This is a genomic window from Streptomyces sp. NPDC002742 (assembly GCF_042888885.1).
GTDB lineage: Bacteria > Actinomycetota > Actinomycetes > Streptomycetales > Streptomycetaceae > Streptomyces.
In genome coordinates this window covers 1-57,671 of record NZ_JBIAQF010000043.1, presented here as the reverse complement: position 1 = coordinate 57,671, position 57,671 = coordinate 1, and the positions used below count along the sequence as shown (strand labels likewise).

The window sequence follows — 57,671 nt, the reverse complement described above, 5'->3', positions numbered from 1 at the left end:
ATCTCGCCAGGCGTCTCCATGCCGAAGGTCGCTCCGTCCGCCAGGCCCAGAGCCCGGCAGTAGTCCCCGGCGTCCAGCACGACCGGCCATCCCGCCCGCTCGGCGCCAGCGAGCCGCCCGAGCAACAGCCCAACACGACGCGCGCGCTCGGCCGGGTCGGTTACGCAGGCTGTGACCACGCACTTCCACGGCACGTGGACGGACGACGTGACGAGCCGTTCGCGAAGTTCCGCGCCCGCCAACGCCGTGACGCGCTGGTATCGCTCAAGAGTGTCGGCCGCATAGCCGAGTTGGTGTGCCAGCGGTTCCAGGGCGCTGCTCACCGCCAGGCTGGACTGCTCGGCGATCTCGGCGCACACGTCGCCGAGTCCGAAGCGCGCCGCAAGCTGCACCCGCGTCGCCTGGACGTCCTGCTCCGCGAACCATCTCGCGCGTTTGAGCTGCTCATCGGTGTAGCCGGGATCTGCGCTACCGCCCGGCTCGATCCACACGTTCTCCATGGCCGAGGACGGTAGAAGCCCGAGCCATCCGAAACGTCCGCGAGCCACTCGAACAGCCGCTCAAAAAACAGGTCGACGGCCAAGATCTCAAAAATGTGCCCTAAGGCCGATCACCCCCGAAGTCCGGTTTGACCCGGCCCAGTCGACGGCCTGAATCTGCCCCGCGTGACAATCCGATCGTCAGGAGAGGCAATGCTGGGCGCAGAGGAGCGGCAGGAGTTGAGCGCGGGGTACCCGTCGTTCGTCAATGGAATCCCGGAGAGTGACTGGCCCCATCTCCGGCTCGGCGAGGAAGACCAGCGGCTGATCCAGGGCAAGCGGGGCGAGCACAACCGGCTCGGCCTGGCCGTGCAGCTGACGGTCGTGCGATTCCTGGGCCGTTTCCAGACCGACGTGGAGATGATCCCCGAGGACCTGGTACTTCGCGTGGGCGAGCAGCTCGGCATCTCCGACCCGCTCGCCAAGATCAGCCTGTACGGAGAGAACAGCGACACGGTTCGAAACCATGTCAGGGAGATCAGGCGGGAACACGACTGGACTTCCTTTGTGGAGGGCGAGGCCAGGCTCGTGGCCTGGTTGGAAGACCGGCTGAAGTACTCCACGGACGGCCCGAAGGCGATGACGCTCCAGGCTCTGGCCTGGCTCCGCGGGCAGCGTGTGCTGCTTCCCAGATACTCGACGCTGCGTGACCTGGTGACGCTCTGCCGGGGTAGAGCCGAAGACGCAGTATCGAAGGCACTCGTCTCCAAAATGAACGGTCAACAGGTCCGCATCATCGACTGGTTGATGGAGGTGCCCGCCGGCGAGCGCACCAGCCGTCTGGACGGCCTGCGTCGCGGTGTCGGCGTGCCCTCGTGGGAGAACTTCGTGAAGGCGCTGTCACGCGCGGACGAGATCCGCGCTCTCGGGTTCCTTGATGTGGATGTCTCGTCCATCCCCGACCGCAAGTTGGCGCAGCTCGCCGATCATGCCTTGACCGAGCGGGTACCGCGCCTGAAAGAGCAGACCGGCAAGCGGGCTGCGGTACTTGCGGCCATCAAGCGCCTGGAGACGAGCGCCCTGGACGATGCCATCGACATGCTCGACAAGATGATCAGCGAGCGCTTCATCGCCAAACCCAAGAGGTGGGCCGACAAGGCGCTCGTCGACGCCTACCCGAAGTTCGCCCCTGACGGCACCCTGACCGCACAGGCACTGCTCGCCGTCCTGGAATCCGTGGCCGAAAGCGTCGACCACGACAGCGGTGAGATCACCGACCCAGTCACCGACACCGACTCCACGCGCGCCGCACTGGAGACGGTCGCCGACCGGGACACTCTCCTCCGGGCCGCCAAGAACCTCCTGGAGTACATGCCGGCCCGGGACTCCGACACCCATGAGGCCCGTCGCGCCAAGGCACTGGAACGGTTCCGAGACGTACGGACGCTCGTACCCGTCCTTGTCGACAGGGTTCGCTTCGGCGCAAGTCCCGCGGGCCAGGCCGCACTGACCGCGCTCCACGCTTTGCCGCCTCTCCTGGATCGCGAGGACGTACGGCTCGATGACATCGACACCACGTTGTTGAACGGCTCCTGGAAACGTCTCGTGGAAGGTGAACCGGAACAGTCCGACGGCGCGGTGAACCTGTCGGCATACGCCCTGTGCGTGGTGGAGACCTTCCACCGGCATCTGTGCAACCGAGCGATCTTCGTTCAGGGCTGTTCCCGCTGGGGAGACCTGCTCGCGCGACTCCTGTCAGGCGAGGCCTGGGCACAGGCCCGGCCCAGCTTGCTCACCAGCTTGGATCTACCCGAAGACCCCAGCGCCTACCTCGACCGCGCTGGCACAAGCCTGCACGCCGACCTCGCCAGAATCGCCTCCCGCATGCCCGAGGGCGCTCAAGTCACGCTCGGAAACGTCGACTTGGCCTTGCCGAAGGGGCGACCACCACGTACATCGAGCCTAAGTCGGCAAGTAGAGAAGATGCTCCCCAAGGTAGAGCTGCCCCAAGTGGTGCTGGACGTGCTGAGCCGGACCGGCGGGATCGCCGCGTTCACCACCCGCAACGGCAACCCTTCCCCCTACCCGGAATTCGAGCTGTCCGTAGCCGCCGTGATGGTCGGATACGGCTGCAACATCGGCCTCGAAGCCGTCGCGAACGACGAAAAGGACGCCCTCAAACTCGACCGCCTCACCAGCATCAGCCGCGAATACTTCCGCCCCGATGTGATCGAGGCATGCACCACCCTCATGCTCGGCGCGGAGACCGACGCCCTCACCACCCTGCAGTTGAACGGTGAGCGCCTCGCCTCCGTGGACGGCCACCGCTTCGTCATCCCCACACCACAACCCGGCCTGCTCATCGCACCCGAAGGCAATTCCGAGGTCACCTGGCTGACCATGCTGACCGAGCAAGCCGTCCAGATGTCCGGGCGCATGGTCAGCGGCCGACCCAGCGCCGCGCTGGAAGCACTCAACACCCTTACGACGTACCGAGACCAGACCAACGTCCCAGAAGACAGCCGACACCCCGAAGCCATCGTCGCCGAGGCCGGAACGCACGAGGAGCTCGTCTTCGGCCTTCTGACCCTCTCCGGCTACTCCTACCAGCCCGCCCCGCACCAAATCAACGATGCCAGGCTATGGCGCATCGATAGGTCAGCGGACTACGGACCTCTCCAGGGCGCAACACGTCGGCAGATCGACCTTTCACAGATCGCCGCACACTGGGAAGACATCCTGCGGGTGATCGGCTCGATCCACCACGGTGCCGTCAGCGCACACGATGCGCTTCGGATCCTGACCCGCAACGGCCAGCCCACCAACCTCGGATCAGCGATCGTCTCCTTCGGACGCATCGCCAAAACACGCCACCTGCTCCGCCTCTACGACAACCCCGAGTACCGGAACGGGATCGAAGCACAGAGCAGGCTACACAAGGAACGCGCCGACCTTGCCAGGCGTATCTGCCACGGCATCGACGGCCCCTTCCCCAACTACTACCCCGGTCTGGAAAACCGGCTCGGCGTTCTCGGCCTCGTCCTCAACACCGTGGCCCTCTTCAACACGGTCTGCATCCAGAAGATCGTCGAGAAAATGCGCGCCCAGGGCCAGGTCATCTCCCACAGCGACCTCCGCCAGCTCTCTCGGATGATGTACGGCCACATCAACATGCGCGGCCGATTCCACTTCGAGCCGCCTACCGACACGCTGTTCGAGATCCCCGACGTCGAACCGGATCCCACCTGAAGACCGCAGGCTCCACCGGTGGGGCCGCCCCTGAGAGCCACTGAGCGGCGAGCGCCTCCACCTCACGCCGAAGCCGGTACCCCGAATGGGTACCGGCTTCGCCCTTGCCCACTGCTGTCCACCTTCACCAGCCGCGGAGGGGGCTTCCCCGTGCCCCGGCGCCGCGTCAACTTCAATGGGGGCAGGAGCAAGAGGAACTTCCATTCCCGGTCCAGCCTGGTCGACCAAACCTCTGACCAGGCAAAACACTCCTTAACCCACATTTTTGAGATCTTGGTCGCCGAAGGGAACCCCCGTTCCTGTGACCGAGCACTCGAAATGGCGGATCGGAGCACTCTTGTAGGCGGCGAACTGGTGCGTGCCCCGACGAGTACAGCGGCGCGGTCACCACGGCTGTGGCGGAGCGCGGGAAAAGCTGTCTCGTCGCGGGGTGCGGTGGGGCGACACTGTGCGGGTGAAGCTGCTTGATCTGGGCGTTGAGCCCGAAGAGGTGATCGCACATCCCCGGCACCAGGCCGCACAGGTGGACCTGGTGCCGTTGGTCGAGCGCGTACGGGCCTGCCGCACCGCGCAGGACGGCTACGAACTTCAACAGGACCTGCTTCGGCACATCCTCGATGTGGAGAAGGACCGCAACGCCTTCAGCCAGGCGGTCAAGCGCATGCGCGCTGGCAAGAAGCCACAAGCCGGTGCGCCCGAACCGCATTCGGGGCGGGACCTGGTCGACATCGAGACGTGGGCCCTGGAGCGCGACTTGTGCGAGCGCCTGGGACGGCAGTTCCGCTCGATCGGGGACGCGTTGGCCTGGCGGGCCTTCAACCACGACCGCCGGTACATCCTGGCCCTGTGCCGAAACGAGTCGCCCGGACTGATGGCGGGCAAGGCTGGCCTGAAGGCGGAGTTGGAGACCGTGGAAAGTCACTGGCGCGACGACGGCCGGTTCGCGCTCATGCACGATCTGACCAACTGCCTTCGGATCGGCGACATCAGCGTCTGGCAGGACGACGGACCGCACACCTACGAGATCAAGACCAATGCCAGGTACCGCAATCGCCTCCAGGAGCAGCGGATCGCGACCGCGTACGAGGCCATTCGCACCGGGTCCGCGTTGCCCGGGGACAACCCCGACGAGCGGCTCCACGACATCGACACCCCACTGCGGACGCACCTGGAGCTGTTGCAGACCGCGACCCAGCGCGCCGCCAAGGACGGGATCTTCTCCGCCAAGGTGCCAGGCAGTCGTGCCCTGATCGCCGTCGACCTGTACGGCGTGATCGGCCAGGGCTGGACGCCACAGGAGTTCAGGCAACGATGGGCCCGCCAATGGAACGCCGTACGGCGCCGCGCACGCATCGGGGACCAACTCGACTTGAACATGACCGTCACGACTCTGGACACAGTGTCGCGCGACCCCAAGCGCGTCCCGTGGGGCGTCTACCCCGTGCACCCGGTTGCCGCAGCGCGTCTGATCGGTGACGTCATGACCTTCATCGTGGAGACCTCCGGTCCGTCCCTTGCCGCAGACCTGACCGCCCAGGGGATACCGGCGCAGTGGGTGCTCCCACCGGGAACCGAGGAGCTGGTGGGCGGCGAGGTCGTCATGGAAATGCGCAGCCGGGCCGAATGGCGCACTCCCAACGGACTCACTGCCGAGCTGTCCCGGACACTGCAGCTAAGGCGCTCGGAAATGGACCGCTACCTGATCGAACTGCTGGACCAGGACTGCTGGGCAGCAGGAATCCGGCACCTGTTGCTGTCCCCGAACACCTCCGACCGGCCGTGGCCTGTCTTCCGCGACGAGGGACACACCTGGCTGTGACGACTCACGGGCGTGGTCTGCTGGAGCTGTAGGGATGTTCCGGGTTCACCTCCCCAAGGCCGGGGAGAAATGTGGCAGCGCGCTGGGCACCATGATGGTCGGCCGAGGGAACCGGTTTATGGACCAGGAGCTCGTCCCGGCGCTCGAACCCGGACAGGGGTACGGATAGCAGCAGCGCTCCCGCCGCTGGCGCCGAAGCCTGACCATCGGGTCGGCGTAGAGAGACGCGAGCAGGCCCCCGGCAGTACGTCCCGGGGGCCTGCTGACGGTGGTTGCTCTTCGGTTACTGATGATCTTTGCGTGATGTCGCGCCATGATTGACGATCGCCGCAGTTCAAGCGGCCACCGTCTGCGACATCACGCATGGAATCTCAGTGGCTGGCCGTGCCGCTGTCGTCGGGCTCGGACCCGTCCGCCGTGCGACGGCGGACGACGACCAGGGTGATGACGCCGCCAGCAACGAGGAGGCCGACGCCCACGGCAATCCATGGTGTGACGCCGGCGCCGGTATGGGCGAGGGAGCCCGCCGGTACCTTTGGCGTGGAATCGCCGACCGGGGTCGCGGCGGCGGTGGACGAGAAGTCGGCATCCGGTGTGCCGGTGCCCGGCGAGGCGGGTTTGGCCCTGCCAGCCCCGCTGCTCGGCTTGTCCGCAGAGGCGGACGGGGTTCCGGTGGGCTTGTGCGTCGGCTTGTCCGAGGGGTCGGGCTTCGGGTCGGTCGCGGTCTTGGCGTTGATGACGGTCACGGTCACCGGGGCGCCGGGGCCCGCGCTGAACGTCTTGGACGGCTTGTAAAGGTCGTAGCCAGCGGGGGCCTTGATCTCCTTGACCCAGAACTGCGCCTTCCGGCTCGACACAGGCAGTTCTCCGGAGGCCGTGCCCTTGGCGCTGGTGGTCAGGGTGAGCAGCGTCGAGTCGCCGGTACCGATGTTCACAGTCGCGCCAGGCAGGAGCTTGCCGGTCCTATCGTCCTTGACCTGCAGGAGGACCTTAGCGGCCTTGAACGGGTCGGTGATTGTCAGCCGTGTGGTCCCGCCCGGGGTGACGATGACATCCTGGTCGGCGACGACCTCGTGGAACGGGCTGCCGGAGGCCGTCTCCTTGAGCCGGTAGACGCCTGGCGCGAGGTCGGGGAAGGCCAGCTTGCCCTGCGCGTCGGTCTTACCTCGTCCGGCCTCCTGGCCTGCGGAGTCGAGCAGCAGGAACCCGGCGCCGGGGAGCACGTCCCCGGCCGGGTCCTTCGCGGTGATCGCGACGCTGCCCGCGTCTGGGACCGGTGTTTCTGCGGGAGCGACGGAGGCCGAAGGCGCCGGCTCGGACGGCTGCGCCGTCGCGGCCGACGCCCAGGTGAGGGTGCTGGTTACCGCGGCGGCGACGGCAGCGGATCGAACGGTGCGGCGGACGAAACGGAGATGCACGAGAAGAGGGGCTCCTTGATCAAGGGGCGGGGAAGGTCATCAGGTCCGGCCAGAGACCGGGGCAGGAGGCTGCGGGGCCGCAGGTGTGTTGCCGGGTGACTGCTTGGCTGTCGTGGTTGTGACATAGATGGCGCGGCGGGTGTGGACGGGAATGTCCTGGACGGCTCGGTGGAGATCAGTGAGGCGGTGCCTCACGGTCTGAGCCGGGTCGAGGTTCTCCAAGGGGTGGGTCATCAGGGGCAGGGCTCCTGCGGGAAAGCGCGGAACACCGGGGCTGGCGGGTGTGGGCGCGGCTCAGCGTGCGCGTGCGCTGCTACGGGTGACTGGCACGGCGGGAGACGTGTGCGGGGTCCGGCCCGCCATGCGGCTCGACGCGGACGCGGTCCAGGCGCCGGGGAACCAGACGGCGGTGTACTGCTCGATGGCATCACGCAGCCCGGTGGTGACGGCGCCGTCCCACGGTGGCCGGCCGGGACGGTGGTACTTCCCGAACGTGCCGTACCCGCTGGTGTTGGGGTTGGTGTTGTGGGCTTCGTCGCGGCGGTGGAAGGTGCCGTGGTCCACGAAGCTGAGGGCCACAACGTCGATCTCCCCGCGGTCCGAGTGGACGACGGCCAGGCGTAATCCGCCGTAGGTGTCCGCGTAGACGGTGCCGCTGAAGTCGATCCGCAGCCGCAGGGGCGTGCCCGGAACCGGGGCAGCGTAGTAGGTGTTGCCCACGACGGCGCTGTCGTGGAAGGGGAGGCACAGTTCGGCGAAGAACTCGGGTGCCTGCAGGGACAAGGAGTCTCCGGTCGGGATCGGGGCCGGTGCTATCGGCGGGGGCTGGGCAGGGTCGGTCGGCTGGTGGTGCTCCAGCGCGGGACGCTGGCCGCGGAGAGCATGGCCGGGCGGCGTGATGCGGCGGCCCTCTGCACATCGAGCGGGGTGGGAGCCTGCGGCCCAGGCGGAAGGATCGGGGTGAGCTGGGCCATGTCCTTGATGTAGCTGAAGGTGTCCTGACGCCACCGGGGCAGCGGGGCCGGATCGGCGACCGACTGGGTGACGGCGGTGAGCAGGGCGACGGGGGTGTCGGTGCTGGCCGTGGCGTACCAGACGGGCCGGTCGATGGACTTGCCCGCCCACAGTTGCCAGCGGGCGTCGCGCGTGGTCAGTTCGGCTTCCGGGTCGAGGTCGCCGGTGCTGAACTCCAGGCCGGCGAGGCCGTCCGGTGCCTGGACCGCGAAGACGCCCCAGCGCGGACGGTCGATTTCCCAGCCCTGTTTCAGGAGCGGGACGATGGCGAGGAAGGGGTCGTGCTCGTCGATCCCGGAGACCGGCCTGGCGAGGTAGGCGTCCGGCCCCTGCTCGTAGGCCGTGGCGAGAACGGTGGTGAAGGCGGCCACGAACTCGGTGGGGACGCGGTCGTTGAAACAGACGCCCCAGGTGGGCGGCCCGAACGGATCGCGGTAGGCGTTGATGCGCCAGAGCCCATCGTCCTCGCCCTCGGGGAGGTAGCCCAGGCGAACCTTGCGGTCGGGAGCGTTGAGGTAGGCGTTGCCGAGATTGTCGTGCTGGAGGTCCCAGGCGAGGTCGAGGAGTGGGGCGAGGGCTGGGTCGCCGATTCCGGTGGTGGAGGCGAGGTGGCGCGGAGAGACGAAGACGTCTCCGTCAATCGTGCGCAGGTCGTCGTGAGAGGTCACAGGTTCCCGAGTGGTGATGGCGGACGGGTCAGGCAGCAGGCGGCAGCAGGGCTTCTTGGAGGGCATCGCTGGAGCCGGTGTAGTGCAGCGTCCGCAGGCCCAAGCGGGCAGCGGCCTGGCAGTTGTCGGCACGGTCGTCCACGAACAGAACGCGTCGTGGATCGCGGACCCCGGTGACCTGCAGCGCGTAGTGGTAGGCGGCCGGGTCTGGCTTGCACACTTCAAGTCGGGCTGAGTACAGCGCTTGGGTCATCATGCGGCGCCACTCGTGGGTGTCGAGCACGGTACTGAGGTGGGCCGGTGCGTTGGACAACAGCACCATCGGCAGTCGGGTTCCGTGAGCGCGGCGTAGGACGGCCAGGACGCTCTTGTCAGTCTCGGTCCACATGGCTGTGTCCGCGGCGAGGAGTTCGCGCAGCAGGCGGGAGCCGGGGTGGGCGCCGAGGACGCGGGCCCAGTACGCCAGGTCGCTGAGCTGTCCGGCGTCGTAGAGGTCGCGGGCGTTCCAGAAGGCGCGCCGGAAGCCTGCGAGATCGTCTTCGGGCCAGGAGGCAGTGCGGGCCAGTCGAAGCCAGTGGGCGCGGGTGGGCTGCAGTCCGATGACGCCGTTGTAGTCGAGGATGACGGCATCGGGGCTGGTGGGGCGGCGGGTCAAGGGGTGGTGTTCTCCAGGGCGCGAGGGGTGAGGGCGGCGAGGGCGGCTGCGAGGAGGACGGGCAGCAGCAGTGCCGTGGGCAGGGTGGTGGCGCTGGCGAGGGCGCCGATGACGGCTGGGCCGGCGAGCAGGCCGAGGTAGCCGGTGACGGAAACCGTGGCGACGGCCCTCGGGCCGTGTCTCCCGGCGGCGGTGATCAGGGAAGGGACGGCGCCGGACAGGCCGAGCCCGAAGACCGCCCAGCCGGCCAGCGCTGCCGGCACGTTGTCGGCCAGGACGCCGGTGGTCAGTCCGGCGGCGGCGAGCACCGCGCCGGTACGGATTACGGCAGGGGCACCGAGGCGGGTGGTGAGCCGGTCACCGGTCAGCCGGCCGATCGCCATGCCTGCGCTGTAGAGGGCGAACGCGCTGGCGGCGACAGCCGAGCTGGCGTGCAGGGCATGTACGTGCACGGCGGCCCAGTCGGCTGCCGCACCCTCCCCCAGCAGGCTCGCAGCCGCCAGCGCACCGAGCAGCCACACTCTCCCCGCCGCCCGGCCCCGGCCGGCCCCCTGGGGGCCGGAGGTCGCGGGTTGGTCGACGCCGCTCAGGGCGAGGGTGCGCGGCCCGGCCACGAGCACGCTCGCCGTCAGCGCGACGCCGACCGCAAGGAACAGAGTGCTGTGGGCTTTGCTCGCAGTGGCGGCGGCCAGGGCGGCGCCGCCCAGCGCGCCGATCGAGTACGCGGCGTGCAGGGAGGACATGACTGGTCGGCCATAAGCGTTCTGGCAGCGGACCGCTGCAGTGTTGGCGGCGACATCCAGCACACCGTGCGCGGCGCCGAAGGCCAGCGCCGCCGCGAGCAGCGAAGCCAGCGTCCGGCACTGCCCCAGTAGGGCGAGGGCTGCCGCCAGTGCGACAGCTCCGACGATCAGGAGCAAAGGGAGTCGCTCGGGGCGGGCGAGTCGGCCGCCGGCCTGCAGTCCGGCGACCATGCCGAGGGCGGCGGCGAGCAGGACGAGAGACAGGCTGCCGGTTGTGAGGTGGGCGGCGTGCTGGACGGCCGGCATCCGGGCGCCCCAGACAGCCATCATCACGCCCAGGCCGAGGAAATAACCCGTCAGCAGGGCACGGCTGCGGCGGACGGAAACATCGGGGCTCATGCGAGGAGCCCAGCCGCAACAGGCTCGTCGGCCGTACCGGGTGCGACGTCGATCTGGATGCGGCGGACAGCCTGCTCGGCGCGCGCCTGGGCAAGTGCTGCCGTAGGCGCGGTGGTGATCAGGTAGCCGATCCGCGCGGTCCACATGTTGCCGCCGTCAGCTGGGAGAAGCAGTTGGTCGCCGACCTGGTGCTGGAAGTGCACGCGCTCCAGCCAGCCCGGGTTGACGCCGTCGGACTCGAGGCGGTGCAGGGTGCCGGAGGTATCCGGGTACATCAGCTGGATCGCGGCGGCGGAGGACCGGGTCGGGGTGAGGTCGGGGGCACGGTCGCAGGCGATGTCGGCGGCGGCGCGCGGCAGGTCGATGCCCGTGGCGAGCTGGACGAGGTGGCCGATCATGTCGCCGGCGATCCGGCCGTTGACCTCGACGAGCCGCGGTCGGCCGTCGACCAGCCGCATTTCGACATGGCAGATTCCGTTGGTGATCCCTACGGCGCGGATCGCGGCCGATGCCACGGGGGTGACGACATCGAGCAGCGGGTCGGCGGCGTCCACGCAGTGGGCCAGTTCCTCGAAGTACGGCGGAGCGCTGACCGTCTTGCGGGTGACCGCGACCACGGTGGTCTCGCCGCGGTAGGTGACGCACTCGACCGACACCTCGGGTCCGTCGAGATACTCCTCCACCAGCACGCTGGTGGACTCCCGCCCGAGCCCGGCCGCCTGGTCGGCGAACCTGAAGGCAGTGGCGAGCTGTTCGGGGGTGTTGGCGCGGATCACGCCGATACTGGCCGCGTGCGCGGCGGGCTTCAGCACGACCGGGTAACCGATCTGCCGGGCCGCTGCCCCGGCCTCGGCCAGGTTGCGCACGCTCACCGAGGCAGCCGACGGCACCCCGTGCCGTGCGAACAACACCCGGGACGTGGCCTTGTTGCGGCATGCCTGCATGGCTTCCGGGGCGTTGGCGGGCAGACCGAGCTGGCGGGCAAGGCGGGCGACCGGGACGAGGTACCACTCGGTCCAGGTGAACACCCCGGCCAGGTCGTAGCGGTCGGCCAGAGTCCGGCCGGCGGCGGACAGCGCCGCCTGATCGGTCGGGTCGGACACGACCACGCAGTCCCGCAGGTAGGGCACCTCCCACGAGGACTCTTCGCTGGTAATCAGGACAACGTCATACGCGGCGGCCACGGACTGAAGGCAATACCTGCGGTATGCCTCGGCCTCCATGTCAGCTGCGGCGACGACCAGAACGACAGGACGGTCGGACAAGAGGAATCTCCTCGGGATGGGTGGGGGTGCGGGGGTTGTGTCGGCGGCGTCCCCGGTGGTGGAGGGCCACTGCGGGCGCTCGGCGAGCAGTCGACGCGTGGTCTGCGGCTCGGTGGGACCTCGCTGTCGAACGGGGCGATCGGTGGCCGGGAGCGGGGACCGTCAGGCGGCGCGAGATACCGGTCGCCAGGCTGCGGGCGGCCATGCGTTCCAGGGCGCGGTAAACGTGCGGGTTGTGTACGTCTACGGCGTGGAAGCACTCGGTGGTGGTGCGACCGCTCTCCCGGCTCGCCCCGGGGCAGGCAAGGGGCCTGGAGTGATCCACAGGCTGGGGTGCTGGACGGGTCACGTGCGCAGGGCGGGGTCGGTGCGCAGGCGGGTGAAGGCGAGGAGCAGGCCGAGGGCTTGCAGGACGGCGCAGGCAGTGATGACATGGCCCATCGCGTCGGGCGGGGTCAGCGCGGTCAGTACACCGGCGACGGGGAAGGGCAGCAGGAGGATGAGGATGGTCGCCGACAGGGTGCTGCCGAACTTCTCCGGCGGGATCAGGCGGGAGCGCAGCGTGCGCAACACGACCGTCATGCCGCCGTCTGCCGCCATGAGGACCGCGACGAGGACCAGGTAGGACAGGTAGTCCGGTGCCTGGGCGACAGCGAGACAGGCGAGCGAGGCGAGGGCCGCGCAGGCGGCGCCGACCGGCCACAGGCCCAGGCGGTCGATCGCGAACCGGCAGAGGGTGACGCTGAGGAGCGTCGCACCGGCGGCTGCGGACCAGACCAGGCCGACGGCGGTGGTGGACTGCCCGAAGTGCTGGACGACGATCACGGGGCCGGCTGCTTGAAGGAGTCCGGTGGCCAGGTTGGACAGGGCCAACCCGGTCACGAGCCAGCCGAGCGCAGGCAGAGTGCGGATGGTGCGCCACCCAGCACCGACCTGCGCGTTCGGCGTGTGGGCCGGGGCGACGGGCGAGGGTGGTGTGCGCAGTGCGAGCACCGCGGCGAGAAGCGAGAGCACGGTGATCACCGCGAGCATCGGCGGCGGGCCGGCGAGCAGGAGCACTCCGGCGAGCGCCGGTCCGGCAAGGATCGCAGTCTGGTCGATGCCGAGCAGGACGGCCTGGACGCGGTGAGCCCGCCCTCCTGCTCGGCGGCCGGCGGCGGCGCCCGCGGTCTCGGCCGCGATGTAGCTGAATTGGGTGAGCACGCCGGTGGTCGCCGCGAGCGTCATCACGGTCGTGATCGCTACGGTGCCGGACGGGTGGAGGTGGAGAAGGATCGCGCCGACGGCGAGGGCCAGCGCGCGTCCCAGGGATGCAAGGTGGAAGACGTGCACTGCCCCGCGCCGGTCGACGATCGTGCCGGCCCATCCGAACGCTGCCAGACGGGGCACCCATTCCATGGCGAACGCCGCGCCTGTCAGCGCTGCGGAGCGTGTGGTGGCCAGGACCAGAAGCGGGATGCCGTAGGTGGACATGGCGAACGCGAGGGCGTCCGCCGCGCGCGGCAGGTAGATGCTGCGCAGCAGCTCGCCGGTGTGGCGTGCGTGCCGGCGTGTGACCGCCGTGCTCACGCGACCGGCTCGGGCTCAGGCACCACAGTGACCTGCGGGTTGCCGGTCAGCCACTGGATCAGGAGAGCGCGGGGACGGGCAAGGTCCGCCTCGGCCTCGGTGCTGGGCAGGTGGTCCGCAGCGTTCGGACGGGGGACGCCGTCGGCGTGCTCGGTAGCGAGCGAAGGCGCTAGGAGGTCGAGGGCGTGTCGGATGCGGCTGCTGAACTCGCAGACCTGTGCCGGGTAGCCGTGGCGTCGGGCCCAGCGAGCAGCCGCGTCGTACAGGTCGGCCAACTCCGTGCCGGACTCGCTGAGTTCCAGACCGGCGCCGGGCACGGTGCGGACGAGACCGTGTGCGTGGGCTTCTTCGATGGCGCGGCGCAGTTGGTGCGAGGAGAGGTCCGGGAGGATAGCGGCCAGCCGTCGCGGCGGTATCGCCCCGTTGTCGTCGATCTCGGTGACCAAGCGGATAAGGGAGTGCGAGGCCAGCAGCTCGACAGCGTTGCGTACTTCGGCAGGGGTGGAGAGGGTGGTCATCGGTGCGGGCCTCCTGCCTGAAGTGCCGCCTTCGGGCGGGCGGTCGTGGCGTGGGAGAAGAGGTCGCGGTTGTGCCACGCCTGAGAGGACTCACCCGTCCGTGCCTGCGGGAGCGGCGCGGGAGTCGGCCGGGACTCGTTGCTGACCCACGGCCTCGGCGTCGGCTTCGCCTGCGGGTGCCCCCAGAGCGGATGTTCGGCCGCCCGGTTGAGGGGCTGCCCGGCGGACCACGCGGACAGGGCACCGAGAATCGGGGCCAGGCCGTCGCCCGCCGCGGACAGCCGGTAGGGCTGGCCGATGCCCTCGGTGTCTACCAGGCCGTCGGCGACGAGCTGCCGCAGCGGCGGGTAGATGTTGGTCCAGTCGCTGCTGGGCATCACGATCCGGGCAAGGGCCCGCCCGCTGACCTCCTCGCGGGACTTGAGCACCCACAAGATGGCGGCGGCATGGCGCCGGGTGAGCAGGGTCAGGCTGTCCTCGATCTGCTCGATCGCCGGCAGCGGATGCTCCGCGGTCTCCAGATGCGCCTCGGCCCAGGTGACGATCACCGGCAGGACCGGCAGCAGGGCCACGCCACGCTCGGTGTGGCCGTAGGTCACATGCCGTGCGGTGTGTTCGGTGCGCTCGACGAGACCGGCGTCGCACAGCGACTGCAGCTTGGGGTGGAGCTGGCCGTTCTGCAGCCAGGACACCTTGTCCGCCAACTCGGTGTAGCGCAGCGGCGGCCCGGAGAGCGCCAACAGGATCCGCACGTTCCAGCGCGGGGTGATCATGGCGAGGGCCTCGGTGACCCGGGCGACATCGGCGTCAGTGTCAGGAGGCAGAGCGGTAATGGCCAAGGAAGGAACTCCTGGGTGCGTAAGGGAAATCGCCCGCGGATCAGCGGCTGTGGGCCGTGCTCTGGGACGGACAGTGCGGAGCCGGAACGGGCAGCGAGGGAGCCAGCGGGGACGGCGCCTGGGCCGGGATACGGGTGAGGCTCTGCAGGACGGCGGTGAGCGACTTGGCCTGTACGTCGCGTACGGCGACTGCTTCGGCGAGCCGACGGGCGCCGTCGAGGAGGTGGGAGACCTCGTGCCGGCCGATGTGCCGTTCGGGGTGGATGAGCCGGGCGAGGTGGTCGCGGTGGAAGTCGATGCTGCGCTCGGCGAGGACGAGATCGTCGTGCATGCCGAGTAGAGCGGAGAGCATGCCGGGCGGCTGGTCCTGCGCGTGGGCTTCGAGGTCGGCGAGCGGCGCGCCGTACAGGTCCTCGATCCGTCCGGCTGTCTCGGTAGACGTGAGGAGAGTCAAGCGGGAGCTTTCAGGGTCGGCGGACCTGGGCTGCCCCGGCACGCTGGGGTGCCGGGGCGGCGGACGGGGACAGGGTTGCGGTGGCCCTGAGTTGCGTCGTGCGGACGGGTCTGGCCCGCTGGTCGGGCGCAGGCATGGTGCGCAGCAGCTCGCCGAGGGCTGCGCGGTAGCCGTCGCGGGCGTCCAGCGCCGCGTCCAGCCACTGCGCGTCGAAGCGGAGCTGGTTCGCCGACAGCTCGCCCATGTCACGGTCCGGATCCATGTCCGCGTGCACGCGGTCACGGACGCGGGCTACCTGCTCCTCGGTCAAAGCCAGGAAAGAACGGAGCTCCAGGGCACGGACGAGGGCGGGCAAGGCATCGTCGCCGACAGCCGCCTCGTACAGCTCGGGCACCGGGCTCCCAAAGACCTTCTGCAAGTCGCCGTCCATGCTGCTGGCCTTGTCCCGGCTCATCGGGCGGCCCTTCCCACCCGCGACGCCGGCGCGAGCGTACCCGCAGGCCGGTGGGGAGCGCTGGTCTGCACCGCAGGGCCAGTTCGCGGGCGAAGGCGGGCCAGCCGTTCGGCGGCGAGGTCCTTCTTACCCGGAGCGTCCGGGGCGAGGAGCCACCGCACCACCAGGGCCCGGCCGTCGCGGGCGGTGACGGCCGCGTTCACGCGGTGCGCGAGGCCCATCGTCGGGTCGTCGACCTCGCTGGGCTGGGTGTCCAGCGCGGCAAGGAGGTCGTCCTCCGCGCGGTCAAGCACCGACTGGGCCTCGACGAGGAGGCCGTGCCACCTGATGACATCCGTGGCGTCAGGGTTCGCCGTCGGCGCGGTGGCGACTGCGGCCTTCAACTGGGTTATGCCCATATCGAAGTGGGCTTCGATCCGTTCGGTGAGAACGCCCACGACATCCTCAGTGCCATCGGATGTGCCGTCGGACAAGGGGGAATCTCCTTTCGGGAAGGGCCGATGCTTCGGGACGCATACGAACGGGCGTCTGTGCCCGGCGGCTCATCGCTTACGGACACCTGCTATGTGCCTGTCAGCCCAGGCACATGCGGGAGTGTCGGTAGACGTACTTCGCCAAGACCCAGCCCCGTGGTCGCGGTAGAGCACGCCGAGCGCGGTGGACTTCGTGGTGGCCTTGGACCGGATGGTCACGGCCTTGGCGTGCACCTCGTACGGCAGCGGCGGCAGGGACGAGCAGCTGCCGGCCGAGGCGGCGGTCACAGTGGTGGCCGCGCTGGCGGCGGTGGCGAACAGTACCGGCAGAGCGAGCGCGCCGAGCATCGCCGTGGAGATGGCGATTCGGGTGGAGCGCATGCGGAAGAACCCTCCGTGAAGGCATGGGAGTTGCGTGGAATGGCGCTGCGGGAGTTGTCCCGGCGGCTGTATAAGAGTCCGGGGAATTGGCGGTTTGGCTAACCGGCGATCGTCGGCTATGTTCCGGCGCGCCAGTCGGCTCTGGTGGTTAGCGTGCGCGGCCGGGCGGGCGGGGAACAGGGGCCTTCGGCAGTGCGGCCAACTTGGCTGACGCGGCCGGGCGGACCGGCGGAAGGGGGCCGGCCTCGCCGGTGAGCCGGTCGTCGCACCATTGCAGGGCCTCCTCGGCCGTGGCGAAGCCGCCCTCGCGCAGGGTGTGGGTCCACGCTTTGGTGTCGATCTCCTCGATCACCACGCGGAACGGAGAGGGGGCTCGCTCATCCAGGGCGCGCAGGACCACGACGGTGACCATGTCGTCCGGGTCGTCTCGGGTGTAGGAGTAGCCCATGGCGTAGTGGTCGCCGTCGGCTGTGAGGCGTTGCTCCAGCGCCCGCGTCGCTTCGTCCGCCGGTGGTGAATCCAGCTCGGGGTTCAGTCCGATCGCGTCGGGCGGGCAGCCTCGATGGATCAGCCAGGACTGTGCCATCGCCGGCAGCGGCAGCGGGGCGTGCTCGAAGCTGAACGTCCTTCTCTCCCGGTCCCGTTGAAGGTGTACGGCGACCATGTGCGGCATCCCGGGGTGTCCCCAGGTGGCGGTGCGGTCGAGCAGGACGTAGTAGCTGTGCGCGCCGTTGGTTGTGTGGTGTTCGGCGAGGGGGACGAGCATGTCCTCGGAGACGGCGATCTGACGGTAGAAGTCAAGGCAGACCTGTTCGTCGGCGTCGAAGTCGTCCAGTCCGAAATCGACTTGGAGGATGGTCTGCCGGGTCGGCGCCGGTTCGGTGGGGGACAACAAGGACCTTTCGGGGAGATCAGCGCCGGGGTACGGGCGTGGACGCCCAAGCCCCGGGCCTAGCTGGCGACTTCGCTACCGGGGTCGTGGCGGGCTGTCGGCCGATGGCCGACAGCGCGGCACGTCCGGGGTCGGTCAGTGCGACGAGCTGGCCGGCGTGTACGGGGTGGCCGGTATCCCGGGCGACCAGGCCGGGCGCTTCCGGCTTCTGCAGGTCGGTGTGAGGGATGCGGGTGCCCGAGGCGGCGGTCACGGCGGGACGCTGTGCGTTCAACGGGTGTGACGGTGCGCGGGGTTCTGCGCGGGACGGGGCAGGCCCGGCAGCGTGGCGGGCGGCGGGACGGGCCGCGGTACACGACCGTGCGTGGTCAGCTGCGGGGAGCCGGAGCGTGCCGCGTGGGTGCGGGCGCTCAGCGGCCGGTGTGTCATCCCCAGGCGGCGCCCGACCTCGTCGTAGACGTCGTTGCCCGCACGCGGCCGGACCGCGACGACGTGAATCTCCCTCTGGTGCGCGGACTCGGCGGGCGCCGGACGGACGCCGTAGACGATGCGCCAGTCCTTGCGCGAGTCCACGAACAGCTTGCGATAGCCCTCCAGGTCACCGTCCAGACGGAGCCCGAAGCGCTGTGCGTTCACGACTTCCTGCAGGTAGGCGAGAGTGAGGTCGCGGATGTCGCTCGGTGCTTGGAGGAGATCGGTCAGGGCACGGGGGTCGAAGCTCAGGCCGAAGGCGGGCTCTGCCTGTCCCGCGTTCATGACGTCGGCTCGTCCGGCTCAGCGGGCCCGGTGGTCGCCGGCTCTGTGCGCACGGATGGCGGCGGACCGGGCAGGAGCCGGTGCGCGGGCCGATCGGGAGAGGTCATGCAGGCCGACAGCGGGCCGCCCGGTGCGCGGATCGCCGCCACGGCATGGGTGAGGAAGTCCCGGTGCCACACGAACAGGCCTGAGAGCCCGGCCTCAGGGTCCTTGTGCTGCTGGTAAGCGAGCCACAGAGCGTGCAGCCAGGCCACGACGTCGTCGTGCTCCTGCCACTGCAGGCACCAGGGGGCCGCGGTGGTGACCTCCGCCCCGTAGACCGGGAGGAAGAAGTCGTCGACCCAGTCCGACAGCGCGTCGAGTTCGTCCTCGCGCTCCTCTCCGTCCAGTTCCAGGATCGGGCGGGGCTCCGGCGGCGCGGTCGGAGACGGCCCGCCGCGCCCCGGCATTCCGAACGCGGCGAACGGCGATGCGCCCGGCATGGGTGCGGAGGCGAGATGGTCGAGGTGCTGGGCCTGCTGTGCTGACTGCTCCATGAGTCGTCGGACGCTCGCCTCGATTCCCTCCAGCTGCGGGTCCGGAATGCGAACCGGTTCCAACTCGGCGCCGTCCGCGGGTTCTTTGGATTCGGGCATAAAAGGTAGTGCCTCCTACGAGACGCGGAATGAGAGGAAAGCGGAAGCGGCGGCACACGGACCGGCCGGCCGGATACGCGCACGCTCCAGCGCAATACCGTCAAGGGCCCCAAGCGGGTGCCGATCACCGTAACGTCAGGCGCCGTCGCGGCTCAGACGGTGAGTGTCACGTCGTCCTGGGTGAGGGTTTCGCGGATCGTCTCCGCGAGCCGGTCGGCCGCGACCGACGCGTAGTGCGGTGTCTTCTCCACGCCGATGAAGTCCCTGCCTTCCAGCAGGGCGGCGACGCCCGTGGAGCCGGAGCCGGCACAGAAGTCGAGCACCGTGCCACCCTCGGGGCTGATCTTGACCAGCTCGCGCATCACCTCGACGGGCTTCTGCGTGATGTGCTGGCGCTTCGCCCCCGAGGGCTGCGAGGCACTGTAGAGGCCGGGCAGGTAGACGGGATTGCTGGAGCCGTCGATCGCCCCCTTCGACGCCCAAACGATGAACTCGCAGTTCTGGGTGAACCGGCCCTTCTGCGGCCTGGCCTGAGGCTTGTGCCAGGCCAGCACTCCGCGCCACAGCCACCCGGCCGCCTGGATCGCGTCGGTCGTGACGGGGAGCTGGCGCCAGTCGGTGAACAGCATCGCGGTGCCGCCACTACGGGTCAGGCGGTGGGCTTCGGTCATGATCTGCGTCAGCCAGAACCCGTAGCTGCGCTGGTCCATGTTCTCGCCGGTGAAGTCCGGCAGGGCGTGCTGGGCGTCGGCGGAGGTGTACTTCTGCTTCGCGGACCGGGTGGTGCGCTCTTTCGCGGTCCTCCCACCGGAGTTGTACGGCGGGTCGGTGATGACGGAGTCGACGCAGTCGTCCGGCAGGCCGGCGAGAACGCTGAGTGCGTCACCCTGGTGCAGGGAAAAAGGCAAAGAGGAAACCCCAATTCGAGTGTGGAAGCGTAGAGGGAAATACCCGTCTCGCACAGGAGCCCTCGGGCGCCGAAATTCGGGCGGGCCAAAACCCGGGGCCACGGACCGAGGAGGGCGAGGGGAGTCCAAAAACTGTAGAGGCGAATCCGCCGACGACCAAGAAGTGCGTTGCCAAGGTGCCGAATTCCGGCACCTCACGCCGACTTTTTGGTCAACCGCCCATCCGCGCCTACTGTTTTTGAACCGCCCGGCGCACACCGCCGTCGCCTACTCCCCGCCACGCCTCCGGAGGTTTCCTCTTGTCCCGGCACATCTAGCCCACGGTCCGGCCACGCGGAGCGAGCGGCAACTCGCCCACGCCGGCCCGTTCCGATCGCCCACCCCGGCCGCCGCACCCTTCCACCCCGCCTCGCGCACCCGGCACGCCGGACACCGCATCCCGAAGGACACGTCCATGACGTCTCGCTACCCACCGCTGCCCGAATTCGCCGACCCGCGAGCGATCCGCTCCGGTTGAAGGCGCTCGCCGCCGGCATCGGCGTCGTCTTCCTTTCCCCGATCCTGATCGCCGGCACCGGCATGATGCTGGCCTCCTCCGCCGAAGCCGTGAAGACCAGCAGCTCCTTCAACACCTGCCTGACCGACATCGACACGGACAAAGTCGCCGAGCAGGTCACCAAGATTCTCGACGGCGCCTCTGGCAAGAACGTCCACATCGAGGGCCTGGACCTGCCCGCCGAGCAGGTCCCCAACGCCCAGACGATCATGGCCACGGGCATCAGCCTCGACGTCCCCAAGAAGGGCCAGATCACCGCGCTCGCTACGGCGATGCAGGAGAGCCGGCTACGCAACCTCAGCTCCGGAGACCGCGACTCCCTCGGCTTGTTCCAGCAACGTCCCTCGCAGGGATGGGGCAGCGCCCAGCAGATCCTTGATCCGGTCTACGCCTCCGAGCAGTTCTACAAGCACCTGCTCAAGGTGAACGGCTGGCAGCAGATGACCGTCACCCAGGCCGCGCAGGCCGTCCAGAAGTCCGGGCTGCCGGACGCGTACGCGCAGTGGGAGAACCTGGCCACCGCGCTACAGGAAGCCATCGCCAAGACCTTCCCCGGCAACGGCAACAACCCGGACGGCAAAGATCCGGACCAGGACAGGCCGTCCGTGACCGGCACCTGCACTCAGGACGGCTCCGGCTTCGGCCGCATCCCCGAAGGGAGCGTCCCGAAGGGATATACGATCCCCAAGGACGCCGACCCGAAGGCACGCAAGGCCATCGAATGGGCGATGCACCAGCTCGGCACGCTCTACCAGTGGGGCGGATCCTGCACCAACGCGCACGGCCCCGACCCCATGGGCCGCTGCGACTGCTCCAGCCTGATGCAGCAGGCATACGCGCACGCTGGCGTCACCCTCACCCGCACCACGTACACGCAGGTCAACGAAGGCAAGGCGGCCTCACCCGGCCAACTCCAGCCCGGTGACCTGATCTTCAGCCGCGGCAGCGCCGCCCGTCCCGAGCACGTCGGCATGTACATGGGCGAGGGCCTCGTCATCGAGGCGCCACGCACCACCAAGCCGGTCCGGATCACCCCGATCAAGGACTGGGCCATCCTCGCCGCCCGCCGCGTCCTCTGACGCCCCCCCGCCCAGCACCGCTCCGGGCGGGCCGCCGCGGCCACCTTCCGCGCCCCGAGCACACCTCCCCTCCGCTTTCCCCTTCCCGTCGGCCTTCGCCTGGCCCGCGTATGCAAGGAGCCCCGCCACACCCATGCCCCTCCCCCTCGCAGACCGCGTCATCCAGCTCGCCTACGACCCAGGAATCTCGCCCAAGGGCGGCGGCCTGCCCGGCCTCGCCGTGCTGAAGAACGTCGTCAACTCGATCAACATGTTCGGGATCATCGCCGTCGTCGGCGCCCTCGCCGTCTCGCTCGCCGTATGGGCCTGGGGCCACCACACCGGTGGCCACCAGGCCGAGGCCAATGGCAAGAAGGGCGCCGTCGTCGCCGCGGGCGCCGCCCTCGGCCTCGGTGCCGCCAACGGCATCGTGAGCTTCTTCTCGGCCCTCGGGTCGCAGGTCCACTGATGCGGACAGGATTCCCCTCCTTCTCGCTGTCCTCGTACGGCATGGGCTGGTCGGCCAACCGGCGCATCGCGATCGTCGCTCTGGTCGTCGCCGCCCTGCTCGCCAGCGCCAGCGTCGTCGCCTTGCTGTCCGGCGGCGGAAGTAGCCAGCAGGCCCCGGACAGCGCCGCGTCAGCTCCGGCGCACAGCCCGTCCTCCTCCGAGGCTGCGCCGGAGTCCGCCACCGGATCGGGGTCGGTTCCCAAGCCGCCGCAGATCGCCGAGCCGGTCGCCTACGCCAAGGCGGCGGCCCAGATGCTGTGGTCCTACGACACCCGCGACACCAGCCGCGACCAGCAGCTCGCCGGCATGCGGGCCTGGATGACCAGCGAGACCAGGTACGCCGACTGGGCCTCCGTCTCCGGCCAGGTTCCCGATCCGGTGCTGTGGTCGCGGATGGCCGACCAGGACCAGCACGCCAGTGCCGACGTCGCCGAGGGCCACTACCCCTCGGCTTTCAAGGCGGCCTTGGCCGACGACCCGTCCGCGATCACCGAGGCGTACATCTACGTCGTCACCGTCAACGGCAAGCAGCAGATCGTCTGGAAGAAGGGCGGTGTCGGAGCCGAGGAACGCGCGGTGACCCTCGCCGTGCAGTGCCGTCCCGACCACGACTGCACTCTGGCCGCCATCGCTCCGAGCGTCACGCAGTGACCCGCGCCTGGCCCAAGATTGGAGAAGTAACTCCCCCGTGGGTTTCTGTGATTACCCCCTGGCCGACAAACTGTGTGCGGTCGGTGACGCGGTGGATTTCGCCTCGGACCCCGGCAAGGCCATCGGTGACTGGATGGCGAAGTCCGCAGGTGAACTGGCAGCCGCCGCAGCCGACTTGGCTGCCGAGGCGGTCGACACCACCACGAAGGTCGACCTGAACGCCGCATGGTTCGTCGACAACTACGAGATGCTGTTGCCGTTGGGCCTGACCATGCTGGTCGCGACGTTCTGCGCGCAGCTGGTCCGGGCTGCCGTCAGACGCGACGGACAAGCCCTGGCACAGGCGTTCACCGGCACCATGAGCGGCGTCCTGTTCGCCTTCTGCGCCATCGCCTTCACCACGGTCGCCGTCGAGGTGGTCGACGCCGTCTCCGACGGCCTGTTCAAGACGGCGCACCTGAACATCGAGTCGGCCGTACGCCGCATCGTGAAAGTCAATCAGATCGGGTCACTTTCCGGACTGGGCTGGCTCGTCCCGGTCGTCGCCGGCCTCGGCGCCGCCATCGGCGCCTTCCTCTACTGGTGCGTCATGATGGTCCGCAAGGTCGGCATCCTCGTCATGGTCACGCTGGCCGTGTTCGCGTCCGCCGGCGGCGGCTGGGAGGTCGCCAGACGCTGGCGCAAGGGGTGGATCGAGGCCACCGCCACCCTCGTCGTCTCCAAGCTCCTGATGACCGTGATCTTCGTACTCGGCATCGCCGCCATGGGCAAGACCGAGGCCAAGGACGGCATCGCCGCTCTGGCCGACGTCATGTCCGGCATCGTGATCATGGTCCTGGTGCTGCTCTGCCCGTACGCCGTCTTCAAGTTCGTGCACTGGGCAGCCGACGGCACTGACGGCGAGTCCATCCACCGGGCCGGCGGCGCCGGAGCGCAGATCGCCAAGGCCCATGCTGAGAAGGCAGCGCGTAAGGCCGCCGCGGCTGCGGCCACCGCCGGAACCGGTGGCGCGGCAGCGGGAGCGGGCGCCGCCCCGCAGGGTCCCGACGCCGGTGGCGGGGGCGGATTTCCCGGCGACATCGCCGCCCACCCGACCGGCGGAGGCGACGGCGGTGCAAGGGAAGGTGTGCAAGGCGGTGGCACGGGTGCCTCGCCCGGCGGAGATGCCATCAAGTCCGGTCTGGAGACCGCCGTTCAGCCCGCGCCGACGAGCGTGTCCAACGACACCAGCGGCCAGGTGGGCGGCAGCCCGCGACCGGGTAGCTCCAGTGCGAATGCCGGGTCCGGCCATGGCGGCGGATGGCAGTCCACGGCGCCGACCACAACCCCGCCGCCCCAGGGCGCACCGCCGTCCGGATCGCAGAACGCCGCGAACAGCGGAACGGCTGGCCCGCCGCCGACCGGTCTCTGATCCTCTGCCCGCTTCCCGGGGACGGGACGTGCTCCGCACTCTCCCGTCCCCGGGTTCCACCCGCGCCTCCAGGACCCGCCCCTTGACTGATCTCTCCGTCGCCCCGGTCACGGTGAAGTTCCCACACCGGTCCCGCCGCGGCATCCTCCTCGGTCTCTCCCTGCCCCAACTCATCCTTGTGTCCAGCATGTTGACGCTGCTGCTGTTGACGGTGATCTCCACCGGGCTGCTCGGCGCCGTCGCCCTGACACCGCTGTGGGCGGCATCCGGTGCGCTCGTCGCGATCCGGCGACACGGCCGTTCTCTCATCGACTGGGCGCCGATCGTCGCCCGCTACGCACACCGCCGCCGTACCGGCCAGACCCTCTGGCTCGCCCGGCCCCTCACCCGGCCCCGGCAGGACGGCGTCCTGCACCTGCCCGGCACCGCCGTCTCCCTCAAGGTGGTCACCCCCGGCGACTCCGCCAACCAGGCCGCGGCCGTGCACGACCCGCACCAGCAGACCCTGACCGCCGTCGCACGCGTCACCTCCCGCGCCTTCGCCCTCCTCGACCCAGCCACACAGAACCACAACGTCACCAGCTGGGGACGGGCCCTGGCGGGCATCGCCCGCACCGGGAACATCGCCACCGTGCAGGTGCTGGAACGTACCGTCCCCGACAGCGGCGACACTCTCACCCGCCACTGGACCCAGAACGGGCAGCCCCAGACCCCGGTCGCCGGGCAGATCTACTCCGAACTGGTCGCCTCCGCAGGGCCTGCCGCAGCCCCGCACGAGAGCTACCTCGCCATTTCCCTCGACCTCAAGGCCGCCCGGCGCCTGATCTCGCAGGCCGGCGGAGGGCTGCCCGGGGCGTTCACCGTCATGGAGCAGACCACCGCGTCCGTCGCCCAGGCCGCCCGCAACGCCGGACTCATGGTCACGGGCTGGCTGACCGCGCGGGAGATCGCCGCCGTCATCCGCACCGCCTACGACCCCAAGGCACTCGCCGTGCTCCAGCAATGGTCCGAGACCGGTCGCGCCGAGGCCGACCCCGCCGCCGCCGGGCCCGTCGTCCAGTTCGAGGAGTACGACCGCCTCGCCACGGACAGCGCACGGCACGCGACGTACTGGGTGGAGAACTGGCCGCGCACCGAAATGGGAGCCGGGTTCCTGCACGGGATCATGTTCACGGCCGGCGTGCGCCGCAGCCTCTCCCTCATCTACGTGCCGCAGGGACTCGAGTCCGCGCTGCGGGACGTACAGCGGAAGAAGGCCGCGATCATCGCCGACGCCAACGAACGCGCCCGCCGCGGGCAGGTCGACTCCGAAGAGGATTCCGTCGAGTACGCCGACGTCAAGACACGCGAGCGCCAGCTCATCGCCGGGCACGCCGACGTGGCCCTGACCGGCCTGGTCACCGTCACGGCCGAGACCGACGCCCTCCTGGACGCCGCCTGCGCGCAGATCGAGACCCATGCCGTCACCTCGGGCGTCGACCTGCGACGGCTCAACTACCAGCAGCCCGACGCCTTCGCCCTCGCCGCGCTCCCGCTCGCCCGCACCTCACTGTGACCCGGGCCCGCGCTGTTCCCGTCGGCCGGCACCCTGGCCCACCGTTCTTCGATCATCCGCGACGAAACACCCGTCGCCGCCCCTGCCTCCCGGCAGGAAGGACCAGCCACCTTTGACCTCTCGCACGCGTCCGGGCGACGCTCACCCCTACCTCCGCGCCGCGAGCGCCGGAGTCCGCCACCACACGCGGGCACTGGCACCGTCGGAAGCGAACCCGCCCCGATCGGCGGACCGCCTGCACCTTGACGTTCTGCACGCCCACCTCACCTCCCTGCTCCAGCTCATGGACCGGCTCGCCGAAAACACCCGGCCTGCGCATCCCGCCGCCGGCCGCCACCTCGCCACCGCGCACACCCGCCTCTGGCAGGCCACCAGCGAGGTCCATTCCGCCTTCCACCTGCTGCCCAGCGACATCGCAGTAGAAGCCGAGTCGAGCGCATGCCATCCAGAGCAGCTGCCCGAGGGGCCGCCCGTGCTGACGATCTGCCAGCGTCACCTCGCCGCCGGGCACATCATCCGGCGTAAGACCACCCCCACCGACCTCCGCGCCCACACCACGGCCTGCGTGCGATGAACACCACCCGCAGAAACGAGGGCCCCGGATGAGCCACCGGCCCACCCGCCGCGCCTCCGCCAGCCCGCTCTTCACTCCCCACGGCACCGATCGCGCCAGCCGCAGGGCCGCCCGTCGCCAGCTCGCCGAGGCCACCGCCACGGCCCGCGCAAAAGCCAGCGCCCACCAGGCCGAAAGCACATCCACCGAGCACAAGATGCCCGCCGCGCTCTACCCTCCGAGCGGACGTACCGGTCCCGCGTCCGCGCGTAACAACCGGCTGAAGCTGCCCGCCCACCGCATGACCACGGCCGTGGCTGCTGGCGCGTATCCGTTCCTCGCCGAAGGCGGACTCGGCGCCGAGGGCATCTACATCGGGCGCGACGTCCACGCCGAGGCGTCGTTCGTCTTCGATCCGTTCGCGCTGTACGGCAAGGTCGAGGGATTCACCAACCCGAACCTCTTGCTCGCCGGAGTGATCGGCCAGGGCAAGAGCGCGCTCGCCAAGAGCTTCGCCCTGCGTTCGGTGGCCTTCGGATACCGCGTCTACGTCCCGTGCGACCCGAAAGGCGAGTGGACACCGGTCGCGGAAGCCCTCGGCGGCCGGTCCGTCGCCCTCGGCCCAGGACTTCCCGGCAGGCTGAACCCGCTGGACGCGGCCCCGCGCCCGGAGAGCGTCTCCGAGGCAGACTGGGTCGGCGAGATCCGCAAACGGCGCCTGCTCCTGCTCGGCTCGCTGGCCCGGACCGTGTTGGGCCGGGACCTGATGCCCATGGAGCACACCGCTCTGGACATCGCCCTGGACAGCGTCGTCACCCGCGCCGTCAACACCGGCCGCACCCCGCTCCTCGGCGACATCGCCGCCACCCTCAACAACCCAGGCGCGCTCGACGAGGCCGCCGGGATGATGTCGGGCCAACTCGGCGATGCCGCCCGCGACCTCGCCCACGCCATGCGTCGCCTCGTCCACGGTGACCTGGCCGGCATGTTCGACGCCCCCTCCACCGTCGCCTTCGATCCCCGCGCGCCGATGCTCACCATCGACCTGTCCCAGCTCGGCGGCTCCGGCGACGACACCGCCCTCGTCCTGGCGATGACTTGCGCCAGTGCCTGGATGGAATCCGCCCTCTGTGACCCGAACGGCGGCCGGCGCTGGATCGTGTACGACGAAGCGTGGCGGTTGATGAGACACGTCGGTCTGCTGCAGCGGATGCAGGCCCAGTGGAAGCTGAGCCGCGGGCTCGGCATCGCGAACCTCATGGTGATCCACCGGCTCAGTGACCTGCTCACCGCCGGCGATGCCGGATCGCAGGGGCGCGCCCTGGCCGAGGGGCTTCTCGCGGACTGCTCCACCCGCATCGTTTACCGCCAGGAGACCGACCAACTCCACGCCGCAGCCTCGCTGCTCGGCCTGACCTCCGTCGAGATGGACGCCATCGCCCACCTCAACCGAGGGCGTGGCCTGTGGAAGGTCGCTGGACGATCTTTCATCGTGCAGCACCTCCTGCACGCGCACGAGCTGGCGCTCTTCGACACCGACGCTCGCATGCACTGAACCGTAAGGGGCTCATGACGCTCGATATCCAGCGCGAACTGATACCTCGCAACGACACTCTCCGCCTTATCGGCACGCTCAACGCGATGAAGGCCAAGTTCGCCGACAGCGCCCAGCAGTGGCAGCTGTTGGACGAGAGCGGAGACGTGCCGGCCAAGCCCTCCTCCACCGAGCTGTTCCAGCACGCCGCCGGCGCACAGGACCTCTCCCGCGACGTTGTCCAGCTCACTGGCGACTTCGCCGCGAGCCCGCACAGCACGAACCGAGCAGGCCGAGCCACCCTGGCCCGCCTCGCAACGGCGAGCACCATGTCGGCCCACGCGGCATCGCACTTCGCGGAGACTGCTGAGGCCGCCCTCGTCCTGCCGCGCTCCTCCAGCCCAACCGACCAGCACTACCTCAAGAACCGCATGGTCATCGACCACGCCACGGCCCGTGGCTACCTGCGGCGCACATCGGAATCCCTCCGTGACGCGGCCAAGGAACTCGACGACCACCTCGACTTCCACCGCTTCTTCCCCGCGCCCTCCCACAGCGAGAGCCCCGTGCCGCCGCCCAGACCGAGTGGTCGCCACCGCTAACCCGCCTGGGCCGCCCCCACCCCTTCAAGGAGTCCCCTGAACCGCCCCGCCCACTTCAGCGACGCCGACTGGGCCGCGTACCAACAGTGCCAAGCCGAGCACGACGACCTCATGGCACAGACCGCCGACCGCGAAGCCCAGATGGAACACGACCTGATCGCCACCTGCGACCAGTCCGAACTCGATTTCAGTCCGGTTCCGAAGCAGGAAGCCAACCCCGCTCACCAAACATCAGCGCCGCACCCCACGTCGGCCTCCCGCAGGAGGAGCCGTGGCCGCTGACGAAACAAGTACCCCAGACGCCCGCCGCGTGGCTCCGCTCGCACCGCTCCCCGATCATCGCAACGTGGACACCCCGTGGTGGCAGGAGCTGTGGCGCCGCCACGCGCACATCACCACACCACTGCGAGAGCGCGGGCTGGAGTGCGACATCGAGTTCGGCCTCAGCTCCTACATCGTGCGCGTGGCGCTCCCCGACGACAGCTACCTGATCATCAGCCCGCCACAGGAGCCCCCCTCCGAGCGCCCGCCCGGAAATCCGGAGGGCTGGATCGCGACCCGTGAGCACCCCGACGACCAGGCACTGTTCGAGGTGATCTACGACTCGGCACCCTCTGCCGACCCGAGTGTCCCTGAGCGCTCCGAGGCGCGTCACGGCGGCAGCGCCGCGCCCCTGATCGAAGCGATCGACCAGCGACTCACCCAGCTCGGGCTGCTGCCACGTCCCGTCTCACCCACCGCAAGCGTGCTCGTGCCCACCGCGACGCCAACGCCTCACGCACCCGAGACCCCGAACACCTGCGACACCGCGGACGGCACCACCGTCTACGTCTACGGCGACGCCCTTTGTGCGCTGACCGACCAGCTCAACGCAACCGAGTCGCACGCTGACGCCGCCGCCCTCCTGCACCAGATCCTGGACCCGATCAACGGCCTGCTGGAACAACTCAGCGACTTCTTCGAGGCGGCCGGGAAGAAGGCCAAGGAAGCCGAGCAGGACGACGGCTTCGATCTGTCGCACGACCTCGCCGACGCCGCCGCCGAGATCCGCACCCTCGGGGAGGTCCTGCACGTGGCCGAGGACCGGATGCGGGCACTAACCCGGCTCGTGCCCGCCCCGCAGCTCACGTCCGCCCCAGACCGTCCGCCGTCCCTTCCCCCGCGAGTCCTCCCGGTGGCACAGCCGCGGCACGCGCGCTGACTCCGGACCACCGCCTACCTCCAGGAACACACGACCTCACCCCGCACCGACCTGTCCGCCTTCGCTGCCGGTCTGGCCGCCCGTCTGCCCGGCACTTGGACCAGCAAGTACCAGCGTCACGCGCAGCATGCGGACCAATTCCCCCGCACCGAGCGGCTCTGGGACACCGGCTACGTCGACTACATCGTCAGCCAATACGTCCTCACCCACGACGCCGTACTCCACGGGCCCGGCGACCAGCGGCTGTACGTGGCCGACCGGCCCCGCTACCCGCACCAGTTCGTCGTCGCTCCGCTCGCCCCAGACGGCCTGCGCATCAAGCCCCACCACTTCGCCGCGGTCGAGGAACCCAACGGCATCGCCGTTCCCAAGGACCCCGCGCGGGCGGCGGCACGAGTCACCCGGTGGGTGCTGCCCCGCTATGAACAGGCCCTGCAAAAGGTGCTCGCCAACGCGGCGGACCAGCCCGACCCCCCGCACAGGCCCGGCCCGCCGCAGGTCGACCAGGTCCTCACCCTGACCCTGTACGGCGACGGAGCCCTCGGCGCGCCGTACAAGAGCGTGTCTGCCGATGCCCGCATGACGCTGTACGCCCATGGCTTCCAGTACGACCCGCACCAAGCAGCGTTCCTCCTGCCCACCTCATACGGGGACAGCGGTCGCGCCCTTCGCGTCCACGGCGTGATCCAACAGCTCACGGCCAAGGGCATCGGCGTGAACCTGCGCCGCTCGGCGCCCACCACCAGCGCCGCCCTTCCGCCGGCGTCACCGAAGACCACCCCAACGACCAGCCATGCACGCTGATCCGCTCCCTTCCGTAGATCCTTGGAGCCTTCATCCGCATCGATCGCCGTACCCTGCCGCTGTTCGTCGGCGCCGCCGTCCTCGCCGTGGCCCTCACCGGCTGCGCTGACGACAGCGGTACAGCCCACGCCCAGCAGACGCCCAGTGCCAGCACCGCCCCGAAGCCCGCCCCGGGCCTCAGCGCCGCCCAGGCCCGCGACGTCATCACCCACTACTCGAAGATCAACAACGAGGCCAACGCCGACCGTAACCGGCACCTGCTCGACACGGTCGAGGACGGCCCGCTGTACGCGATGTCCCTCTCCGACTACACCGAGACCGAAGGGCTTTCCGCGGCGGACCGCAAGTCGTACAAGCCGTGGTCCTACGACTTGGCGAACGCCAAGCTGTACATCCCGCGCCTGGCCGCCGGGCAGGACCGCTGGTTCGCCGCCGCGCTCTCGGACCAGAAGGGCAAGACCCCCTCGCGTCTGGGGGTGTTCGCCGAACGACCCCAGCACCAGCGATGGGAGCTGGTGTCCGTCGTCGACCTCGACAGCCAGAAACTGCCCGACATCGCCCTCGACCGAGACGGGTACGCGACGGCCGTCGCCTCGAACGGCAACAAACAGCTGGCGGCCGGCGCCGACCTGCTGCGCACAGGTGTGATCGACAACTTCGCCACCGGAGGCACGAACACCGGAACGAAGCTCTTCGCGCCGACCAAGGCGAGCAAGCGGCAGATTGAGGTCCACGACAAGACCGGCACCCGCTACGCCAACCAGGCAACCACCGACTTCGCCAGCGCCTACAACCGCTACAAAGACGCCTACGCCCTCAAGACCACCGCCGGCGGCGCGCTGATCCTCTTCTCCCACACGCACACCCAGACCGACGCCGTCGCGCACTCCGGACTCCAGATCAACCCCGGCAAGGACGACCGGGCCTGGCTCCACGACGTGCCCCGCATCTCCATCACTTACACGTTCGTGTGCAACGACGCCGTCACCGTCCCCGCGAAGGCCGGGCCGTCTCACCTGATCGGCTACACCTGCGCCCGCACCGACGCCTCCGGCCCCCCGGTCACCTCCTGGTCAAACCCTGCGTAGACGCGTCCCTCCCACGCGCCACACACCGCCGTGATGGCGGCCGAACGGCCCCAGCCCCTTACTCGATCCGGAGAACTCCCTGTCCACACGCTCCTTCATTGCCCGCCCCACCGACGGCACGGGATACAGCGGCATCCACGTCCAGCTCGACGGCGTACCCAGCCACCATCTGCCTCTCCTCCTGGCCGCCTACCAGCACAGGTTCGGACGCGATGTGGAGGCCATCAGCCGGCACCTCATCGACGATGTCTCCGTCGGCTGGGACGAGCGGGGCACCGATCTCCTCGACGATGCCCCGCCCACGCTCGTGGCCGCACTGACCGGCGGCGAGCACTGGCCCAGCCGTACGCTCGACCGCCTGATCACCCCGGACGGCTTCCCGCCGGTACGCATGACGGTCACCGACGAGACCGCCAACGAGCAGGACATGCAGTGGGGCTACATCCTTCGCGAAGAGGGAATCGAGGTGATCAGCCTCCTCCACGAGGACGTCGGACCAGTCGTGGACTGGGCCACCGACCCCCGCACCGCCTTCAGCGACCACCCTGCAGCCTGGTCCTCCCTCCACCCCGCGCCGGTCATCTGGGCACTGCGCAGCACGCCGCCCCAGAGCGTTCCCGCCGCACCCCCGGCCAAGGCCGACACCTCGCGCCCCGCCAGGCGCCGCTAGTCCCCCTCGTCTTCCCGGAGCCTCTCCTGCCCCCGCACACCACGCCCCTGATCACCGTCGTCATCGCCAGCCGCCTGTGCGAAGACCGGCTCGACTATCTGACCGCCATGCACACCAGCCTCACCCGGCAGTCCGTGTCGTGGGAGGCCCTGATCGCACTCGACGGTGCCTCCCCCGACCGCCTGCCGGCCCCGCTCGCGCAGGACCCCCGCGTCCGCATCCTTGCTCTGCCCCGCCCGGTCGGCGCCGCCTGCGCCCGGGATCTGGCCCTCACCCACGTTCGAACCCAGCTGGCGACGGCGACCCGAGAAGATGCCTGGCAGTACGGCCGCAGCCTGCGCTCCACCCTGCGCAATCGCGAGGACCTGGTCCATGGCTGAGGCGCAGATCATCCTGTCGCACAGCCAGGATTCGGGCATCGTCGCCATCGCCGCGGGCGAGCGCTACCCGTGGGCGCACACCGCCCTCACGAAGACCGGTTTCCGCCAGGACGAAGAGGGTGTCTACCACCTGCCAGCGGGCGGCAGCGGGACCACGGTGGTCGATCTGGTCACGTGCGCGAAACGGCACCGCACCAGCGTGCACACGAGCAGCCGGCGCTTCATCGGCGACATGGCCCGCGACCTCGCCAGCCTCCTGCCTGGCCAGTGGAGCGCGTCGGTCGAGATCTACTCCCACCCTGCCTGGCAGGAAGACCTCGTGCCCTGGATCTGGGACAGCGGCGAGCTCGGCCGCGCCCTCCAGAGCGAGCGCATTCCCTACGCCGCCACGCTCACTGACACGGTGCACGGCACCACGCTGCTGCTCGTCGAACGCCCCGGCCATCAACTCGACTATCTGGTCGGTGCCTTCGCCCCGGAAAGTCTCGAAGAGGGCTACGGTGATCCACACGCCCCGCGCAGTATCGTCCTGCCGCCGTTCGCCGGACGCGCAGCCCAGGCAGTCGCCGACCGCTACCTCCCCTCCTACGAACAGGCCGTCCACGCCCGCCGGAGCGTAGCCATCGCAGCCGCGCTCGAAAGCATCCGCTCCGAGCGCGACACCTGGCAGGCCATGGTCGCCTCCGCCCGCTACAGCGACGCCACCCCGCTCAGCGCCGCCGGCCTCGGCGCAGCGACCGATGAGTTCCTCGACCACTCCTGGCGCAGTTTCCTCACCGTCATCGACCACGCCCCGACACTGATCGACCGGTGCCACCCCGCCAGCAGCCCGTGGCCCGACGACGCAACAGCGCTGTCCCGCCTGACCGGCGCCGTGACCGACGCCGAGTCCCTGCAGGACGACGTCGTCCACGGCAGCCCCCTTCCGGCGCAGGAGCGCAATAGCCGGGCATGGCCGGCCATCGAGACCTGGCTCACCGACGGCGAGATCTTCCTGCGCCAAGCCCGCGTGAGCGCACCACACCGCCGCCCGGTCCTCCCCGTCTCCGCGCCGGTCCGCTCCCTTGCCGCGGCTCGTCCCGCGCACTGCGGCCACTGACAGCTCGGCACCGACAGCGTGAGGAGAACCCCGCCCCTTGCAACGCGGCCCTAAGCACCGAGAAGCACCCGTTGTCCCTGACCGCAGCACAGGTCAGCGTGCGCTCGCCGTCGCCGACGCGGCCTTCGCGCTCGTGGCCCCGCCGCGCCAACGCTTCGGTCCAACCGGGCGCCTGAACCAGCACGGCCGACACCATCGGCTATCCCGAGGTTCAACAAACGCCCTGAACAGGGGCGTAACCCCACCACTTTCCAACCCTTTTGAGGAGTTCGCATATGGCCGTCCGTACGCGGTGGACCGTGGAGCACGCCTGCTCCCACCAGGTGGTCCATGACCTGTCCAACCGTCCTGCCGACAAGCGGGCCGGATTCGCCCGCTGGCTCGCGGCCAAGGACTGCACCGACTGCTGGAAGGCGGCGCGCGACGCCAGCACCGAGTCCAAGGAGGAGTGGCTCGCGGCCAAGCGCGCCGCGGAGCAGGAGACGGCCGTCGCGTGGGTGAAGCAGTTCGACATGCCGCAGTTGGAGGGCCCGGAGAAGGCCCTGGACTGGGGTGAGCGATCCCGCCACCAGCTGATGACAGCCGCGCACACCGCTCTGGTCGTCGAGGGGAGCTGGGACGAGGCGGACTGGGCGGAGCTGGAGGAGAAGGCCCGCGCCATCACCCGCGCCGGGTGGTGGATCGACCAGCGGGACGCAGAGGGCACCGACGTGCTCGAACTCCTCGACGCGGCCACCGAGGCGGACCGCGGGACGGAGAACCCGTTCCGCTGACGGCGGCGGAACATAGCCGGTGATCGCCGGTTAGCCAAACCGGCGTTCCTCCGGACCATTGTTCCTCCCGCCCCGCCACCGATTGCGTGGAAGGAACCGCATGTCCCAGCCCCCGCCCACTTCGGCGTTCGCGCCGACGCCCGACCCGCTCACCCCCGACAGGGACATCACGCACCAGCACTTCCAGGCCGGTGACACCGTCGTCGTCCTCAAGGGGGTAGCCGACGGGGAACTGTGGGGAGACGCGATGCGTGTCGTCACCCCGTCCTGGCACACCCCGACTGACGAGGACGGATGGCGGCTGCGTGATGCGACCGGCGGCGCCCAGTCCTACGTCACCGCCCACCCCCGCTACCTCGTGCATCTCTCGCGGCCCTGCCCGGACTGCCTGATCCACCTGCGGACCATGGAGGACGCTCTCCTTCCGCGGTACGTCGGCCGTGACGAACTGATCGACTGCGGCTGGTACACCACCACCGTCCTCAACCAGCTCGTGCACATCGCCGACATCCGGAGCGGCCGGTGATTCCCTGCCTCCATGAGCGGACCCACACCCCGCACGACCGGCTCGCCGAGGCGCTGGGGCGGCCGGTTTCGCCGAACGAGGGCCTGACGGAGTACACGGTCGTCGCCCACTGGCCGGGCCTGGATTCTTCGCCCTGGACGACGAGCAGAGGACCTGGACGTCCGTCCAGTGGGCCGAGCACCTCGAAGACCCTTACCTGGAGCATCCGTTCGCCGATCGCCGTAGGAGAGACGTCTCGTTGCCCCGTACCGACCGCTTCCTCGACATCCGCCGCGACCCGCACTCCGACGAACTCCTCGCGCGCGGCGGGGACTCCGAGGCGCACAGCATCCTCCAGCGCGCGGGTTTCATCGCTGTCGTCCGCGTCCACGAGACCTATCACCGCGCCCCCACCTGCCTCACCGAAGACGACGAGTCCCGTCTCGCTACCGAAGCCGTCGCCCGCCTCCGGGTCGCCGGGTATCACGTCGGCTGCGACGAAGACCTCGACACCGACTCCCGTCCGGCCAGTTACCTGCCGCTGGGCTCCTCCGTCGCCCGCCTCGCCGAGCGCATTCGCGACGCCACCACCACGGAGGAGGCAGCAGACGCGCTGACAGAGCTGACCGCCGCCCACGACGGCGTCCTCGCCGCCCTGGACGAAGTCCTCGTCGCCACCGCCGATTTCCACGACGGACTTGGCGGCCCGTCCGACCAGTACATCGCCCAGCGGCTCCGCCATATCGCTGACGAGCATCTGCGTGTCATCCGCGGCGACCTCTCCTACCTCCGCAACAAGCTCGCCGACCGGCACGCCCCGCACCCCGGCCGCAGCACCTGCACCGGGGAGGTCCCCGCCACCGAACGCGAGCGTTCCGCCGTGTGCGCCTGCCCGCCTGCGCCGCGCACGCTCCCGGCCCCACCGCCCCCGGTGGCCGCCGGACTGCGCCACTGACCCTCACCTCGCCCAAGGACACCATGCACGACCACGAACACTCCGAGCGCCTCGCCTCGTACGCCGACGTCCTCGCCGGCGAACTCCCCGACACCTGGACCAGCTCCCACCTCCCGCCGGACGCCAAGGACGACCTCGCCGAACTCGCCGACCGCATCTGGGACCTCGACCTGGTCACCGCTTCCCTCGCCGAGCACCCACTGCAGCAGGCGGCCGTCCTGAGCCGCCCTGACGGCGCCCAACTTGTCATCCTCGACCGGCACGACGAACACGACGGATACCTCATCGCCGCCGTCGCCCCGCGCGCCCTGCCCGACGAGGCGTACCGCGCCGTCCCCGAGCCCAACGGCATAGCTCTCTCGGACGACCCGTTCCTGAGCGCCGAGCAGGTCGCCAGCGACCTGCTCGCCCGCTACGACAGCGCGCTCGCCCAGGTCCAGCACAACGCCCTGGGCGGCATCCAGCCCTTCCAGCCGGACCTCGTCGTCCTGACCTGGCAGCAGGACGGCAGCATCGCCACCGCCCCCATAGGCGACCATGCCAGCGCCGTCCTCGAAGCGCACGGCTTCCTCCAGGACCCCCAGAGCGGCATCTACCGCCTCAGCGGCGACGACACCAGAGCGCAGGCCCGCGCCCTGCGCGAGATCGGCCCCCAGCTCGACGCCATCGGCATCGGCACCGCCCTCCAGCACCCCGCAGACCGGACCGCGCCCACCTCCGCCCCAGCCGCCATGCCGCCCGCCCCGGCCCCCGCCCGCGCGCCGGTCACCCGGCGCCGTTGAACCCGGAGAGACATTCATGGCCAACCTGGCCGACGAATACGGCACGGACGTCGAGATCTACGTCAAGGCCCTGACCACCACCATCCATGCCGACACCCCCACCGGCGCCGATGGCAAGCTCCACGACCTGCTGGAACAGCTCGGTCTGGAACGCCACGAGTATCCCGCCGGTACACCCCTCCACATCTGGCACACCGTGCCCGAACACCTTGGGACCGACGAACAGAGACGCCTGGCGAATCATGCGATCCCCGCTCCGCTGGTGGCCGGATACAAGGTCAACTGCGACCCCGAGGTCTTCGACGAGGGCATCTACCAGCAGGCCGAGCACGAAGTCCTCGCGAACAAGCCCAAGACTGCGCCGCAGCACCTGACACCAGCCCCGGTACCGCCCCCAGCGTCACCCCGACGCATCCTCTGAGCCTCGCCGGGCCCGTCCGCTGCACCGCTCGATTTCCCGGAGAAGCCCGTAGCAACCCGCACACCCCCACCGATCAGCGACCGGCTCAAACCCCGACTCGCGACAGCCCTGTTCCGCCGCTATCTGCGCGCCTGCATCCCCACTGGCCGTGACCGCGCCTCCCCACCGGTCGGCGCCCGTCCCGAGGCCGTCCTCACCGAGACGCAGCACGTCGGGCACCGCCACCACCACTGACCGTCCACCGCCTCGGAGGAGCATGTCCCATCCCGCCCCCTACCCGGTGCGACTGGCCGACGAGATCACCCGCCAACTCGGTCAGCTCGCCGACCACCTCGCCCAGCTTCCCCCTCACCAGGCCACGCAGGTCATCGCCCGCGTTCTGGACCCGGAGACCGGAGTCCTCGGCGGCATCACCCACCTCGTCGCCACCGGCAGCGTGTTCGCCAAGGACCAGGCCGAACGAGGAGCCCTCCCGCCGGAGGTGTGGCTCGCCCTGGGCCGCGCCTCGAACGAACTCCACGACATCGCCCTCGACCTGGACGAACATCAAGACACCCTGCACCACGTCATCACCCAGCACGCCACCACCGCGGCCACGACGCCGGCGCCCGCACCGCTCGTCGTCCGGCGACACCGGTGAGCAAGAAGCAGCGCCAGGGCTGGGGAACGGGCGAGCAGGCGGAGCAGCACTACCTCGTCCAGCCTCGTGCCCTCGCCGGCGGCGGCGATGTCCGTCACGTCTCCGAATTCCTACGCGCCTCGGGATGGCGGGACAAGTCCAAGACGGGCGGCCCCCTGTCCATGGAGAGCCCTGACCGTACCGTCCGTGTCGCCTACGACCCGTACGTCCTTCCCGGCGGCTGGACCATCCACGGAAGAGCGGACGGCCTCACCGGCGAGTGGTCAGCGCACCTGGGCAGGCAGGTCCCGGTGGAGATCGTCGCCAGCCTGACCGACGCCCTCACCCGCCCCCACTCCGCCCACGCCCCCAACGTCTGGGCTCCCTTGGAGGAGCAGTACTGGGACATGCGTTTCGAGGGCCAGGACTACCAGGCGAGCAGCCCGGACGGCACCGCATGGCTGCAGTACCACCAGAGCCCCGACGGCGAGGCGATGTGGTGGACCGGAGCGAGAGACCAGCAGGGCAACGGCTGGACTGCCCACTTCACGTCGAACACGCCGATGCACCTGGTGCAAGCCTTCTCGGCCGAACTCGCCAGCCCCGATCCCGTCATGCGCCCACGTGGACGCGTGCCGCTGAGCGCGCAGATCCGTACCTGGTCCGTCTCTGTCAAACCCTCCCAGCTCAGTGCGTGGCAGCAAGCCCGGATCACGGCCGCCCGAGCCGCCACCTGGGCCCGCAACAGCGCCCGAAGCACCCGGCCGCGCACCGCCGCCCGCCCTCACGCCCCCGCCGGCGCAACACGGACCCGCCGCTGACCCCGACGCCCCCGTCCCCGTACCGAGGAGCCTGATGCCCGCACTCACCCTGGACACCATCCACACCGCGCCCGAAGCCCTGTCCGACTTCACCGACTACCTGCGTGAGAACCCCGACCCGCAAGAGGCGCTCGCCCTCGTCGAACCCCTCCTCGACGAATACACCGGCATGCCCGTCCCGATCGCCGACACCCTGCGCGCCCTCGCCCGCGTAGTACAGGAACACCCGAACACGCCGCGCACCGCACAAGTCGGCGCCCGGATCACCAAGTTGCGCCTTGCCGCTTCGGAGCAGGCCGACCAGCACACCCTCCACTACGTCCTGGAGGATCTCCGCGACCTCTACGGGAGCGCCTCCGCAAGCGAGAAGGGGTGCGGCCGGTGCCGCTGAGCGAACGGCAGCTCGCCGCCTTCGCCGACAAGCACGCCCGGCAGATCCCGTTCGACACAAGCCCCCGTCACCTCGCCGGCCCCGGAGACGCCCGCCACGTCACCCACGGCTTGGCCGCAGTCGGATGGACCTCCACCTCCGATCCGCTCAGTGCCGAGATCGTCCTGCGCAGTCCCGACCGTCGCTACCGGCTCCAGTTCGACCCGCAGTCCGCCACGTCCGCGTGGTGGCGGCTGCGTGCCGAGCCCACCGACAGCGAGACGGGCTGGTACGCCGAGTTCGGTGAACTCGTCCCCGCCGAGATCCTCAGCCATGTCACCGACGCCCTCCTCGCCCAGCAGTCGCATGAACAGCCCAACCCCTGCGATGTGTTGACCTCGGCGGGCTGGCAGCCCAACGCACCGGACGCGGCCCAGTCTCCAGACGCGATGTGTCACATCGAACGGCGCCACATCGACGACCGCGACACGGCGTCCTGGCACATCGAGGCTCGCGAACCCGGATACGGACACCCTGCGGGCCCCCGGATCTGGCACGCCTGGTTCGACGCTCACACGCCCTCCCGCCTCGTGACCGCGTTCGCCACCGGGCTCGCTGATCCCGCCCCGCTGCAGCGCGGCATGTACGAACGCACCGCCCACTACAACGCCGTACAGGAACCCAGCCCACTGCGCCCCCAGCAGGTGGCCGACGCGCACACCGCCCGCATCGACGCCCTCCGCGCGCGAGCACGTGCCGCCCGGAGGCAGCAGACGAAACCCACGACGGCCCCGGCACCGGCCAGCAGCCTCCAGCCGGCCGCTCGCCGCTGAACCGACAGGACCCTCTCATCTCCGCCGATCACACCACCCACCGTGAGTTCCTCCGCCATCTCGACGGCTACCTGAGCGACAGCAAGAAGATCCTCGATGCCTGGGACGCCTACTCCGAGGAACACACCGACCTCGACGGCTGGCCCTACGACGACCACGCCTACGGCATACGCGCAAGTCAGCGAGATGCCGACACCGCCGAAGCATTCGAGAACATCAGCGCCGGCGCCCGCCACCTGTTGGCCACGGCCGACGTGCAGCTCAGAAGCCTCCCCACCGCCGCGGTGCAACACCGCTGGGTCTACCACTTGGGCGTCCTGCGGGCCGCGCTCGACCGGCTCGACGAACTGACCGAGCAGTGGCTGGAGACCCGCGACAGCCTCCCGGCCAACGCTCAGCCCGGCACCCCGGAGTTCGACGACGCCCTCGCCGAGTACCACGCCGAGTCGTGGAGCTACCTCGACGACTGGGCCACCCACAGTCAGGCGCTCCGCGAGATCAACACCGCCGCCCGAAATGCCCCTTCGCCACTGGCCCCGCCACCGACCACGGCGCCAGCTCCCGCAGCCGACCGGCGAGCCCCGGCACGGAAGTGACCATGCCCCCGGCCCCCGAGACCGTCAAGGTCGACTTCATCGCCCCGCGCCACCTGGCGGGCGGCGGTGACCCCGCCTGGATCACCGTTCCCCTCCACCGTGCCTGCGGCTGGAGCCACGGCAGCGATCCCCTGATGCCCCGCGTCCTGCTCTCCAGCCCCGACCAGAAAGCCCTCCTGCACCTGGAGCCCGAACCCGACGGGCAGTGGTGGACCCTGCGCCACGCTGCGGAACCGGACCGGCCCGCCTGGTGCGCGAGCTTCGGCGCCCGCACTCCGGTCGAACTCATCGCCGCCGTCACCGACGCCCTCACCGATCCGGCCCCAGCATCGAGCCCACCGCCCGATCCGTACGGCCCGCTCCGACAGATCGGCTGGTCGAATGTCTACGGCGGCAGCAGCCTCGTGTCGCCGGACGACACCGCGTACCTCCAGCGGCTGGGCAACGCGGAAGAACCGGGCGCCTGGTTCGTCACCGCCGCACTCGGCCTGAACCGGCCGGTGTGGCAGGCCCGCTTCGGCGAGCACACTCCTCCACGCCTGGTCGCCGCGTTCACCACCGCACTCGCCGATCCGGCTCCCGTCCCGCGCACCGGCGGCTTGCGCAATCTTCCAACCCGCGACCCGGACGTCGTCACCCGCCAGTCGCGGGACGTGCGCGCCGTACACATCGCCTCCGCTCTGGACGAACGCGTCCGCTCCCTCGCCGCCCGCCGCACCACCCCGCCCACGAAACCAAGCCCCCACGACAGGCTTCGGCGGCCATGAGCAGCCGCAGCCGCTGATCCCTCCGTCCCCGCCCGGAAGCAGGTAGCCCTTGCCCCCTTCCTCCTCCAGTTCCACCGACGGGTACGACCTCGTCCTGCGCCTCCTGATCGGCGTGCTCGCCGTCGTCGTCCCCCTGGCCCACCTCGCCTGGCTGTCCGGCAACATCACCGCCTACCTCGCCGGTGCCAGCTGGGCTCCCTACCAGCCGACCGCAGCCCTGTTTCACCCCGAGCAGGTCTGGCGCGACGCAGGAACAACGTCCCTGCTGATCGGCGCTCGCATCGTTCCCGTTCTCCTCTTCCTTGTCCTCGGGACGACCGCTGGCATCCTGTGGGCCCGGTACAAAAACCACAGCGGCGGCCGGAAGAAGATCACCGGCATGGCCAAGGCCCGGGACATCCAACCGCTGATGGCCAAGGCGATCACCGAAAAGGCCCGTTCCCTGCGCCCGAGCCTGAAGGACGCCAAGCACATCGAGGCCCGCGACACCGGCGTCCTGCTCGGCAACCTGCAGGGCACCCGGCACGAGGTACGCATGGGCTACGAGGACGTGGCCGTCGCCATCATGGCGCCCCGCTCGGGCAAGACCACCTCGCTGGCGATCCCCTCCATCCTCGCCGCGCCCGGCCCGGTCCTGCTGACCTCGAACAAGGCCGCCGGTGACGCCTTCACGGCGACCTACGACGCCCGTGCCCGCGTCGGACAGGTGTGGGCGATGGACCCGCAGCAGATCGCGCACGCCGCACGCGAGATGTGGTGGAACCCCTTGGCGGACGCCAAGACCCTGGACGGTGCCGGACGGTTGGCCGGCCACTTCCTCGCCGCGAGCGTCGACGCCTCTCAGCAGGGTGACTTCTGGTCCAAGGCCGGATCCAACATCCTCGCCCAACTCTTCCTCGCCGCAGCCCTCGACCAACGGCCGATCACCGACGTCATGCAGTGGCTGGCCTTCCCCGCCGACCGCACCCCGCTCGACATCCTCCGCGACCACGGCTTTGCCGCCGTCGCCGCCCAGCTCAAGGGAACGGTGGAAGGACCGCCGGAAACCAGGGACGGCATCTACGAGACAGCCCGTCAGTACGCCTCCGCGCTGCTGAACAGCGAGATCGCCGCCTGGGTCACCCCGCAGAAGGACACCGCCGAGTTCAGGCCGTCCGCGTTCGTCACCTCCACCGACACGCTGTACCTGCTCAGCAAGGACGGCGGTGGCGGCGCCTCGGCGCTGATCGCGGCGTGCGCGGACTCGGTGATGCGGGCCGCGACCGCGCAGGCAGAGCGCGCCGGCGGACGCCTCGACCCACCCATGCTCGCGATCCTCGACGAGGCCGCCAACGTCTGCAAGATCTCGGATCTGCCGGACCTGTACTCCCACCTCGGGTCGCGCGGGATCATCCCGATCACCATCCTGCAGTCCTACCGCCAGGGCCAGAAGGTCTGGTCGGACGCCGGCATGGACGCCATGTGGTCCGCCTCGACCGTCAAGGTCATCGGCTCCGGTATCGACGACCCGGACTTCGCGGACAAGCTCAGCCGTTTGATCGGCGACCACGACGTCGAGACGACCTCCATCTCGCACTCGGAGTCCGGCAAGTCGGCCTCGGTCAGCATGCGGCAGGAGCGGATCCTGCCCGCCGACGCGATCCGGGCCCTCCCCAAGGGCACCGCGCTCTGCTTCGCCACCGGCATGCGGGCCGCCATGCTCGACCTGCGCCCGTGGTATCTGGAGCCCGGAGCCGAGAAGCTGTCCGCGGCGTCCGCCCGCGCGTCCAGGGCGATCACCGCCCGCGCCGTGGCGAAGCACGCGCCGACGCAGGACGACTTCGGGCTGGTCACGTGATACTCGACCTCTTCGCGGGGCCGGGCGGCTGGAGCAGAGCACTGGACGTCCTCGGCGTCCGCGACATCGGTCTGGAATGGAATGAGTGGGCCTGCAAAACCCGTTTGGCTGCTGGGCAGTTGACGGTTCGGACCGACGTGGCGATGTATCCGGTCTGGCCCTTCCTCGGCCGGACGCGCGGTATGATCGCTTCCCCGCCGTGCCAGGCGTGGAGCAAGGCCGGCAAGCGCCTCGGCCTGGTGGACCAGCCGCTGGTGCACGCGGCGGTCGAGGACCTCGCCGCCGGGCGCGACACCCGCGAACGTCTCCTCGCCGCCTGCCGCGACGAGCGCTCCCTGCTCGCAGCCGAGCCAATGCGCTACCTCCACGCCCTCAACGCGGTCGGCGAGCCCGACTGGGTCGCCCTGGAAGAGGTGCCCGACGTCCTGCCGCTGTGGAAGCAATACGCGGCCGTCCTGCGCGGCTGGGGATTCTCCGTCTGGTACGGAATCCTCAACGCCGCCGACTTCGGCGTCCCGCAGACGAGGAGGCGGGCGATCCTCCTCGCCTCTCGGGTCCGTACGGCGCAGCCCCCTACCCCGACGCACGCTCAAGTCGCCGAGCCCGATTCCCTGTTCGGCTCGGGCCGTACCCGCTGGGTCAGCATGGCCGAGGCTCTGGGATGGGGCGCGACCGATCGGCCCGTCCCCACCGTCTGTGCCGGCGGCGGGCCGGGCGGCGGACCCGAACCCTTCCCTTCGGGCTCCCGCAAGACACTCTCCGATGCCCGGGAGCGCGGCACCTGGATGCCCCGACCGGACGGTGTGATCCTGCAGTCCCGCCGCGAAGGCGCAGGATGGGAAGCGCGGCACGGTAGCTGTGAGAACCGTGCCGCCGACGCTCCGGCGCCGCCGTTCACGGCCGGGGCGCACCGCTGGTCCTGGTCGCTGCGCAGCAACAACCAGGCCAACGCCACCGTCCGTCTGCTGTCCGAGCCGGCGGGCACGCTGTTCTTCGGGCACCGGGCGAACGAGTGCACCTGGGTCGCCGCGCCGGCCTCGCAGCAGCCCGAGGACACGGACGCGCGGGCAGTACCGGAGCCGATCCGGATCACCGCCCGCGAGGCCGGCCTCCTGCAGACCTTCCCCGCCGACTACCCCTGGGCCGGCAACAAGGGCCAGCAGTTCTCGCAGATCGGCAACGCCGTGCCGCCGTTGCTCGCCGGCCACCTCCTGGCCCCGCACCTCGGCGTCACCCTCGACCCCAACGACTTCACTCTCGCCGCCTGATGCCCTCCAGCCCCGAACTCGACGAAAACGACCTCGACACAATCCCGCCGCCCCAACCGGTGTTCCACGCAGAGCAGGCCCTCCTCGGCGCCCTCCTCCTCGATCCGCACCGTCTCGGCGACGTGACCGGCATCTCCGCCGACTCGTTCTCCACCGCCGCGCACGCCGCCCTGTTCGCCGCAATCAGCACAGTGCCCCCGCCCGACCCGGCCGAGCACGCGAACACCACATGGCTCAACAAGGTGCTCGCCAAGGGCCGCGAGCAGAACCGCGGGCTGACCGTCTCCTACCTGCACGACCTGATCCAGGTCTGCCCCTGGTCCCGCCACGCACCGGCCTATGCGCGGATGGTCGAGGCGGAACACGCCCGCCGCCGTATAAGGGCCGGCGCCGAACAACTCGTCCAGAGCGCCCACGATGTCTCCCTCCCTCATCCGGTACAGACGGTGCTCGACGAGGCCGACGCGCTCGCCATGGTCGTGGACGACATCGCTGCCCGGTTCCCGCCGCGGGCCGGCGTCCTGCCCCGCACCGCGGCACCGCCACCGGCCATCGCGCCCGACCACACCGAGGCGGTCCAGGAGGAGCAGCTGCTGCTCGCGACCGCCACCGCCCACCCCGCCGACATGGAGTCCGTCCAGTGGCTGTTCCCCGACGACTTCACCCTGCCGCTGCACGCCGGTCTGTGGCAGTGCCTGGCCACCCTCACCCGGCGCCGCGAGCCCGCCGACCCAGTCACCGTCCTGTGGGAGGCCCAGCAGCGCGGCCTGTTGGACGACGGAAGCGACCCGGGTGAAGTGCTCCGCCTGCTGGCCGAACCGGTTGGTTCGGTGGAGCACTGGGGCCAACGCGCCCTGCAGCGTTCCCTCCTGGCCACCGCCGATAACACTGGCCGGCGCATCGAGGCATACGTCCGCGACCTGGCGAACACCCCGTTCCAACTCGTCGTCGGCGCCCGCCGATCCCTCGCCGACATCAGCTCCATTCGTACCCGCTGGCAGCGCGCCACCGGAACGGTCCCGCCACAGCGACCGCGCCCGGCGCACACCACCCGTGCCGGCCCGCCGACCACCACGGCCGCGCACACCGCCCGCTCTGTGCGAGCAACCCGATAGCACCCGCATACGCCGGTGGCCGGACCCGAAGGCCCGGCCACCGGCAGAAGAGACGACACCCCAACGTGACTCCCCCCATCGACGCCCACGTCCGCCTCGACACACACCCACCCATCCCAGCGCCGCGACAGCCGTCCTGACCGGCACCCAGACCCGCATCGCCCACACGGGCCTGGAAGCGGCCGGCTGGACCGTCGTGGCCGACAACGTCCTGGTCCTGGCCCGCGTCGATCACGAGGAGCCGTACTGGGCCCAGGACACGGCCAAGCACCTGACCGCCGCGGGCATCACCGTCGAGATCACCCCTCGGCTCCGAGAGGCCATGGATGAGGAATGGACCTGGGCCAGCTACCCGATGCCCTGGTGCACCCGCGCCGAGATCCGCGCGGTCTCCAACGAGGTCCAGAAGATCCACGACGACATCCGCCACGGCCAGCTCCTCATCCACGCCCACGCCCACGACGGCCACACCACCGTCGCGGTCGGCACCTACCTCGGCGCCAACAGCAAGTCCGTCTACCTGCACGGCGAGGACCACCTGCGCCAGGTCGCCGACACCTTCGACTCACTCGCCCAAGCCATGCTCGCCTTCGAGAAGGTCCACAGTGCCGACACGCGCCCCGGCCCGGCACCCCTGACCGACACCGAACGCGCCGCCGCCGAGGCCCGCTCCACCTTCGATCTCACCGCCGCCAAAGGCCGGTACGCCGATGAGGGACGTCACCACGTCCACCAGACCTCCTGGGGTCGAGGACGGTACGGGCGAGGGTGTCCACCCACACCAGGAAGACGGCTCCGGTCAGTGCCGTCACCGGCAGCAGACGGGCGTGCCCGGCGCGGGTGGCGTGCGGGAGGATTAGACCGACAAAGCCGATCCCGCCAGCGCAGCTGGCCAGGACCGCGGTGAGCAATGCGGTGGCAGAACAGGTCCAGGCGGGTACGGGAGACCGGACCCCCGAGTCCGGCGGCATCACCGAAGGCGAAGGCGTCCAGGGTTCGGGCGCATCCGCAGCATCAGAATGTCGATCACGCGCGGTGAGATGCCGGGCAGCACTTCCAGATCCAGCGAGTACGGAAGCACTGACCACAACAGCACCCACCGACCCCTACCGCATCCACGGCTGCCTGCCCTCGAGAGATAACACCCCCTGCGGGTCTGTCTACGGTGCTTCATACTCCGTGGGCATGTGGATTACCCGGATGGTGGCCGGGTCACGTGGTACCGGAACGGCCTGGGTGCTGATGACTTGAGTGCCCGTGGCCTGGGCTGCGCTTCCCAGATCTCGCAAGACATCGTCGACCACGGTGGTGCCGATGCCCTGCTGGTACGGGTTGTCCAGGAGCAACAGGCCAGGGAAGGCGGCTTCTTCGTCAAGGTCGGAAGCCAGGAAGAGAGTGGCGTAGCTGTAGGCCAGGAAGAAGAGCACCTTCGTCTCTGCTCCAAGGGCTTGATCCCAAGGACGGGTGCCGACGTAGAAGGTGAGGTCACTGTCGTTGATGGTGATGGCGCCCTTGACCCAGCCGCGTTCGCGGTACCGGTGGAGAAATTCATTCATGCGCTCGGCGAACAAGGCGCATCGTTCAACGGAGGTGAGCGTAGCCGTGGCAACGGCGACAGGTCCTTGGTCAAGTGCGTCGACGGCTTGTTGTGCAGCGGTAACGGCCCGGCTGGCTACCGCGCGGCGTTGGAGGATCTCCTCGATGGCAGGAAAGGCTGTCATCTTCTGTTCGAGCTGAGCGATTTGGGCGGCTAGGTTTTCGAGGGTGGCCATGAAGGGAGCCAACTGCGCGGCGCGTTGTTCGTTGATGCGGTGCGCGAGCCGTGTCTGTTCGTCTTGAAGGTCCGCTCGGCGGGTGCGAGCCGCCTGCAGATCGGCGGCGGTGCGGGCAGTGACGTCGTCCAGGTCTGCGAGTTCCGACTTGAGCGACCTGATCTCCACCTGTGCCCGCCGGCGGCGCTGGTCGTCGTTGACCGGCTGGAAGCATAGGTAGCAGGCGTCTTCGTCGTGCTCTCGGTTTGGGTCGACCCGTTGCTCGCACGCTGGGCAGAGTCGTACGGGAAGGGCGTCGAAGATCTCCACGGAGGCGATGAGGCGTTCCATGCGGGTCACCTCGGAGGTGACCGTCTTGGCGGAGTAAGCGTGTTCGCTGCCGAGTTGTTCGAGCGCGACAACCTCGTCGACCGCGAGTTGCAGCCGTCTGGATATGTCTTCGTAGATGCTCGTCAGGGACGAGTCGTATCCGGCTGCCGTCTCGGTGGTAGACGTTCCCTGCAGGAGGCTACTGATCTCCTGCGTCAGTTCGTGACGTCGTTGGCGAACCCCGTCGAGTTGGGAAGTGACTTCTTCTCGTGCGGTCGCTACCTGGTCGAGGGTGCGGGCGACGGGAATGCGGAGCCGTTCGGAGATGGCGGTGACGGCCTGCAATGTGCTGTCCTGTACGTCCCGCTCCACTGCCTGGGCTTCGGCAAGGCGCCGCTTGGCCTGGGCGACGGCGAAGTCCTTGGTGTCGTAGCGGGAGCGGGCGAAGCCGAGGAGCATGCTGACGACGCCGCGCCGGATGAATTCCTGTTCCTTGTTGGCGAAGCTCGTCCAGGATTCCTCGTTGCGGTAGAAGTGGCGCAGCAGGTTCCGGAAGGACAAGGGCGTTAGTTCACTGGCTGTGGCCGGATGGAGCCCCTTGGGGATGCGCAGGTTGGGCCAGCCCAGTTCTCGCAGGATCCAGTCGGAGAAGTCGGCGTCGGTGAGCCCGTCTCCGTCGACGTACACCTTGTTCATACGCCCGTGCTGGAGGAGACGGGTCAGGATGTGGGGGTGTCCATTGAGCCGGATCGCGGTGGAAACCTCAATGTACTCGTCGGAGACGGCGGCACCGAGAGCGTCGATCATCCCGCCGCGATCGCCGAAACAGTAGTCGATGACCTTCAGTGTGGTTGTCTTGGAGCTGTTGCGAGGCCCGCTGAGGATGTTCAGCATGCCGGTTCCGAAGGCATACTCATCGATCTCTGCGGTGTTGTGGACGAGCTTGACGGAGTCGATCCTGATCCCGCGGTCGGGGTGGGCGGTCACGGTCTTTGTCATGGCCGGATCTCCTGGCGAAAGGGCGCGTTGCCGACCTCGTCTGGGAACAGGTCGTAGATCAGGTTCTTCAGGTCGGTGCCCGACATGGCCGCCAGATTGCCTCGCATGGCCTGACAGCGTCGGACAAGCGGCTGGAACTGGCGGGCCTCGGTGAGGCGTTGTGCTGTCCTCTTACCGGCAGCTTTGAGTTTCACTCGTTCGACCCGGTGGGTCGTGACAGTCACGAGGTCCCTGGAGACGAGGAAAGCGAGGAACTGACGGTAGCGCTGGTCCCAGGGCCCGTAGCGGTAGCGGATCATCGGTGCCTCGACTTCGGACGGGTCGCGGGCGAGAAACGCGGTTTCGGCATCGACAGCTTCCGGCATCGCGGCGTGGGCCCGCTCCAGGAATCCTGGATAGCGCACGAAGAAATCAAGCTTGGCGAACTTCGTCCGCCCCTCGATGTAGGGACCGGGCTCCTCACCGCAAAGGTAGATGAGCAGCAAGAGCCGTGTTGCGTGGAAGTCAGGGGAGTCGTCCGGGTCCCAGGCGCGATACAGAGGGGGCACCACGCTGCTGCCGATCTTATGAGGCATCGGCGTACCTGTTCTGGCAGCGTGCCGTGATGTCGGAAAGCACCGCGTGGGCCTCGGCAAGGGTGAACTGCCGGCTGGCCACCTCGGGCAGCTCGCTCACCGCCACGAGCGTCTCAAAGTACGCCGCCGAGCCAGCGTCGAGACGTCCGGCGCGTCGTTTAGCCATCGTGAGCGTGCAAATGGCGTTGATCTGATCGGCCAGATCGTCGTACGCGCGGCGCCGGGTGCCGACACTGGCGCGGTAGGTCCGACGGTAGGCGAGCATGGCATCGTGCTGGGCTTCCGCCTCGGACTCCGGTACTTCGGCAGCCCGTAGCTTGAGCTTGAGTTTCATCAACAGTTCGGTGGAACCGTCTCGCCGTCGCCCAGTTGCTCTGCGCACGCTGTCGTCGAGGGCCGCCCCGAAGTCGTCCGCAGTGAAGGTTCTCGGTCGCAGCTCAAGGGCGCTGCGGGCTATGTACCGGGAGATCAACCAGATCATGACCTCCTCGACTTCCTCGTACAGCGGTTTCTCGCCCAGGCACGCTTCCACCAGTGGCGCTAGTCTCGCCATGGCCTCCGCCTCAACCTGGTCGATGGTGCGCGCCTCCACCAAAACGTCCAGACGGTCGACACACCATCCAATGTCCCTGCCGTCCGACAGTTGTACCCCTCTGAGCCTCCTGACGATGTCCGCGCGGGCGTCCGCACTCACAGGACCGCGAGGACGGTCACGTTCCGCGACGAACTCGTACAGGTCCCGCTGAGGCGTCTCGTTGACGATAAAGGTGAACCGTGTGCCGTCCGGCAGCAGCTTGCCCAGGAACAGCTTGCCCAGATAGCTGCTGTCTGCAGCCCTCTTCTCCTCCGGCCTGCAAACGTTGGCGATACTGTGCCGCGTCCCGGCTTCCTCGATCGTCTTGACCTGCCGATATACAGGGGCGCCATCCCGATGACACAGGATGTCCTCCAGGTCCTCCCACGAGACCGCCGTCCACTGCCCTTCGAGCATGTCCAGGCAGTCCAGCAGCGTGACGGCATCCTGATAGGCGAACCCCCGCCTGCTCCGACGGCCGCCGTCAGCAGGCGCGAGAGTCACGGCCGCCTCGTGCGCACTGACGCACAACACTGAACCCTTGATACACGGCAAAATGGCCTGTTTGCACAGTTCCCCCATAAGCCACTTCGGAGGATGCAGTAGATCACCGCATCACCTAGAAGAGCAACGGTCGTGCAGAACATCAGCCTCGCTCCGTCTCCGTGCCGCTACAACCGCAGCACAGCAGGAGAAGTGAAAGCGGCGGCTCAGTCGCTGCCGGTCGTGCCAGCACTTCACGTACCGACTCAGCAGGACCTCGACTCCGTTGCCCGCCCGCTGGGCGGCCTCGGCCCGGGTCCGCGCCCGCGCCCAGCCGCATGGACAGCCCCGAGTTCCTCAGGTCGTAGGGCCGTTTCGCGAGCGGCGTGCTGTTGAGGGCGGGAGGCAGGGCGAAATCGCGGGTCGCGTGCCAGACACGGTGGTACGTGGGGTAACTGACGAGCAAGCACAGGCCGACCAGCGACGGCAGGAGCGCCGCTCACGGTCCGATCCCCCTCGCAACCGCCACCCTGCCACCCCGGCCCCTCGGATTCATCGGCCGCTCCACAGAACTGGACCACCTGCTCCCGCGCCTGGCCACTGAGAGTCACACCACAGTGGACTCGCCTCTCATCTTCACCTTCACTTTCACTTTCACTTTCACTTTCACCAGCATGGGCAGCCTCGGCAAGACCACCTTGGCCGTAGAGGTCGCACACCAGGCCCGTACCCAAGGCTGCTTCTTGGATGGAACACTCGTTCGGTGCGGGTGTGGCGGCGGGTGACGCTGGATTGCGGAGGAGGGGAGGCGCCGCAGGAGCGACAACTGTCACGAAGCCCGCCTGCAGCAGTAGTAGGCGCCTTCGCCCTGCCACAGCATGTGGGGCGTAGCCCGTGCCGCCCTGCTCCGCTGAAGCCGAGCTTCATAGCTCGTGATCGCCGGTTAGCCAAACCGGCGTTTCCAGAGATGATTATTTCGCCAACGTCCGCTCCCGAGCGCAACCACGAACCTGACAGGGAAGGCGCGTCGCCCCACTGGCCACCATGAAGCTCGCCGAATACGGCGAAGCGAACATGGACCTCGCCCTGCGCGGCCTGGAGTTGAAAACGTTGGACCCCTACCTGTCAGGGTGGCGGATGCGTGTTGTCCCCGCCCTTGGCCACCTGGCTGTACGGATGATCACCAACGGCGTCGTCGACCGCACCGTGTAGAACTGGATAGCCGACGAGCACAGCCGCTCGACGGTGAAGAACACCATCGCTGTCTTGGTCCGCGTCATGGAGCAGGCAGTCCGTGACGGCATCATCAAGGTCAACCCGACCCGGGTGACCGGCTGGCAGAAGCTCTACAAGCAAGCCGAGGACGAACTCCTCGACCCACGCGCGCTGGCCCTGCCCGACTGGGAGACCCTCGTCGCACTGGCCGACGCGCTCGTGGCCGCCTCCCACGACCAGTACCGCGGCTGGGGCGACGTGGCCATCTTCGCCGCCTGCACCGCCGCACGGATCGGCGAGGTCTCAGGCTGCCGCGTCGGAGACATCGACACCACCCAGTGGATCTGGACCGTGCGACGTCAGACCACACCCGCGCCCGGCGGCCTGACCGACAAGGGCACCGAGGGCAAGCGGGCCCGCAAAGTCCCCGTCGTCGCCCAGCGCATCCTGTCCGCCGGCCCCAATCCCGACGCCCGCCTGTTCACCGGCCCAGGCGGCGGACGCATCTCCACCGCCGTCCTGCGCGACGCCACACACTGGGACGACGTGGTCGCCAAACTCGGCTACGAGCACCTGCGCCGCCATGACCTCCGGCACATCGGACTGACCTGGTTCGCCGACGCCGGAGTCCAAGTACACGTCCTCCGCAGGATCGCCAGCCACGGGTCACTGACCACCACCCAACGCTACCTGCACCCGGACGTACACAAGATCACGGCCGCCGGGGCGGCGCTCTCCGCACACTTCAGCGTGCTGCGCGCACCACGCTTGCTGCCGAGCCCGATCGTCGTGACCCGCTGACCTCGGTCAAGTATGCCGATCCCCATCCGGTCCCCAAAAATGATCAAGGGCCGGTTTCGGATACCTCCAAAACCGGCCCTGACCTGCGACTGTCTCCAGGCGGGACGACAGGATTTGAACCTGCGACCCCTTGACCCCCAGAAGTAAGAGTCAAGGGTATTTTCTGGATATATCGGGCTTACTGATCGTTTCAGAATGACTCCGGGCGAGAGCAGCACTCCCGTTGGCACTTGAGCAGCTGAGTTGGCACCTTGGCCCATGGCCTTGTGCAAGCGGCATGAGCAACAGAAGCAGATCCGAACCGGTCGGACGTAGGAGTGGGTGGATGGGCGCGGATGCGGAGCGGGAGTGCTGGGAGCTGCGGTCGGGAGCCGGTGTGGGTCCGTTGCGGTTCGGGATGTCTCCAGCCGAGGTCGCCCAGGCACTTTTGGTCCCTGGACCGCAGGAACGGGTTGGCGGTCCGTATGCGCAGGAGGACTTCCCGGATGGAGTGAAGGCGTTCTACGACGCGGGCAAGCTCGCCTGCGTTGCCCTGGATGCAGTCACCGGTCCGCAGGTCTTCCTGTCTGGCTTCCCGCTGGCGGGAAGCGATCCGGAGCAGGGCCAGCAGTTCCTGCTGGACCACGCTGCGGAACATGGGAACTGGGTGCTCTACACGCCTGATGACTCACTTTCCCTCACTGATCTCGGAGTTCTTCTGCGCTCGCAGCAGGTCGGGGCAACGCGCCTGACACGTCCGCTCTTCGTGAAGGAGGAGTGGTTGGATTCGCAGTACTTCCGAGACCACCTTCCGCTGGAGGGCGCCTCAGGCTGAGCGCTCGATCTGGCGAAACGACGCCAGACCCTGCGCTCAAATCACGATGAGATGCCGCGGGTCTTGCACTCGACGATCTCGGTCGGCAGGGTGTCCGGGTGCGTGCTGATCTTGTTCCGGACGACCTGTGGGATCGGGTGGCCCCGCTGCTGCCACCCGCTCCCGAACGACGCCACCGGCATCCCGGGCGGTTGCGTGTTCCTGACCGAACAGCACTCGCCGGCGTCCTGTTCGTGCTGCGGACCGGTGTCGCCTGGCGGGACGTCCCGGCGGAGACTGTGGGCTGTTCCGGGGTGACGGCCTGGCGCCGGCTGCGGGACTGGACCGAGGCCGGCGTCTGGCCACGCCTGCACGCCGCCCTGCTGACCGAGCTTCGCCGCGCCGACCTGCTGGACCTGGACGACTGCTCCGTGGATGGATCGCACGTCCGGGCCCTCAAAGGGGGGACCACGTTGGACCCTCACCCGTCGATCGCGCCCGCCCCGGCTCCAAGCACCACCTGATCGTCGACCACCACGGAACCCCACTCGCCGTCACGCTCACCGGCGGCAACCGGCACGACATCACCCAGCTCCTGCCCCTGCTCGACGCGGTCCCGCCGATTCGGGGAGCTCGGGGACGCCCCCGCCGCAAACCCCGGCGTCTGTACGCCGACCGGGGCTACGACTTCGACAAGTACCGCCGCCTGCTGTGGAAACGCGGCATCAAACCCCTGATCGCCCGACGCGGCGTCGCACACGGCTCCGGACTGGGCAAGGTCCGCTGGGTGGTCGAGCGCGCCTTCGCCTGGCTGCACCAGTTCAAACGGCTCCGCACCCGCTACGAACGACGCGCCGATCTCCACCAGGGCCTGCTCGAACTGGCCTGCAGCCTCATATGCCTCCGCCGCCTCCGAACCTCATTCTGAAACGATCAGTTAGTCCAGGTGCAGGCGATGGTGCATGACGGGCCGTCGTGCACCATCGCGCACACCGTGTGGTCCCCAACTGGTCCCCAGCCCCATGCCATAGCTCGGCCGCCGGGCAACTCCGTGAAACGTCCGGGCAACAACGAAGCAGCGAACGGCCCCATTCATTGCGGCGGTCTGCCGATACCATCCCGTTCTCAGGGCTGGGGGACTCCGTTCACGGGTGTGTGCACCAGTCTCACGGCGCTCCATCGGAGAAGGGGAACGAACACCCTGTGATCATCGCTCGCGTAGAAGCGCGGGTACAGCCTGCCCGCACCGGTGACCCGAAGCGGGTCGGTCCCTACCGGATCATCGGCCGTCTCGGCTCGGGCGGCATGGGTACCGTTCACGCCGGTCTCGATCCAGCCGGCCTCCGTGTCGCGGTGAAGGTGATTCACCCTGCGCAGGCCGAGGACCCTGAGTTCCGGGCCCGCTTTCGCCGAGAGGTCCAGCTGTCCGCCCGAGTGCAGGGGCCGTGCCTCATACCCCTCCTCGCAGCAGACCCGGATGCCGAGAACCCCTGGCTGGCCACCGCCTACGCCCCCGGGCTCACCCTCGACCAGCATCTCGCCACCCACGGCGCGCTCACCGGCGGCACCCTCTACGCCTTCGCCACTGGTACCGCCCAGGCCCTCGCCGCCATCCACGCTGCCGGCGTCGTCCACCGGGATGTGAAACCACAGAACGTCATCCTCACCCCGGCTGGCCCCCGCGTCCTGGACTTCGGCATCGCTCATGCCGCTGACGGCACCTCCGTGACCCGAACCGGTGTCATGACCGGCACCCCCGGTTGGATCAGCCCCGAGCAATACCGAACAGGTACCGCTGGTCCCGAGGGCGACATGTTTGCCTGGGGCGCGCTAGTCGCCTATGCCGCCACGGGGCGCTTGCCTTTCGGCACTGGAGCTCCTGACGTTGTCGCCTACCGTGTCATGTCTGAGGAACCCGATCTCGACGGCCTCCCCGACGAACTGCACGAGCCTCTGACGAAGGCGCTCGCGAAGAGCCCTGCCGAACGAATCTTTGCCGACGCGGCAGCAGAGGAATGTGCGCGGCGGCTGGCCGGCCAGGCGACCCAGGTCCTCGGCGCCGACGCCGGGCCGGAGCCCACGCGCATCAGCGACCGCCTCACCACCGAGTGGAACCTGCCCAGCGTGGAGGACCCTGCCTGGCACTTCCCCGCTCCCCCCATTCGCAAGCGCGCGCTCATCACCGCCGTCGCCACGGTGATAGTCGGCGCTGCCATCACAGGCGGCATCGTCACCTTCTACAGCAGTGGCGACCGGGCGGACGTGGACCTCGCGTCCGAGCGCACCGCCACTTCGGCGCCCTCCTCCGGAAGACCCTCCCCGCTCACCGCTTCCGCAAGCGCGGCTTCCGGCGCCCCTGCCGAAACCACCACCGCGTCCGCGGTCGATCTACGCACGATCAGGATCCCGACGGATCCCCTCGCCGGGGTGCCCAACCCTGCCTACACCCGTGCCGCTGACGAGACTCAGCCACTTGCCGACGAGTGGAGATCGAGCACCACCGCCAGCACCCCCGAGGAGCGGGACGCCGAGACGGCGATCCGCGACCGGATGACGTCCATGCTGGCGACCAAGGACATGGACTTCATGAAACCCACGATCACGTTCAACCAGCGGGCACAGACGGTGATGGTGACCGGTGGGCCAGTCCCACAGTTGACCGAGAACTACCAGGACGTGTTCCGCAGGGCCGGGGAGATGGCGGCCTGCTCCACCCTTGCGCATCGCCTCAAGGACGACCCGAACACCTGGCCCTACGGCCGCTTCTCCATCCATTGGAAGACATCCGACGGTGACCTTGACGCAGCGGACCTCGGCTACGGAGAGGCCACCGACGGATGCTTCACGGAGATAGCCGGCCAGTGGCACGGAGACGAATCCGGCATGGCCACGGCTGAGATTCCCAGCAGTGACAAGGCGGAGATCCGTATCGCCGGCGCCACGATCAAGGCCATCGTTGCCACCTGGAACACCGACACCACCACCACAAACGAAGACGCGCTCACCGTCAACGACGGCATCAACCTCGGCTTCGACCCTGTCGAAAACGCAGCATACGTATGGACCGACGACCCCAACAGCCGATTCGCCAGCCGCGCTTCGCAGTCCAACCTCAAAGGTGCCGTCGAGGAGGCCCTCTGCCGCAAACTCACTGCCGAGTTCAAGAGCAACAAAACCTGGAACTACACCCGCTGGGCCGTCGCCGTCTTCGACCCATATACCGGAACGCGCCAGTTCATCGGCTCAGGCACCTGCACTCCGTGAGCCTCTCGACGGCGGCGCAAGCTACCGTCTGTCACCCACCTCCATGAAATCTAGGCCATTCATTGAAAAGCCGCCAACAAAGTACGCGGCTCCAAAGGCGCTGCGCAGTGCGAGGAGTTCGGCCTCGGGCTGTTCTTCCTCGAGTCCGGCGGATGGCATGCATGAGGAGCTGATCGGCGACCTCCTGGGGGTCACGGCGCCCACCGTGACAGAAAGGCCCGAGGGCTGCCGTCCGGTCAGGAGGGCGGCGCGCTGGGGCGCATTCCCTCTTTTCCCTGATCTTCACCATCGCCGACGCCGCGAGGTAGATCCGTGCACCGAACACTGGTCCCCAGAGCTGGTCCCCAAGCCAACGTCTCGGAGCCCTCTCCCTTGTTGGAGAGGAGACGCTCGCGTCATCGCCGACGAAGAGCGTAGGCAAGCGCGTTGCTGCACGGGGATCGGGTAATTTTCAAGCGCCGCTGAATCACTCGGCTGCAGTTAGAGGGCGTCCGAAAAGCCCGTCAGCGGGCTGGTCTTGCGAGGCGCCGTATGAGGAGCATGGCCATGGTGAGGTAGATGGCGTTCTCCGAGCAGACGCGCAGGTACTCGTAGTCCTTCGACAGCCGGCGACACCGTCCCAGCCAGGCGAACGTCCGCTCTACCACCCAACGCCGCGGAACCACCGCGAAGAGGGCCACCAGCGGAGGCGATGTCCCGACCTTCGCCCAGGTCGAGCGGAATCCTCCGTCGCGGCGCTGCACGACCTCCACGGTGATACCGGTGGCTTCCTGGGCCCAGGTGTGGAAGTCGGCGCCGCGGTAGCCCTGGTCCGCCCACACGTGTCGCAGACGCGGGAAGGTCTCGGCAGCCCGGGAGAACAGCACCACGGCGCCGTCGCGATCACCGACGCTGGCCGGGCTCACGCAGGTGACCAGAACGGTGCCGCGGGTGTCGACGAGCAGGTGGCGCTGGATGCCGCTGACCTTCTTCCCTCCGTCATATCCGTGCAGGCCACCACGTTCACTGGCCCGGACGCTCTGGCTGTCGATGATGGCCGCACTGGGCGTGGGATCCCGGCCGAGACGCACACGCCCACGCTCGCGCAGTACCATCAACATCCGCTCCCACACACCTTCTTGCTGCCATCGCCGCCAGTAGTGGTAGACGGTCTGCCACGGCGGCAGGTCATGCGGCAGCAGTCTCCAGGCGCAGCCGACCCGCAGCCAGTACGCCAGCGCGTTGAGGATCTCCCGCCGCGTGTGTTTCGCCGGCCGACCACCGGGCTTGACCGCCGGAACCAGCGGACAGAGGATCTCCCACTCCGGATCGGACAGATCCGTCGAGTAACGGGTACGCAGCCCGCACACCCCAGCCCCCGAAAGTGCGCCACCACCCCGCTACCAGGCAACTTGCCCGCTGACGAGCTTTTCAGACGCCCTCTAGCCGCAATGCCGTTGCTTTACGGATCTGCGGGTTGGGGTCTGGTGATAAGGATGGCTTGTGTGCCGGTGCGGGTGGGCTGGGGCCAGTCATGGTGTTCAGGTCGTTTGAGCCGGTAGTTGGACATCTTGCGTTTCACGACGCGGGGCTGGCTGCGCAGGCGTCTGTTGGGCAGGAGCCGTTCCAGGAGGTCCTGCTCGAGTATCACCAGTGCTCTGACCAGGAGGTCAGGGGGAAAAGCTGCCCGGCGTGACGGTCACGCTGCGCCGGGCGGAGCGCAGGGTTTCGGTGAAGGAGACCCGGTCGGGGTCCAGGCCGCGGGTGGCGGCCGTTCTCAGCATCAGCTCGCGCAGAGCGTGGTGGACCAGCAGGTGTGCCCAGATCTGCTGGCGGACACCGTCAGGGGTTTTGCTGCTGAGCACGACCCGCGCTCCGCGCTGGTGGGTCTTGATCTCGGCGAAGACGGATTCGATCTCCCAGCGTTCGCGGTAGAGCGCGGCCAGTTGCCGGGCCGGATACCGTCGGGCATCCAGCAGGCTGGT

58 protein-coding genes and 3 pseudogenes (1 of these 61 running past the window's edge) are annotated in these 57,671 nt (G+C 69.1%); 37 read left to right on the top strand and 24 right to left on the bottom strand.

Going from position 1 to position 57,671, the window contains the following annotated elements:
• On the bottom strand, positions 1-500 hold the 5' portion of the coding sequence (locus tag ACFYW8_RS41950) for a hypothetical protein (RefSeq protein WP_389092081.1). The gene continues 418 nt to the left of window position 1, outside the view; the window shows 500 of its 918 coding nt (coding positions 1-500); the start codon lies at positions 498-500; the stop codon falls past the left edge of the window.
• Positions 501-692: 192 nt separating this feature from the next.
• On the opposite strand from ACFYW8_RS41950, the gene ACFYW8_RS41945 reads away from it, so the two are divergent.
• Both ACFYW8_RS41945 and ACFYW8_RS41940 read left to right on the top strand, forming a co-directional pair.
• Complete coding sequence (locus ACFYW8_RS41945) at positions 693-3,728, top strand: Tn3 family transposase (protein ID WP_389092078.1); 3,036 nt, start codon at positions 693-695, stop codon at positions 3,726-3,728.
• A gap of 454 nt (positions 3,729-4,182) precedes the next feature.
• Complete coding sequence (locus ACFYW8_RS41940) at positions 4,183-5,547, top strand: hypothetical protein (RefSeq protein WP_389092073.1); 1,365 nt, start codon at positions 4,183-4,185, stop codon at positions 5,545-5,547.
• 371 nt (positions 5,548-5,918) lie between these two features.
• On the opposite strand, the gene ACFYW8_RS41935 is transcribed toward ACFYW8_RS41940, so the two are convergent.
• The 17 genes from ACFYW8_RS41935 to ACFYW8_RS41855 form a co-directional block, all read right to left on the bottom strand.
• Positions 5,919-6,965, bottom strand: a complete 1,047-nt coding sequence (locus ACFYW8_RS41935; RefSeq protein WP_389092068.1) for a SpaA isopeptide-forming pilin-related protein — start codon at positions 6,963-6,965, stop codon at positions 5,919-5,921.
• Between the two features lie 294 nt (positions 6,966-7,259).
• Complete coding sequence (locus ACFYW8_RS41930) at positions 7,260-7,748, bottom strand: hypothetical protein (protein WP_389092064.1); 489 nt, start codon at positions 7,746-7,748, stop codon at positions 7,260-7,262.
• A gap of 29 nt (positions 7,749-7,777) precedes the next feature.
• Entirely contained in the window at positions 7,778-8,647 is an 870-nt protein-coding gene (locus tag ACFYW8_RS41925; protein ID WP_389092061.1) for a DUF317 domain-containing protein, read from the bottom strand.
• Positions 8,648-8,675: 28 nt separating this feature from the next.
• On the bottom strand, positions 8,676-9,302 hold the full coding sequence (locus ACFYW8_RS41920) for an HAD family hydrolase (RefSeq protein ID WP_389092058.1): 627 nt from the start codon (positions 9,300-9,302) through the stop codon (positions 8,676-8,678).
• Positions 9,299-10,444, bottom strand: coding sequence for an MFS transporter (locus ACFYW8_RS41915; protein WP_389092054.1), 1,146 nt, complete (start codon positions 10,442-10,444; stop codon positions 9,299-9,301). Before ACFYW8_RS41915 ends, ACFYW8_RS41920 begins: the two co-directional genes overlap by 4 nt.
• Positions 10,441-11,667, bottom strand: coding sequence for an ATP-grasp domain-containing protein (locus ACFYW8_RS41910; protein ID WP_389092103.1), 1,227 nt, complete (start codon positions 11,665-11,667; stop codon positions 10,441-10,443). Before ACFYW8_RS41910 ends, ACFYW8_RS41915 begins: the two co-directional genes overlap by 4 nt.
• 387 nt (positions 11,668-12,054) lie before the next feature.
• Positions 12,055-13,278 (bottom strand): MFS transporter, encoded by a 1,224-nt coding sequence (locus ACFYW8_RS41905; protein ID WP_389092049.1) that lies wholly within the window; start codon positions 13,276-13,278, stop codon positions 12,055-12,057.
• Entirely contained in the window at positions 13,275-13,796 is a 522-nt protein-coding gene (locus tag ACFYW8_RS41900) for a regulator (protein ID WP_389092046.1), read from the bottom strand. The genes ACFYW8_RS41905 and ACFYW8_RS41900 overlap by 4 nt, the downstream gene beginning before the upstream one ends.
• Complete coding sequence (locus ACFYW8_RS41895) at positions 13,793-14,635, bottom strand: winged helix-turn-helix transcriptional regulator (protein WP_389092040.1); 843 nt, start codon at positions 14,633-14,635, stop codon at positions 13,793-13,795. The genes ACFYW8_RS41900 and ACFYW8_RS41895 overlap by 4 nt, the downstream gene beginning before the upstream one ends.
• 40 nt (positions 14,636-14,675) lie before the next feature.
• Entirely contained in the window at positions 14,676-15,089 is a 414-nt protein-coding gene (locus tag ACFYW8_RS41890; RefSeq protein ID WP_389092035.1) for a hypothetical protein, read from the bottom strand.
• Positions 15,090-15,099: 10 nt separating this feature from the next.
• Positions 15,100-15,543, bottom strand: coding sequence for a hypothetical protein (locus ACFYW8_RS41885; RefSeq protein ID WP_389092031.1), 444 nt, complete (start codon positions 15,541-15,543; stop codon positions 15,100-15,102).
• The gene (locus ACFYW8_RS41880) at positions 15,540-16,016 is read right to left on the bottom strand and encodes a hypothetical protein (protein WP_389092026.1); all 477 of its coding nucleotides are present in this window, start codon (positions 16,014-16,016) and stop codon (positions 15,540-15,542) included. Before ACFYW8_RS41880 ends, ACFYW8_RS41885 begins: the two co-directional genes overlap by 4 nt.
• A 69-nt stretch (positions 16,017-16,085) precedes the next feature.
• Complete coding sequence (locus ACFYW8_RS41875; protein ID WP_389092022.1) at positions 16,086-16,397, bottom strand: SH3 domain-containing protein; 312 nt, start codon at positions 16,395-16,397, stop codon at positions 16,086-16,088.
• Between the two features lie 148 nt (positions 16,398-16,545).
• The gene (locus tag ACFYW8_RS41870; protein WP_389092018.1) at positions 16,546-17,292 is read right to left on the bottom strand and encodes a hypothetical protein; all 747 of its coding nucleotides are present in this window, start codon (positions 17,290-17,292) and stop codon (positions 16,546-16,548) included.
• Between the two features lie 267 nt (positions 17,293-17,559).
• Complete coding sequence (locus ACFYW8_RS41865; RefSeq protein WP_389092015.1) at positions 17,560-18,045, bottom strand: hypothetical protein; 486 nt, start codon at positions 18,043-18,045, stop codon at positions 17,560-17,562.
• Positions 18,042-18,581, bottom strand: a complete 540-nt coding sequence (locus ACFYW8_RS41860; RefSeq protein ID WP_389092098.1) for a DUF4913 domain-containing protein — start codon at positions 18,579-18,581, stop codon at positions 18,042-18,044. Before ACFYW8_RS41860 ends, ACFYW8_RS41865 begins: the two co-directional genes overlap by 4 nt.
• A 251-nt stretch (positions 18,582-18,832) precedes the next feature.
• Positions 18,833-19,588: a DNA-methyltransferase gene (locus tag ACFYW8_RS41855; protein ID WP_389092012.1), complete on the bottom strand. Its 756-nt coding sequence runs from the start codon at positions 19,586-19,588 to the stop codon at positions 18,833-18,835.
• A 513-nt stretch (positions 19,589-20,101) separates the two neighbouring features.
• Between ACFYW8_RS41855 and ACFYW8_RS41850 the strand changes: the two genes are divergently transcribed.
• The 30 genes and pseudogenes from ACFYW8_RS41850 to ACFYW8_RS41705 all read left to right on the top strand — a co-directional run.
• Positions 20,102-21,223 carry a C40 family peptidase gene (locus tag ACFYW8_RS41850; protein ID WP_389092009.1) on the top strand — a complete coding sequence of 374 codons (1,122 nt, stop codon included), beginning with the start codon at positions 20,102-20,104 and terminating at the stop codon, positions 21,221-21,223.
• Positions 21,224-21,356: 133 nt separating this feature from the next.
• On the top strand, positions 21,357-21,671 hold the full coding sequence (locus ACFYW8_RS41845) for a DUF6112 family protein (protein ID WP_389092006.1): 315 nt from the start codon (positions 21,357-21,359) through the stop codon (positions 21,669-21,671).
• Positions 21,671-22,363, top strand: a complete 693-nt coding sequence (locus ACFYW8_RS41840; RefSeq protein WP_389092001.1) for a hypothetical protein — start codon at positions 21,671-21,673, stop codon at positions 22,361-22,363. Before ACFYW8_RS41845 ends, ACFYW8_RS41840 begins: the two co-directional genes overlap by 1 nt.
• A 37-nt stretch (positions 22,364-22,400) precedes the next feature.
• Positions 22,401-23,774, top strand: a complete 1,374-nt coding sequence (locus ACFYW8_RS41835; RefSeq protein ID WP_389091997.1) for an ATP-binding protein — start codon at positions 22,401-22,403, stop codon at positions 23,772-23,774.
• 82 nt (positions 23,775-23,856) lie between these two features.
• A complete protein-coding gene (locus ACFYW8_RS41830) occupies positions 23,857-25,329 on the top strand; it encodes an SCO6880 family protein (protein ID WP_389091992.1) in 1,473 nt (490 codons plus the stop codon).
• A gap of 112 nt (positions 25,330-25,441) precedes the next feature.
• Positions 25,442-25,903, top strand: a complete 462-nt coding sequence (locus tag ACFYW8_RS41825) for a DUF6238 family protein (RefSeq protein WP_389091987.1) — start codon at positions 25,442-25,444, stop codon at positions 25,901-25,903.
• Positions 25,904-25,931: 28 nt separating this feature from the next.
• Positions 25,932-27,437 (top strand): VirB4 family type IV secretion system protein, encoded by a 1,506-nt coding sequence (locus ACFYW8_RS41820; protein WP_389091982.1) that lies wholly within the window; start codon positions 25,932-25,934, stop codon positions 27,435-27,437.
• Positions 27,438-27,451: 14 nt separating this feature from the next.
• Complete coding sequence (locus tag ACFYW8_RS41815) at positions 27,452-28,018, top strand: hypothetical protein (RefSeq protein WP_389091976.1); 567 nt, start codon at positions 27,452-27,454, stop codon at positions 28,016-28,018.
• A gap of 111 nt (positions 28,019-28,129) precedes the next feature.
• A complete protein-coding gene (locus tag ACFYW8_RS41810; protein ID WP_389091972.1) occupies positions 28,130-28,300 on the top strand; it encodes a hypothetical protein in 171 nt (56 codons plus the stop codon).
• On the top strand, positions 28,290-29,219 hold the full coding sequence (locus tag ACFYW8_RS41805; RefSeq protein WP_389091967.1) for a hypothetical protein: 930 nt from the start codon (positions 28,290-28,292) through the stop codon (positions 29,217-29,219). Before ACFYW8_RS41810 ends, ACFYW8_RS41805 begins: the two co-directional genes overlap by 11 nt.
• A 249-nt stretch (positions 29,220-29,468) precedes the next feature.
• Entirely contained in the window at positions 29,469-30,023 is a 555-nt protein-coding gene (locus tag ACFYW8_RS41800) for a hypothetical protein (protein ID WP_389091963.1), read from the top strand.
• An 86-nt stretch (positions 30,024-30,109) separates the two neighbouring features.
• On the top strand, positions 30,110-31,111 hold the full coding sequence (locus ACFYW8_RS41795; protein WP_389091959.1) for a hypothetical protein: 1,002 nt from the start codon (positions 30,110-30,112) through the stop codon (positions 31,109-31,111).
• 214 nt (positions 31,112-31,325) lie between these two features.
• Positions 31,326-31,781, top strand: coding sequence for a hypothetical protein (locus ACFYW8_RS41790; protein ID WP_389091954.1), 456 nt, complete (start codon positions 31,326-31,328; stop codon positions 31,779-31,781).
• A gap of 107 nt (positions 31,782-31,888) precedes the next feature.
• Positions 31,889-32,095 (top strand): annotated as a pseudogene (locus ACFYW8_RS41785) (glycosyltransferase); the annotation flags it as partial.
• Between the two features lie 58 nt (positions 32,096-32,153).
• On the top strand, positions 32,154-33,260 hold the full coding sequence (locus ACFYW8_RS41780) for a hypothetical protein (RefSeq protein ID WP_389091950.1): 1,107 nt from the start codon (positions 32,154-32,156) through the stop codon (positions 33,258-33,260).
• 275 nt (positions 33,261-33,535) lie between these two features.
• On the top strand, positions 33,536-34,033 hold the full coding sequence (locus ACFYW8_RS41775; protein ID WP_389091945.1) for a hypothetical protein: 498 nt from the start codon (positions 33,536-33,538) through the stop codon (positions 34,031-34,033).
• 100 nt (positions 34,034-34,133) lie between these two features.
• Complete coding sequence (locus ACFYW8_RS41770; RefSeq protein WP_389091941.1) at positions 34,134-34,559, top strand: hypothetical protein; 426 nt, start codon at positions 34,134-34,136, stop codon at positions 34,557-34,559.
• Positions 34,560-34,797: 238 nt separating this feature from the next.
• Positions 34,798-35,493 (top strand): hypothetical protein, encoded by a 696-nt coding sequence (locus tag ACFYW8_RS41765; RefSeq protein ID WP_389091938.1) that lies wholly within the window; start codon positions 34,798-34,800, stop codon positions 35,491-35,493.
• A 23-nt stretch (positions 35,494-35,516) separates the two neighbouring features.
• Positions 35,517-36,275: a hypothetical protein gene (locus tag ACFYW8_RS41760; RefSeq protein ID WP_389091933.1), complete on the top strand. Its 759-nt coding sequence runs from the start codon at positions 35,517-35,519 to the stop codon at positions 36,273-36,275.
• A 16-nt stretch (positions 36,276-36,291) separates the two neighbouring features.
• Positions 36,292-36,696, top strand: coding sequence for a hypothetical protein (locus ACFYW8_RS41755; protein ID WP_389091929.1), 405 nt, complete (start codon positions 36,292-36,294; stop codon positions 36,694-36,696).
• Positions 36,697-36,952: 256 nt separating this feature from the next.
• Entirely contained in the window at positions 36,953-37,336 is a 384-nt protein-coding gene (locus ACFYW8_RS41750; RefSeq protein WP_389091925.1) for a hypothetical protein, read from the top strand.
• Entirely contained in the window at positions 37,333-38,136 is an 804-nt protein-coding gene (locus ACFYW8_RS41745) for a DUF317 domain-containing protein (protein ID WP_389091922.1), read from the top strand. The genes ACFYW8_RS41750 and ACFYW8_RS41745 overlap by 4 nt, the downstream gene beginning before the upstream one ends.
• A 34-nt stretch (positions 38,137-38,170) precedes the next feature.
• Positions 38,171-38,527, top strand: coding sequence for a hypothetical protein (locus ACFYW8_RS41740; RefSeq protein WP_389091920.1), 357 nt, complete (start codon positions 38,171-38,173; stop codon positions 38,525-38,527).
• A complete protein-coding gene (locus ACFYW8_RS41735; protein ID WP_389091915.1) occupies positions 38,518-39,339 on the top strand; it encodes a DUF317 domain-containing protein in 822 nt (273 codons plus the stop codon). The genes ACFYW8_RS41740 and ACFYW8_RS41735 overlap by 10 nt, the downstream gene beginning before the upstream one ends.
• 254 nt (positions 39,340-39,593) lie before the next feature.
• Complete coding sequence (locus ACFYW8_RS41730) at positions 39,594-39,935, top strand: hypothetical protein (RefSeq protein ID WP_389091911.1); 342 nt, start codon at positions 39,594-39,596, stop codon at positions 39,933-39,935.
• A gap of 2 nt (positions 39,936-39,937) precedes the next feature.
• Positions 39,938-40,702: a DUF317 domain-containing protein gene (locus tag ACFYW8_RS41725; RefSeq protein WP_389091908.1), complete on the top strand. Its 765-nt coding sequence runs from the start codon at positions 39,938-39,940 to the stop codon at positions 40,700-40,702.
• A gap of 49 nt (positions 40,703-40,751) precedes the next feature.
• Positions 40,752-42,539 (top strand): type IV secretory system conjugative DNA transfer family protein, encoded by a 1,788-nt coding sequence (locus ACFYW8_RS41720; RefSeq protein ID WP_389091905.1) that lies wholly within the window; start codon positions 40,752-40,754, stop codon positions 42,537-42,539.
• The gene (locus ACFYW8_RS41715) at positions 42,536-43,807 is read left to right on the top strand and encodes a DNA cytosine methyltransferase (RefSeq protein WP_389091901.1); all 1,272 of its coding nucleotides are present in this window, start codon (positions 42,536-42,538) and stop codon (positions 43,805-43,807) included. Before ACFYW8_RS41720 ends, ACFYW8_RS41715 begins: the two co-directional genes overlap by 4 nt.
• On the top strand, positions 43,807-44,922 hold the full coding sequence (locus ACFYW8_RS41710) for a DnaB-like helicase N-terminal domain-containing protein (protein WP_389091897.1): 1,116 nt from the start codon (positions 43,807-43,809) through the stop codon (positions 44,920-44,922). Before ACFYW8_RS41715 ends, ACFYW8_RS41710 begins: the two co-directional genes overlap by 1 nt.
• 65 nt (positions 44,923-44,987) lie before the next feature.
• Positions 44,988-45,619, top strand: a pseudogene (locus ACFYW8_RS41705) (hypothetical protein); the annotation flags it as partial.
• On the opposite strand, the pseudogene ACFYW8_RS41700 reads toward ACFYW8_RS41705, so the two are convergent.
• The 4 genes and pseudogenes from ACFYW8_RS41700 to ACFYW8_RS41685 all read right to left on the bottom strand — a co-directional run.
• A pseudogene (locus ACFYW8_RS41700) lies at positions 45,617-45,936 on the bottom strand (iron chelate uptake ABC transporter family permease subunit); the annotation flags it as partial. The pseudogenes ACFYW8_RS41705 and ACFYW8_RS41700 overlap by 3 nt on opposite strands.
• A gap of 146 nt (positions 45,937-46,082) precedes the next feature.
• Entirely contained in the window at positions 46,083-48,002 is a 1,920-nt protein-coding gene (locus ACFYW8_RS41695) for a hypothetical protein (protein WP_389091892.1), read from the bottom strand.
• Positions 47,999-48,577, bottom strand: a complete 579-nt coding sequence (locus ACFYW8_RS41690) for a hypothetical protein (RefSeq protein ID WP_389091887.1) — start codon at positions 48,575-48,577, stop codon at positions 47,999-48,001. Before ACFYW8_RS41690 ends, ACFYW8_RS41695 begins: the two co-directional genes overlap by 4 nt.
• Positions 48,567-49,655: a dsDNA nuclease domain-containing protein gene (locus ACFYW8_RS41685; protein WP_389091883.1), complete on the bottom strand. Its 1,089-nt coding sequence runs from the start codon at positions 49,653-49,655 to the stop codon at positions 48,567-48,569. Before ACFYW8_RS41685 ends, ACFYW8_RS41690 begins: the two co-directional genes overlap by 11 nt.
• 1,023 nt (positions 49,656-50,678) lie before the next feature.
• On the opposite strand from ACFYW8_RS41685, the gene ACFYW8_RS41680 reads away from it, so the two are divergent.
• The 5 genes from ACFYW8_RS41680 (at position 50,679) to ACFYW8_RS41660 (ending at position 55,707) form a co-directional block, all read left to right on the top strand.
• Complete coding sequence (locus ACFYW8_RS41680) at positions 50,679-50,846, top strand: hypothetical protein (RefSeq protein WP_389091877.1); 168 nt, start codon at positions 50,679-50,681, stop codon at positions 50,844-50,846.
• Positions 50,847-50,912: 66 nt separating this feature from the next.
• Positions 50,913-51,650 carry a tyrosine-type recombinase/integrase gene (locus ACFYW8_RS41675; protein WP_389091873.1) on the top strand — a complete coding sequence of 246 codons (738 nt, stop codon included), beginning with the start codon at positions 50,913-50,915 and terminating at the stop codon, positions 51,648-51,650.
• A gap of 325 nt (positions 51,651-51,975) precedes the next feature.
• Positions 51,976-52,464, top strand: a complete 489-nt coding sequence (locus ACFYW8_RS41670) for a hypothetical protein (protein ID WP_389091868.1) — start codon at positions 51,976-51,978, stop codon at positions 52,462-52,464.
• A gap of 98 nt (positions 52,465-52,562) precedes the next feature.
• Positions 52,563-53,371, top strand: a protein-coding gene (locus tag ACFYW8_RS41665; RefSeq protein ID WP_389091862.1) for an IS5 family transposase whose coding sequence is annotated in 2 segments (ribosomal slippage) — positions 52,563-52,902 and positions 52,902-53,371 — 810 coding nt in all. Because the reading frame shifts where the segments join, the coding sequence is not laid out codon by codon here.
• A 68-nt stretch (positions 53,372-53,439) separates the two neighbouring features.
• Positions 53,440-55,707: a serine/threonine protein kinase gene (locus ACFYW8_RS41660; protein ID WP_389091856.1), complete on the top strand. Its 2,268-nt coding sequence runs from the start codon at positions 53,440-53,442 to the stop codon at positions 55,705-55,707.
• Positions 55,708-56,210: 503 nt separating this feature from the next.
• On the opposite strand, the gene ACFYW8_RS41655 is transcribed toward ACFYW8_RS41660, so the two are convergent.
• Positions 56,211-57,056 (bottom strand): IS5 family transposase, encoded by an 846-nt coding sequence (locus tag ACFYW8_RS41655; protein ID WP_389091851.1) that lies wholly within the window; start codon positions 57,054-57,056, stop codon positions 56,211-56,213.
• A 300-nt stretch (positions 57,057-57,356) separates the two neighbouring features.
• Positions 57,357-57,671 (bottom strand): transposase (locus tag ACFYW8_RS41650; RefSeq protein WP_389091846.1); only part of this gene is annotated, 315 nt, incomplete at its 5' end.

Coding starts and splice junctions, on each gene's coding strand:
- ACFYW8_RS41780 (WP_389091950.1), top strand. CDS start 32,154: ATGGCTGAGGCGCAGATCATCCTGTCGCACAGCCAGGATTCGGGCATC.
- ACFYW8_RS41690 (WP_389091887.1), bottom strand. CDS start 48,577: ATGCCTCATAAGATCGGCAGCAGCGTGGTGCCCCCTCTGTATCGCGCC.
- ACFYW8_RS41845 (WP_389092006.1), top strand. CDS start 21,357: ATGCCCCTCCCCCTCGCAGACCGCGTCATCCAGCTCGCCTACGACCCA.
- ACFYW8_RS41680 (WP_389091877.1), top strand. CDS start 50,679: ATGAAGCTCGCCGAATACGGCGAAGCGAACATGGACCTCGCCCTGCGC.
- ACFYW8_RS41815 (WP_389091976.1), top strand. CDS start 27,452: ATGACGCTCGATATCCAGCGCGAACTGATACCTCGCAACGACACTCTC.
- ACFYW8_RS41710 (WP_389091897.1), top strand. CDS start 43,807: ATGCCCTCCAGCCCCGAACTCGACGAAAACGACCTCGACACAATCCCG.
- ACFYW8_RS41885 (WP_389092031.1), bottom strand. CDS start 15,543: ATGAGCCGGGACAAGGCCAGCAGCATGGACGGCGACTTGCAGAAGGTC.
- ACFYW8_RS41755 (WP_389091929.1), top strand. CDS start 36,292: ATGGCCAACCTGGCCGACGAATACGGCACGGACGTCGAGATCTACGTC.
- ACFYW8_RS41900 (WP_389092046.1), bottom strand. CDS start 13,796: ATGACCACCCTCTCCACCCCTGCCGAAGTACGCAACGCTGTCGAGCTG.
- ACFYW8_RS41775 (WP_389091945.1), top strand. CDS start 33,536: ATGGCCGTCCGTACGCGGTGGACCGTGGAGCACGCCTGCTCCCACCAG.
- ACFYW8_RS41945 (WP_389092078.1), top strand. CDS start 693: ATGCTGGGCGCAGAGGAGCGGCAGGAGTTGAGCGCGGGGTACCCGTCG.
- ACFYW8_RS41750 (WP_389091925.1), top strand. CDS start 36,953: ATGTCCCATCCCGCCCCCTACCCGGTGCGACTGGCCGACGAGATCACC.
- ACFYW8_RS41670 (WP_389091868.1), top strand. CDS start 51,976: ATGGGCGCGGATGCGGAGCGGGAGTGCTGGGAGCTGCGGTCGGGAGCC.
- ACFYW8_RS41875 (WP_389092022.1), bottom strand. CDS start 16,397: ATGCGCTCCACCCGAATCGCCATCTCCACGGCGATGCTCGGCGCGCTC.
- ACFYW8_RS41770 (WP_389091941.1), top strand. CDS start 34,134: ATGTCCCAGCCCCCGCCCACTTCGGCGTTCGCGCCGACGCCCGACCCG.
- ACFYW8_RS41820 (WP_389091982.1), top strand. CDS start 25,932: ATGAGCCACCGGCCCACCCGCCGCGCCTCCGCCAGCCCGCTCTTCACT.
- ACFYW8_RS41910 (WP_389092103.1), bottom strand. CDS start 11,667: ATGGAGGCCGAGGCATACCGCAGGTATTGCCTTCAGTCCGTGGCCGCC.
- ACFYW8_RS41695 (WP_389091892.1), bottom strand. CDS start 48,002: ATGACAAAGACCGTGACCGCCCACCCCGACCGCGGGATCAGGATCGAC.
- ACFYW8_RS41860 (WP_389092098.1), bottom strand. CDS start 18,581: ATGGAGCAGTCAGCACAGCAGGCCCAGCACCTCGACCATCTCGCCTCC.
- ACFYW8_RS41725 (WP_389091908.1), top strand. CDS start 39,938: ATGCCCCCGGCCCCCGAGACCGTCAAGGTCGACTTCATCGCCCCGCGC.
- ACFYW8_RS41810 (WP_389091972.1), top strand. CDS start 28,130: ATGGCACAGACCGCCGACCGCGAAGCCCAGATGGAACACGACCTGATC.
- ACFYW8_RS41675 (WP_389091873.1), top strand. CDS start 50,913: ATGGAGCAGGCAGTCCGTGACGGCATCATCAAGGTCAACCCGACCCGG.
- ACFYW8_RS41760 (WP_389091933.1), top strand. CDS start 35,517: ATGCACGACCACGAACACTCCGAGCGCCTCGCCTCGTACGCCGACGTC.
- ACFYW8_RS41865 (WP_389092015.1), bottom strand. CDS start 18,045: ATGAACGCGGGACAGGCAGAGCCCGCCTTCGGCCTGAGCTTCGACCCC.
- ACFYW8_RS41840 (WP_389092001.1), top strand. CDS start 21,671: ATGCGGACAGGATTCCCCTCCTTCTCGCTGTCCTCGTACGGCATGGGC.
- ACFYW8_RS41915 (WP_389092054.1), bottom strand. CDS start 10,444: ATGAGCCCCGATGTTTCCGTCCGCCGCAGCCGTGCCCTGCTGACGGGT.
- ACFYW8_RS41740 (WP_389091920.1), top strand. CDS start 38,171: ATGCCCGCACTCACCCTGGACACCATCCACACCGCGCCCGAAGCCCTG.